This window comes from Psychromonas arctica DSM 14288 (assembly GCF_000482725.1).
Classification (GTDB): Bacteria; Pseudomonadota; Gammaproteobacteria; order Enterobacterales; family Psychromonadaceae; genus Psychromonas; species Psychromonas arctica.
The window spans coordinates 76,930-134,600 of record NZ_KI519481.1 but is presented as its reverse complement, the minus strand read 5'-3'; the positions used below and the strand labels follow the sequence as shown (position 1 = coordinate 134,600).

The following is a 57,671-nucleotide window of genomic DNA, read 5'->3' as shown; positions in this document are numbered from 1 at the left end:
TCAAACGGTCAGTGTCGGACTTTCTTCAATCAATTTTAATAAAAGTTATGATGATTTTAATAATTGTATCTCACGTTTATTGCCCTACAATTTTGATGATATTTCTTACAGTATTTTACGCTATAAAAAAGATGGGTCACTATTAACGCAATTTTCTAAAAAACGCCTAAAAATGATTGGTGATTACATAAAACATGATAAAACGATCAATGTCATTTTGGTGGCGGGTTACTCTGATAGTTATGGTGAAATTAATGCCAATACAGTGTTATCTGAAAAAAGAGCTAACTCTGTAAAAAAATATTTATCGGAAATAGGGTTTAATAACGATAAAATTAAAGTCTCTGGTTTTGGTGAAAAACACCATATCGCCGATAATAGAAGCGTACTAGGCAGAGAACAAAATAGACGTGTGGTTATTTCAATTGAGAAAGAAGAGATATAACGCCTATTTAATTACGATACTTCGCTATTAGGTATATAAATTACTTTAGCAAGCAGACTGTCAATATCAAATAATATAGATTGAGTGAGTTCTGTTGTGTCCTTGATCAACATCGATAAATTAGGAATTTTTTGTAAGCTGCATATAAGCACAATATTGCTGTAATCAGTAAACTCAACCAAAGCTATATGAGGAAATTGCTTTTTTATTGCCGACAAAGCATTGAATAACTGCAGGTTTGTATCTGCTTGAAGATTGATCATGAGCACAGCCTGATCACAAGTTATATTCACAATTTGCTGATAGAAGTGATCAGAAAATAAAAAATATGGGCTTTTCTCTCCGATAAACAAATCACAAATAACCACATCATAGACCTCAGTAGTGTGATCTACATATTGCTCCGCTTTTTGACAAAAAACTTTTACTTCCTTCGGTAAATTAAAGTAACTTGTCGCCATGTCGATAATCGATTGTGAAGCCTCAACGGCAGTCAATGTTAAGTTGGGTATGGTAACCAATGCACGCTCTAAACCTGCTCCCCCCAATCCTAAATTTAAAATTGAAAGTGGCGCTTGTTTAAAGAGTAAAAATAGTAGTAATGACCGAGAAACTGGCGTTAAAATTTGTGTCGGTTTATGTTTGTTCATCACTGATTGTGTAGAGAAACCAGCATATTCGAACCACTTTAATTGCTCTGTTTCTTTAACTACCAATAACCCCCCATCAATCATTTTCTGTTCAACAATAAAAGAGTCTTCCATTAATAATGCTTCACTATCCATGGCAGCTTAATTCCTAGGTGAAAGTAGATAAAGGTCGAATTAACATTATCATTAAATAAAAGAAATGCAGTCCAAGTGTGGGTTATTAATGGTTACTTCAAGTGTGGCAATAGTTTCTAACACTATATGACGTTCGACATTATCAATGCTCATCTTAATGCACTCTTCCCTTTCATTATTACGCCCAGTATCCATTGCAACTCCTTCAAGCGTTTTTCCTGTTTTTAACAAAATTTTGATTGGATAATGGTACATGCACACTATTTCAATGGTGTCGTAATGCTCGCAATTTATCATGGCATTTATCCTTTTATACGGAAAGCTGTTTGTACATACTATAATTAGTCAGCGCTACACCCGCTCGAATGACTTTGTTTTCACTCTCAATTTCAAAAGCAAATTTTTCAAAAAAAGGTTTAGCGACAATCGATGCATGGACGGTTAAACGCCTTAGACCCGCTTGAACAGCAATAGTACAAACATACTGTAATAATGAAGATGCTATGCCTTGTCGTTGCAAAGCAGGTGCAACGAAGAGGCAACCAATGTATCCCTTAGAATCTAACTCAATAAATCCAGCTATTTTATTATCGATAAGCAACAGGTATGGTTTGCTGATCAGTAAGCGCTTTTGCCATTTATGATTATCAACGATACCCGCAGTCCAAGCCTTTTTTTGCGCTTGTGAGTATAGATCATCTTGTATCGCATGTACTGCGTCATGTAAGACCTCAGCGACTTCAGCAGAACGTTGCGGAGTATATTCGACTATTTTCATATATCCTCATATATCGTCATTGTTGTAACACGACATGATCGCTATATTGAACATCTCAAGTTTTGAAAGTCATTTATAAGTTTTTGTCTGTATTACCATAGGGATACTTTATATGGCCGTATCTAATGACTAATATCGCTAACACAATGATAAGAATGGATGCAGATAACCCTAGCATTCTTATTGTGTCCAAATTTTTCATATCTAAAATCATATATCGCGCTAATGTAACGACGGTGATATAGAGTGGCATACGTACAGGCAAACGTCCTGATTTTAAATATAAACTCACCATCGCAAAGACTTCTAAATAAATAAACAGAAGGAGTAAATCCGACAATGTCACCTCACCGTTAGAAATCACTATCCAGACTTCATTCGCCATGGCAACCACGGTTAATAATGCAATAACGAATAACCCAATATGCTCGACTAAGGATAACGCTCTATATCCTGCTTTCTTAACCTTTAACACTGGAATACTCCTTGAAACGAATTGTAATAATGAAGTGGTCTATTCTATTCTTGAATTCAGCTTAGATACAACTGAATTCAATTGATAAATGCATGCCCTTATTTGTCAGATTAAGCATTACTGATTTTTGAACCTAGTAATACACTATTACTTATTTTATTGCTGATTGCTTTTATCGGAGGTGGTTGTCTATGGTTAACTTTAGTATGTGTTTCATTTTTTCTGTCGCTAATTGTTCAGTATGTAAAATATAATGAATTTACAAGCTTGCCACTCTATTTCTACCTTGTTGTTTTGCATTATATAATGCCTGATCCGCTCTATTTATGAACGTATCAATTGTATCTTCGGCTTTAAAGCTTGCGACACCAAAACTTCCCGTTATATGATTCACCGTTTTAAACTGATGATTGTCAACAGCCACTCTTAGTTTCTCTGCTAGTTTTAACGCACCATTTAAATCAGTTTCGTTACAGATAATCAAAAACTCTTCTCCTCCCCACCTACCTACAGTATCAATAACACGCGCATTATTTTTTAAAATACTAGCCATTTCAACTAGGCATTGATCACCAACAATATGTCCAAAATTGTCATTAACTTTTTTATAATGGTCGATATCAAACATAATAATACTTAGTGGGTGTGCAAAACGTTTTGATTGCTCTATTTGTAAATTAAGCACTGAATCAAGTTCCAATCTATTGATTAAATTAGTTAGTGCGTCTGTTTTCGCTAGTGTTAGCGCATTCTCTTCTAATTTTTTTTGATAAGTAATATCCGTTGAAATACCTAAAATACCGATAATGAGGTTAGGCGATGTTTCTGAATAGAGAGGTGTTTTCACTTCAAGGTAAACTTTCTTATCAGCACTATCTTCATTGATAGTAATTTCTTCTCTAGTTTCCTGACCAGACAAAACCTTCAAGTCTATTTCTCTTAACTTTTCTACTATTTCAGGGGAAAATAATTGTTGGTCTCGAATTAAATGCAAATCTTCAGCTGCGCATTTAAATAAGTCCAGAGTGTATTTATTAGCGTAAATATATTTTGATTCAGTATCTTTTATATAAACAAATGACTGCAGATTATCTAACGCAGCATGCAGCCCTCTGAGTTTATTAAGGTGATTTGATATCATGAACAATCCTTTGGCTCGTTTTTATGAATGACATATAACTGTATTTTTTGAATATGGATACTGCACTATAAGATATTAGTAAATTGACCCGATAAGGCATTAAAGAGGCAATAAGGTTTCATTCACTTAAGGACAACTGATATTTTGCTATTTAAAATTAGTTTGATATCGGTGTAGCTTTATCTCAAACACCAATATGCGGCTGTAAAACACATGACATGCAACATACGTCAGGAAAACATAACTAGAAAAGCGAGATCTACCAGTAAATATATTATTTACCTTAATTCAGTATTGCACATAACTTCTTGTTAACCGACTAGACTATGTCTAACTCTGCCCCCATGACGGCTTGCTCATTTAACTATCTCAAATAATGAAGGTTATAAAATTTATACTATAAATCGTTAATCTAAAAGGAAAATAGTCTCATATTTGGTTTTTATCTGGTAACTGCTTATTATTTCATCAAGCAGTAAATTGGCAATGATTCCTTAACTATTGATTTAAAATGACATTACACTTTGTTATCTTAATAAAGTGACACAATACTTATAGCAGTAATATAGGTAGGTAACGGTTACTTTCAAATGACTTTCATTATTAATTTAAGGAAAAAATATGCTTTCTGGTGTATGCATTGGTACCAATGACTTAGCAACTTCCGGTGCTTTTTATGATCAAGTATTAGCCACAATTGGAATGACTTGTATCGTATCTGATGAGCAAGAAAGAGGTTATGCGGGTAAAGATGGCAAAGTGACATTCTTCTTAATCTTACCGTTTAATAAACAACAGGCAACATTTGGTAATGGCACACAAGTCATGTTTTCTGCTCCAGATCCTGAGTCAGTAAGGGCTTTCCATGCGGCGGTATTAAAATGTGGTGGTAGCGATGAAGGGTTACCCGGACCACGTGATTATCACCCTGATTACTATGGCGCCTACGCGCGTGACCTTGATGGCAACAAACTGAATATATCAGTGGTTTTTTGATTCAAAAATGACCAGTAAATGTTAATAAAAGTGCGCTACAAGGCACTTAAACGCATTCACTGGCATAAATTAATGTAGGAACTTCTTCAAGGGGTACAGGTTTTGAAAAGTAATAGCCCTGTGCATAGTCACAACCTAGTTCTATCAACAGGTCTAATTGTTGTTGGGTTTCCACTCCCTCTGCGAGTACTGCTACTTTCAATATTTTACCAAGCTTGATGATATGTTTTACAAAGTTTTTATCCAATTTTGTTTGGCAGACTTTATCGATCAAGCTACGATCTAGTTTCAATTTATCAATTGATAAATAAAAATTTCGAATCAAGCTTAATGATGAATAACCTGTTCCAAAGTCATCGATGGAAATGTGCATGCCTAACGCTTTAATTTGCAACATATTAGCAGATAGCATACTCGCATTAGTGATAGAACTCGTTTCGGTTATTTCTAATTCAAGCAAGTTCGTTGGACAACCTGTTTGATCGAGAATAACTTGTATACGTTCAATAAAGGTACTCATTTCCATTGTTTTAAAGGAAACATTAATCGCAATACGTGGCACTACCATGGCGCCTATCTTCCATTTCACTGATTGCCTACAAACTTTCTCAAAAACCCAGAGATCAAATTCGAAATGCAACCCAATGTCTTCCGTAATAGCAACAAAAATATCAGGAGCAATGTACCCTAATGATTCATCATACCAACGAGACAGCGCTTCAAAACCAATCAGTTTATTCGTTTTAATATCATATTGAGGTTGGTAATGTAGCTGTATTTTATCTTGAGCTATTGCCAGCGGTAATGCATCGGTAATTAGCTTTTTATTTAATAATTCATCGGTTGGCTCTGGAGGTGCAATATAATACTTATTAATACTATATCTTCTGGCTTTTTGCTTTTCAGTTTCTGCAGCTATCTGCATGGAATGGTAACTAGTATATTCAAACCCTGGTGAACTAACTCCTATACTAAAAGACTTATTTATTTCAATGTCTGCTGAAATAGCGATGGGTTTAATTAAATCTGAGCAGAGATGTTTACAAATCAATTCTATTTTATTCATTAATCGGTGCGAGGATAAGTTGCAATGATCTTCAATTAAAATAGCAAATTTTGCATTTGAATAACGAATAACAAAGCCAAAATCTTTGGCTGATTGCTGTAATCGCTTACCTAACATCACTAAATACTGGTCACCTACGAAATAATCATAACGATAATTAATCGTCGAAAAATTATCGACTTCGATAATAATCAACACCAGCTCTTTCAAGCCGAGGTACTTGTTATTGGTTAAATAATTAATTCTAGAAGTTAATGCCCAGCCGTTAGGTAACTCAGAGATTGGATCAATTGACTTATTTTTTGCGATACAAAAATGTAATATGAAAGTATTATTACCTTGAGCAACACAGTGTAATTTAACAGCAACAACATAGTGTAAATGATTAAACATGCCTGCAGTAGCAAAGACCCCCTCTTCCGTCGCAATCGATGCCGTACATAATGTCTGCAAATTAGTAAACTCACTATTTTCTGATAGTACTAGTTTATTTTCTACAGGCATATGCTTTAGTTGCTGAGTAGTGAACCCAAATAGATCAGTAAAAGCCTCGTTACAATCCATAATAATGCCATTATGAATGCTTAACGCCGCTAATAATGTTTTCCGATTATTTGTCATACTAGAACTCACCAAATTTTTGATAATGATAGACTTTATGCTAAGCCTTTAGGTAATTTTTTATTAAGTATATCAAACAATGGCTACTAATAATGAGCAATCATCAACCTTCATTTGTCCTTATTACTTGATAATACAAAGACTTTTATGCCTGATAAATGCAGCAAAGTGTAGTCATCAAAATAAAAACTAGCAATGTCCTCGTTAAAATATAAATAGGATCAGGCGCTAGAATTAGCAAAGTCTGTGAACTAGATTCAATAAATATACTTTCCTTTTCATAAACAAACCTAACACTTTTTTAAAGCATTCTTCGATAAAATGCGAAAACTGATTAGAACCTCATCAGTAATTAATAGAACCGTATGCTATAACGTGTATCATATTTAAACAGTTATATAGTGCAGCAAAGATAACTGTTAATATCAAGTACAACCATAAAAAATAACTAAAAAAGGAATAGATATGGATGCATTTGTATCCGAGCAAATCGACAACAACACTTTAAGGTCCCATCCGTGGACTCATATGATAGAAAATAAGCAATTTATTTATATCGATTTTAAAAAAAGGCCTGATTTGATCCGTACTTCATTAGAAGATCTTATTCCTTTTAAGAAGTGGGCATTTACTGAAACGTTTTATTCGTTAATTGAATGGATAAACAGTACAAAATCCTTACTGGAAAGTAATGATTGCACATTTACTGAAGTTGAAAATAACCCCGACCAACAATATCCTTTTGCAAAAAAATGCAGTGGCCGCTTGATGATTTTATTTCGTAACTTGCCAGAAAATTGTCAACAAAAAAGTATTCAATGGTTAGTTAATAATCTATTGATCCAGATTTCAAGTATAAAACCAGGATTTAAAGCAGGCGCAATATGCGTATCAACATCACCGACTTGCTATTTATCATTAGGGGATGGTCTAGATAGTGGAGGCATGGGTTACCAAGTGACATTAAACTTCCTCGCTTATGGAAAAAATGAACGACGCTGTTATGAAAACATGCAGCAAGTATTAGAGACGGCACAAAGTAGTCTACAGCGAATCAACAAAAGCATCTTGAATGGCGACGTAGATGAACTTTATAACTAGCTAAATAAACTACCTTTTGCGTCTCTAACTATAAATGAAAGCATTTAAAAATTGACGTTAATTAGGTACATGAATTGAAGTTAAATATTTCACTTCTTCCATCACCACATAAGTTTTTGAATTTTTTATATCGGGTAATAATAGTAAAGTTTCTGTCAGAACTTTACGATACGCTGACATATCAGCGACACGGGTTTTTAATAAATAATCAAAATCGCCGGACACCAAATGGCATTCCAAAATAGAGTCAAGCTGTGTTGCGGCTTTATTAAAGCGTTCAAAAACATCTGGGCTAGATCGTTTTAATGTCAGCTCAATATAAACAAGCAATGATGAATCTAAATACTGCGGATCTAACAATGCTGTATAAGACTTGATAACACCTTGTTTTTCTAATCTTTTCACTCTTTCTAAACAAGGTGTTGCACTTAGTCCTACTTTTTGAGAAAGCTCCACATTAGAGATCCGGCCATTTTTCTGTAATTCTCGTAATATATTACGATCAACTCTATCTAGTGACATCAACCACACCTTTGTTATTAAATAGTTTTATTATCTTATTAAGAATACTTTAAAAGGATTATATTCATATATACACGTTACCATTCAAGATGCGAAGTTCAGCAAGTTGTGAGGTGAGTCGTTAGCGAGAAAAGCCATTCTACGTTGCAGCATTCGATAAGAACTAGCAATTTAAGGTGTAAAAGCTTGTTTTTACGCCTACCGATAGAGAATTAACTAAGTTAATTGCTCGAAAGGTCATCATGTCGCGCCTTGCCTTGCTGTCCGCTCTAACGACTAAATAAAGCATCTCGATTGGTAACGGGTGTAACTAATGAATAAACAAAAAATTACAGTGAATATAACTTTTTTCAATTGTTTATACTATTTCTATCAAATATTTATTTGTAACCGCCTAATAATCAACTTCATTAACATTGAAAGGAAAAAATTATGCATATCGGTGTACCTAAAGAAATTAAAAATCATGAATATCGCGTTGGTATGGTACCAGCAAGTGTGCGTGAGTTAGTACAAAATGGCCATGCTGTGACTGTTGAAAAAGGTGCAGGAAATGGAATTGGCTTCACTGACCAAGATTATATTGCAGCAGGAGCAAGCATTGAAGAGCAAGCGAGTACTATTTTTGCCAACGCAGAGATGATTGTTAAGGTGAAAAAACCTCAAGCCAGTGAGCGTGCGATGTTACGTGAAGGCCAGATTCTATTCACGTATTTACACCTAGCACCTGACCTGCCACAGACTCAGGAGTTAATTGATTCAAAAGCAGTGTGTATCGCCTATGAAACAGTCACTGATACAAAAGGTGGTTTACCCCTCTTAGCGCCGATGTCAGAAGTAGCAGGACGTATGGCGATTCAAGCTGGCGCACAATCATTAGAAAAATCAAATCAAGGTAGTGGTATGTTGTTAGGTGGAGTACCAGGCGTTGCGCCCGCGAAAGTAGTGATTATTGGTGGTGGCATGGTGGGTAATAATGCAGCTCAGATGGCAGTCGGTTTAGGTGCAGATGTGACTATTTTAGATCGTAATATTAATACATTACGTAACCTAGATATTCAATTTGGCAGCAGAGTTAAAGTGCTTTATTCAACAACAGATATACTGGAAGCTGAAGTATTAGCGGCGGACCTTGTGATTGGAGCGGTATTAATTCCAGGGGCTGCTGCACCTAAATTAGTAACACGGGAGCACATTGCTAACATGAAACCTGGCTCTGCGATTGTAGATGTTGCGATTGACCAAGGCGGTTGTTTCGAAACATCGCATGCCACCACTCATCAAGATCCTACTTTCATTGTTGACGAAGTGGTTCACTACTGTGTTGCAAACATGCCGGGTGCAGTTGCCCGTACTTCGACCTTTGCACTCAACAATGCAACATTACCTTATATCATCAAACTCGCCAACCTAGGTTATAAAGCCGCATTACAAAAAGATAAAGGCTTGCTAGAAGGATTAAATGTGATTGATGGAAAAATAACCTGTGAAAGTGTCGCAGTCGCACACAACCTTGCTTATGTTACTGCAGCATCAGCCCTTGCAAGTTGAACTATTGAACTATTGAACTATTGAACTATTGAACTATGTTATGTAGCTGAGCTGTTGATGTAAGGAAAGTATTTAACATTTATCACTTAAGAACCTCTTTGCTATATATAAGCATCGAGGTTTTTAAGTATTGGGGTTGATAACCGTGGGATAGATAAAAACCCCTTGTAAATAATGCTCAGTTTATAGCCGCCATTATCACAATAACCTTGCAGTCTTCCAGTTACAAATGTAAGGGAAATCACCGTTATCTCCATAAATAACCTTTTACTTATTGTAAGCTAAGGTTATTTATAACCGCAGTCTCGTAAACGTTTATAAACGGTATTTCGACTGACCCCTAATTCTAATGCTGTTTTAGATATGTTACAGCTTAAAGACTGATATAAGTTAACAATATTCACATCATCCGCATCAAGTTTAATAGTGTTTTCAGACTCTTCTATGCTTGGATTTTTTTCTGGCATCAACGCCGTTACATTATCATTGAGTTGATCTTCCATATCGGCAAAAAAATCATCGGGTAAATATTGTAAATCAATCGCTTCATCCTCTGACATAGCTTGTGCAATTTGAATCACACTCACTAGTTGTCTGATGTTACCTGGCCAAGGATGTTGGCAGAATCGTTGCATTGTACGCTCAGTGATCAGTGCTTGTTTTTTGTTTTCAGCATAATAATTTAATAAAAACTGGATCAGTGCACGACGGTCAGTACGATCACGTAATGCCGGTAATTCAATATTTAATCCACTCACTCGATAATACAAATCTTGTCGGAAGGTACCCGCTTTTACGGCTTCTTTTAAGTTACAGTTAGTTGCAGAAACCAATTTAAAATCAACAGGGTAAGATTCAGTACTCCCTAATGGATTGACTCTTCTTTCTTGTAAAACTCTTAATAGACGCGCTTGAACATTGAGCGGCATATCACCGATTTCATCCAAGAATAAAGTGCCTTTATCCGCCTTACGTATCAGCCCAATATAACCTTTACTGTTTGATCCAGTAAACGCGCCCTTTTCATACCCAAATAATTCTGACTCCACTAAGTCCTGTGGAATAGAAGCACAATTTACCGTGATCATATTATGTTTATGGCGTTGGCTAGAATAATGTAACGCTTTCACAAACACTTCTTTACCTACTCCCGTTTCACCACGAATTAAAATAGGGATATCTTTATCAACAATTTTTTTACTTTGTAAAATAGCCTTGGCTAACGTCGGGTCACCTAAATTAAGCTCATCCAACGTAAACTTATGCTGTTCTGAAACATGTAATTTTTGATGGTCTGGCGCTAAACTCCTAAAGTCTAAAATACGTGGTGCTGTTTGCTGAGGTTTATGTAAAACCCCATGCATTCGATAATTATTCTTAGTCATCAATGGTACTTGAAAATCTTCTGGTTGATTTAATAATTGGCTGATATTGACTTCAAAAATATCCGTAATATTCACCAATTTTAAATCACTACAAAGTACCAGTTCAGCACGACGATTTGCCGAAATGATCAGACCTGTTTCATCGAATACGATCAACGCGGACCATTGACTATCAATGTTTTCAGAACTTGTATTTATGCGCAAAATATAATGATTATTTTTAAAGTGCGATATGATCAACTGATTTTCTATCGCTTGTGACATTATTTTCACCATACCTAAGGTATGCCATTCTGGTAAATAAGTATCACTTGAAATATCAATGACCCCAAGCATTTGTCTATCTACACCATAAATAGGTGCTGCTGAGCCTGTCATAAATCGATTCGCAATTAAAAAGTGTTCATCATGATTAATTTGTACAATACTACCTGTCTCTATCGCAGTACCAATTGCATTGGTGCCTAACGACAACTCTTGCCAATTAGCTCCCGGCGTAAATAACGCTTTATGCTGTGGTTTAAAACGTTGCTCGCCCCAGCTTTTTATCACACAGCCTTGACCATCAGCTAGCATCACTTGGCTATTACTATTCGCCAGCAAATTTTCGTAAAACGGCAATACTTCATAGTGCGTGGTTTCAAGTAGTTGATGGTGCTGTTCAAGTGAAGAAGACAATTCACCTCGGTCTAAGTGTTCGATGTCTGGGCTTGAATGATGTGACAGACCTGACTCACGGCAACGTTGCCACGAGTTTGAAATGAGTTCTTCATGTTCAATAAATTCAGGTGCTGTTCGAGTCATGATATTCCCTTTTGAATGAAACTAAATGGTATACCCGTATAGAAGAAAAAATATAGGCGATGAAATTTTCAGGAAGCACAGTATGATTAGAATCTTTTAACAAAGACAGATTATCGATCACAAAAATATAACAAATAAGGGAGTAAAACTAAGTTCTGCGATGGCTGACGTTATTCTATCAATGCGTAATTTTTTTATTTAATGCTCATAAAAACAGATAAAAAATAAATTAATAACAATAAAAACAAACACATAAATTATTTTATTTTATAACGTAATGCTTCTCAGCATCATTGATTACCTTTTATCAATGATGCGACAAGTTTGACCATTAAACACAATATTGAGATTAAACGACTCAGATCACTCATTTCCGTTAACAACTTGTTCACATAGTTAACAACTCGCTCATTTTATTAAAAATTGAACACTTTCACCGCACCCCCACAAAACAAAATAAAATAATTAATATCAACAACTTATCGACAATTTTTTTTTGGCATGGATTTCGCTATACACACTGATATGTTAATCAAATAGTGAAATTTAACGGTACCTTGTTTTATTTCGTTGTAACTAAATGGAGATTATCGCGCTATGTCCCTGACATTGGAAAATGTGACACAGATTGTAGATGGCCAGTATTACATTAATAAAGCCAACCTGACCTTTGAGCCAGGTTCCTTTAATGTATTACTAGGACGCACTTTATCTGGTAAAACAAGCTTAATGCGTTTGATGGCGGGGTTAGAAAAACCGACATCTGGTCGCGTTCTCATGCACGGTATTGATATGACGGGTGTATCAGTGCAAAAACGAAATATCTCGATGGTTTATCAACAATTCATTAATTACCCGAATATGAGTGTATACGACAATATTGCATCCCCATTACGCTTAGCCAAAGCATCAGAAAAAACTATCAAAGAGAAAGTAATGGAAATAGCTGAAATGCTACGTATCACCCCCTTCTTATCACGTTTGCCATTAGAGCTTTCAGGTGGACAACAGCAAAGAACGGCGATGGCGCGTGCTTTAATCAAAGATGCAGATCTTATTTTATTTGATGAGCCCTTAGTAAATTTAGATTATAAATTGCGTGAAGAATTACGTATTGAAATGCGTGAATTATTTGCTCAACGAAACACTATTGCGGTGTATGCAACCACGGAACCTAATGAAGCATTAGCGTTAGGCGGCACCACTACGATTTTGCACGAAGGTCAGATTATTCAAACAGGGCCAACAGCAGAAACTTATCATTCACCTTGTAACGTGATTGCGGCGACTTTATTCAACGAACCCCCTATCAATATGATCAAAGGACATATTACTGAAAATGAAGTGACCTTTGATAATACTATTCATTTCCCATTAACCTCTGAGTTGAATACTTTATCAGCAGGTGAATATCAATTTGGTATACGTCCAAGTCATTTAAGCTTACTGCCAAAAAATGATGATGACTTAGAAATTTCAGTACAGGTGGAAGTGGCAGAGATCAGTGGTTCAGAAACCTTTTTACATGTTCGAAATGCACACTTCCAAATGGTATTGCATTTATCCGGCGTTCATAGCTATCACGTAGATGAAAAAATAAAAATCTACGTCCCTACCCACAAACTGAATGTGTTTGAAAAGGATGGAAAATTAATCCAAGCATCTAGTCGCAGAATAGAGGATCACTTCCATGGCTGAAATTCATTTGAAATCATTAGCGCATAGCTATGATACCACCGCCAATCCCCCTGAATATGCTATTCGACAGATGGATCATATTTGGCATGACGGCGGTGCCTTTGCGTTATTAGGTCCATCAGGTTGTGGTAAATCGACATTATTAAATATCATTTCAGGTTTGTTAAAACCCTCCGAAGGCGATGTTTTATTTGATGGGGTGCGTGTCAATGATATCCCACCACAGGATCGTAATATCGCGCAGGTTTTCCAGTTCCCCGTCGTCTATGACACCATGAGTGTATTTGATAATTTAGCGTTTCCACTAAGAAACATGGGTGCAGGAGTGGCCAAAATAAACTCTAAAGTCACAGAGATAGCAGCGATTCTTGAACTGACAGACGTGCTAAATAAAAAAGCAGCGAACCTTACCGCAGATGAGAAACAAAAGGTATCCATGGGACGAGGTTTAGTGCGAGACGATGTTTCAGCTATCTTATTTGATGAACCGTTAACGGTTATCGATCCACAATTAAAGTGGAAATTGAGACGTAAATTAAAACAAATCCATGAAAGGTTCAAAACGACCATGGTTTACGTTACCCATGACCAATTAGAAGCATCAACCTTTGCCGATAAAATTGCACTCATGTACGGCGGTCAAGTAGTTCAATTCGGTACCCCACGTGAATTATTTGAACAACCTAATCATACCTTTGTAGGTTACTTCATCGGCAGTCCCGGCATGAACTTTCTTGAAGTAAAACGTTGTAAAGAAGGCGTTTGTTTTGGTGATATCGCCTTCCCACTCAGTGCTGCTGAGAAAAAAGCACTACAGCACTCTACCTCAAATAACCTCAAGCTAGGTATTAGGCCCGAGTTTGTACATGTTTGGGACAAACCCAATTCACAAGCACAACAAGCAAACGTTGAGTTTGTTGAGGATTTGGGAACTTATAAAATTGTTAGTTTAACACTTGGTGGTGTTTCCATTAAAGCGCGCTTACAAGAGGATCAAAAAATACCTCATCAAAGTGCTTATATTAGTTTTCCAGAACAATGGTTAATGCTGTATATCGACGAATTTCTTGTTGAAAAGGAGAATGACGATGAATAAACCCCATTCCAATAAAGCCTGGTTCCTCGTATTACCAGTATTTATATTGGTAGCTTTCAGCGCCATTGTGCCTTTAATGACGGTAGTGAATTATTCGTTACAGGATATTTTCGATGTCAGCACTCGCTATTTTGTTGGCACTGAGTGGTATCGAGAAATACTTAATGACTCACGTCTACAAGACTCATTAGTAAGACAGTTTATATTCTCAGGTTCTGTGTTACTGATTGAGATTCCGTTAGGTATTGGTGTCGCGTTGATGATGCCTAAGTCAGGCAAGTGGTCAGTGATCAGTTTATTGGTACTTGCCCTTCCCTTGTTAGTTCCATTGAATGTAGTGGGTACTATTTGGCAAATATTCGGACGTGCAGATATTGGGTTGTTTGGCTGGGCTTTAAATGCGATTGGCATTGATTACAACTATGCAGCAAACCCTATTGATGCTTGGTTAACCGTCTTATTAATGGATGTTTGGCATTGGACATCACTGGTCGCACTGTTGTCTTTTTCTGGATTACGTGCAATTCCCGATGCTTATTATCAAGCAGCGAGTATTGATAGAGCATCCGCATGGGCTGTGTTTAGGTATATCCAGCTACCCAAACTCAAAAGTGTATTGCTGATAGGCGTGTTATTACGCTTTATGGATAGCTTTATGATTTACACCGAACCTTTTGTATTAACCGGTGGCGGTCCAGGTAATTCAACAACCTTCTTAAGCCAAGCGCTCACCAAAATGGCAGTAGGACAATTTGATATTGGCCCAGCGGGTGCATTCTCTATCATTTACTTCTTGATCATATTGTTAGTGAGTTGGTTGTTCTACACCGCCATGACTCATAGCGACAACAAATAATCAGCATAAGGATGGATTTATGAATAAGAAAAAAACAATTGGCCTTAGCGTGTATATTTTGTTTCTGTTATTGCCGCTTTATTGGCTGTTAATGATGTCATTTAAAAGCAACCAAGAGATATTAGGCACCCTAACTTTTTGGCCAAATGATTTCACGTTTGCTAACTATATGACCATTTTTACTGATGCTAGCTGGTATATGGGGTATATCAACTCCATTTATTACGTATCGTTGAATATGGTGATCACGCTATTGGTCGCGTTACCTGCAGCTTATGCTTTCTCACGTTTTCGCTTTATTGGTGATAAACACCTGTTCTTTTGGTTATTAACGAATCGAATGTCACCACCAGCAGTATTTTTATTACCATTCTTCCAGCTTTATTCATCGGTGGGTTTATTTGATACCCATATCGGGGTTGCTCTAGCGCATTGTTTATTTAACGTGCCACTCGCGGTATGGATCTTAGAGGGTTTCATGTCTGGCGTACCACGTGAAATTGACGAAACCGCGTATATCGATGGTTACAGTTTTCCAAAGTTTTTTACCAAAATATTTATCCCGTTAATTAGTTCAGGTATCGGTGTAACAGCTTTCTTCTGCTTCATGTTTAGTTGGGTGGAATTATTGCTAGCCAGAACACTTACGTCAGTCAGCGCGAAACCAATTGCGGCGGTAATGACCAGAACGGTTAGTGCATCGGGTATTGATTGGGGAGTACTCGCCGCAGCTGGGGTGCTCACTATTTTACCGGGTGTATTAGTTATTTGGTTTGTTAGAAATCACGTGGCGAAGGGCTTTGCTCTTGGCCGTGTATAGGAGAACGATATGAGTTGGATGGCTTGGACAACACCGTCAGCATTATTCTTTATTGGGATTGCATGCATCCTGATTGGGATGACTTATTGGGAAATCGTTAGCCCTTGTGTCGCAAGGAAAGGATTTTTCCCAATGGAAACAACACGTGGCGACAGACTGTTTATCAGTTTATTAAGCGCTGCATTTATTCATTTAGGGTTTATCGGGTTCACAGAATTCACTATCTGGTTGCCCTTTACAGTAGCCATTATTTGGTTGCTCATTGTGATGAAATGGGGGTGACATGGCAAGGAGAGTACCTTAGGCCTTACGAAAAGGATGTTTTATGGCACTGTTAGGTGCCTCATTAAATAGACGATAAGCACTTTAATTAATAAAAGGACTCAGAGAATGTTTGATAACAAGAAATCAGTATTTAAACTTGGCCGCTTAAGCGTTGCTATCATGATAGCAGGATGCAGTAGCTTGGCATTAGCAGATCAATACAGCGATTCTGCAAGCAATTGGATCAGCTCAGAATTTACGCCATCAACATTAACTAACAAGCAACAAATAGATGAGATGAGCTGGTTTACTGAAGCAGCAAAACCTTTCCGTGGTATGGAAATTAATGTTGCTTCAGAAACCCTAACCACACATGAGTATGAATCTAAAAAGCTAGCACAAGCGTTTTATGAAATTACTGGTATCAAAGTAAACCATGATTTAATTCAAGAAGGCGATGTCGTAGAAAAGCTACAGACCCAGATGCAATCAGGGCGTAATATCTACGATGCTTATGTTAATGATTCAGACCTAATTGGTACGCATTTCCGCTATGGTAAAGTTGTTCCTATTAGTGACTTTATGAAAGGTGAAGGCAAAGCAGTTACATCACCAACGTTGGATATAGATGATTTTATTGGCTTAAGCTTTACCTCCGGTCCCGATGGAAAAATCTACCAATTACCGACTCAACAGTTTGCTAACCTATATTGGTTCCGTGCCGATTGGTTTGAACGTCCAGATCTTAAGAAAAGATTTAAAAGTGAATACGGTTACGAGTTAGGTGTACCATTAAACTGGTCAGCTTATGAAGATATTGCTGAATTCTTCTCTGAAAAAGTGAAAGAAATTGACGGCAAACGGATCTATGGACACATGGACTACGGTAAAAAAGATCCTTCTTTAGGCTGGCGTTTCACCGATTCATGGTTATCAATGGCTGGCGCCGGCGATAAAGGATTACCAAATGGTATTCCTGTTGATGAATGGGGTATTCGTGTAGAGGGATGTAATCCTGTTGGGTCAAGCGTTTCACGTGGTGGTGCAACCAATGGCCCAGCGGCCGTTTACGCAACCACAAAATACGTAGAATGGTTGAAAAAATATGCGCCACCAGAAGCTGCAGGTATGACGTTCGGCGAGTCAGGCCCTGTTCCTGCACAAGGTAGTATTGCACAACAGATATTCTGGTACACCGCCTTTACTGCTGACATGGTTAAACCAGGTTTACCTGTAGTGAATGAAGATGGTACACCTAAATGGCGTATGGCCCCTTCTCCGCGTGGTCCTTACTGGGAAGAAGGTATGAAGCTAGGTTATCAAGATGCGGGTGCTTGGACATTCTTAAATTCAACACCGGTTGATAGACGTAAAGCTGCATGGTTATATGCACAATTTGTAACGTCTAAAACCGTCTCGCTGAAGAAAACATTAGTGGGCTTAACGCCAATCCGTGAGTCAGATATTAACTCACAAGCAATGACAGATGCAGCGCCAAAACTAGGTGGTTTAGTTGAGTTCTATCGTAGCCAAGCACGTTTACAGTGGACACCAACAGGGACTAACGTGCCAGACTACCCTAAACTTGCACAGCTATGGTGGCAATATGTTGCTGAAGCAGCAAGCGGTGAAAAAACGGCACAAGAAGCTATGGACGGTTTAGCTAAAGCGCAAGATAAAGTGATGGCACGTTTAGAGCGAAGTAAAGCACAAGGTGAATGTGGCCCGGTTTTAAATCCTGAAAAAGATGCGTCTTACTGGTTGGATCAACCTGGCTCACCTAAAGCTAAATTACCGAATGAGAAACCACCAGGTAAAACCATTGCTTATAAAGATTTGATCGCAGGTTAAATCAAAAGGCAGCAAATGCTAACGCTAGTATCGGGTAATTTAAGTTAATCTAATTTAAGCTAGATAGCCCAATAAAAGCATCGCATTACAACATAAACCGCTCCTAGAGAGCGGTTTTTTGTGCCTCGCTTTAGCTACTTCGATGCTAGTTTTCAACCTAAAATTAGTCAGCTAGAATTTTTCAATCGCATAGTTAATTTTAACTAGGTATTTTATCTTGTAAACATTGAAAGCAATACACAGATGAAGCTGATAAAACTGATAAAGAGCACAACATTAGTGCAAAAAATCCTCTCCACGCACTCTTATTGCTCATAAATATTGTATACCTCCTAAGTAATTTTGATGCTTTACTCGGTTTAAATAATCTAATGGTGTGGCATTAACAAGCTTTTTAAACTCTCTTAAAAAATGTGATTGGTCGCTAAAACCTAAGTCACAAGCTAAGTCAGAAAAAGTGACTTTTTCTCGGTGATTAAGTCCATAAACAGCAGACTGACAACGAACAATGCGACAGAAAGCTTTGGGAGACATGCCCATATCAGCTCCAAACTGTCGCTGTAAAGTACGCGCACTGTAGCCTGTTTTCTCTTCTAGCTCATTAATGCGAACCGCCCCTTCACTGTCATAAATATTACGTAAGACTTGTGCCGTTAACATTGACGGTTTTCGTTCATTTTGTCTTTCAATAAATTGTCCAAAAAACGCTACTTGTTGAGAGAAATCGGTACTGTTAACAATTTCATTAAATAATTGATTTGCTTGAGGAACAACATCTAACAGATCGTAATGACGCCCTATTAATTCAGCGGCAGATAAATCTAAAAAATCTGGCATCACACCAGATACAAATCGCGCGCCAAAGTATCGATGATCTTTATTTAATTCAATGGTTATTGCTTCCAACGGAGTCCCAAATACAGCTGCATTTGGGGTACTGCCATTACAATCAAAGAGTATATCGACACAACCATCTGGGATCGCAAAAGTCTGCTCTACGGATGCTTTCGGTTGAAAACTATAGAAATGAGAAATCGATTTGTGATTAGACCCAGATACCGAAAATTTCTCTGCTGCATTCATCACTAACCAAGGTTGTTTAGAGCGAATTCGAGCGAGATGACTAACAAGTGAATTAGTTGACATGTATAAATTCCATTTATTAAAAATGCCTAAGATATCTCTCCTATCTGCAAACCTAATGCCAATTAAATTCACTCCTAGTAACAACAGAACGATTATTAACCCCATAAAAAACCCGTGTCGTAAAAGTTCAATACGCACAAATTTTAGAGGTCTAGGATAAAAATCACCTGCTGCTCATCAAGCGTTAATCCACTGATAAAGATATGTCATTGGATGTAATCAACGTAATGAGACAGACGTAAAAATAAATTTTGTAAGTAATCCTACTCCAAGAAATTAAGGTGATGTTATGTCAGAAAATACTCAAATCGATTTTATATATCTTTCAGAACCAGACATGATCAAAGCAGGTGTTAAGAATATGCCTGGCTGTGTTGATGCAATGGAAGAGATGTTCGGACTACTCCATAAAGGCGATTATCGTATGGCTGGCGCAAATAATGACTCTCATGGCGCCATGGTTACTTTCCCTGAAAATCCAGAAATAGCTACGATGCCTCGTCACACTCCAGACCGTCGTTTAATGGCAATGCCAGCTTACCTTGGTGGTGATTATCAAACATGTGGCGTGAAATGGTATGGCTCTAACATTGCTAACCGTGAAAAAGGACTGCCGCGTTCAATCTTAATGTTCACACTTAACGATACTGATACTGGTGCTCCGTTAGCACACATGTCTGCAAACCTACTTTCTGCCTATCGCACTGGCGCTGTTCCTGGGGTGGGTGCTCGTCATTTAGCACGTAAAGATTCAAAGGTGGTTGGTCTTCTAGGACCTGGTGTTATGGGTAAAACATCAATTGCTGCTTTCATGGCTGTATGCCCACAAATCGACACGCTTAAAATTAAAGGCCGAGGTCAAAAAAGTTTAGATAGTTTTCTTAGCTGGGTGAAAGAGAGTTTCCCTCAAATCACTAATGTACAAGTCGTTGATACTTTAGAAGATGTTGTACGAGATGCTGATATCGTTACTTACTGTAATTCAGGAGAAACTGGTGATATTTCTTCATATCCAGTCATAAAACGTGAATGGGTGAAACCTGGCGCTTTCATTTCAATGCCTGCTTACTGTCGATTAGATCAAGGCTTAGAAGAAAGTGATGTCAGAAAAGTCATGGACAACATCGGGCTTTATGAAGCTTGGCATGATGAAGTACCAAAACCTGCACACATGTACATTCCAATTATTGGCTGTCGTTTCATGGACATGATTGACGAAGGGTTAATGACCAAAGATCAACTTGAAGATCTTGGTTCGATTGTCACAGCGACAAGTCCTGGGCGACAAAACGATCAAGAAATTATTGTGTTATCGGTAGGCGGTTTACCTACTGAAGATGTCGCTTGGGCAACCAAAATTTACCACAACGCAATGAAACATAATATCGGTGTAAAACTCAATCTCTGGGAAACGCCAGAGCTGAGCTAGTCGTTATAACCATCATTATAAAAAAGCGTGAACACCAATAAAGGTCAATTCACGCAAGCTTTACTTTAACGCGGACAACTAACATGACACAAACTCAAATAGAAAAAACTCATATAGCAAAGATAGTAAAAGTAAAAACAGGTTCAAAATTTGAAGAGATAGGCAGTTATTCTCGTTTGGTTTCTGTTGATAATTGGATTTACGTTTCAAATACAGCAGGGCGAAACCCTGAAACCAAAGTGATACCTGAAGATGCTTTAGAGCAAACTGAGCAAGTCTTTAGCAATATTGAAGCCGCGTTAGAAGCCGTTGGCTCAAGTTTAGCTGACGTCGTTTTTTCTCGTGTATTTATTCAAGATCCTGAAGACGTTCATGCTGTTATGCAATTAATCGGCGAAAAATTCAAAGGTATTAACCCTGCGACAACAGTTACTTGTCCGCCATTAGGCTCAACCGTTTATAAAATGGAATTAGAAGTAACCGCTTATCGCGGTGCGGCAACTGCAGATATCCAAGAGATCACTATTTAAAATAGAAATGCTTATAACGAGTAGGAAACAAGCTCATGACAAAAACACTTGATGCAATAAATACAACGGACGTTCTTCCAGAGTCCACAACGGTTGTCATTATTGGTGGAGGCATTATAGGCGTGACAGCCGCACTGACATTGGCTGAACGTAATATCAAAGTGGTGCTGCTAGAAAAAGGCCATATTGCTGGAGAGCAGTCTTCACGTAATTTAGGTTGGATCCGCAAAACAAGTCGACATGCTGAGGATGTTCCACTCGCAATGGCTGCAGATCGCTTATGGGCTGAAATGCCACAGCGCATTGGTCAAAGTGTTGGTTACAAACAGGCGGGCATTATCTTTTTAGCAAAAACAGAGCAACAACTTGCCATGCATGAAAATTGGTTAAAGTCTGTTAGCGCATTGTCTTTAGATTCAAAAATGATGACGGCTCAAGAAATTGATCAAACGGCACCCGGCGGTAAAGGTGATTGGAAAGGCGGCATTTATACGCCTTCCGATGGTCGAGCTGAACCGGCTATCGCAGCAACGAATATTGCTAAAGCGGCGATAGAAAAAGGCGCCATCATGTTACAAAACTGCGCAGTACGTACGCTTTCAACATCAGGTGGAAAAGTATGTGGCGTGGTGACAGAACAAGGAGAAATACGTTGTGATAAAGTCTTACTGGCTGGTGGTGCTTGGTCGAGACGCTTTTTAAGTAACGTAGGGGTTTCATTACCGACACTGCCACTTAAATGTTCTGTGCTTCGTACTAAACCGATGGAAGGACCAACTGATATTGCGGTAGGCGGCCCTGATTTCTCTTTCAGAAAGCATCAAGATGGCGGTTTCATTATCACGCAGCGCTCAGCATTAGATGCGCCACTTACCTTAGATCATTTATTAATTGGGTGGCGTTACTTTGAACAACTACGTACACAACATCGTTTTTTACGTCCTGCTTTAGGACTAGAATTCTTAAAAGATCTTTCATTGGGCCGTCGCTGGAAAAGCGATAGACGCTCTCCTTTTGAAGAAGTTCGCACCAACGATCCTGAACATTCGTCAGCTATCAATCAAGAAGCACTCGCTAACTTAAGTGCAGCTTGGCCAGTTTTTAATAAAGCAGAAATTGAAGAAGAGTGGGCTGGCATTATCGATGTTACGCCCGATTCAAATCCAGTCATTGACCGTATCAAAGCTATTCCTGGTTTAACCATTGCAACAGGGTTTTCAGGCCATGGTTTTGGTACTGGGCCCGCGGCTGGCCAGTTAGCGGCAGATATTGTTTGTAATACCCCTCCACTCGTTGATCCAAGCCCTTATCGCTTCGACCGACTTTAACATCATAAAAACGTTTTACTCAAAAGAGGAACAGAAACATGATAGCTATAACAGATTCAGATAACGTCAATATGGCTGCGAAACCGGCTGCTAATAAAATGACAAAATTAGGATTACCAACAATGATGGCCATATGTATCGGCTTAGTCATTGTTCAAGGTGCTATGATCTCCGCACTTCAAGGCTTAGGCATTGGTGGGATGGGGTTTATTGCCGCGATGGTTGTTGCACTTATTTTAGCGCAATTTAATGCGATGAGTTTCTCTGAATTATCGCTGATGTTTCCTCAGGCTGGGACTTTAGCGACTTATACACAAAAAGCTATTGGTCACTTTCCTGCTATCGTGGCTGTGTTTGCTGGCTATGTTGTTGTAGCTGTCTTAGCCTTACCCGTTGAGATGTTTTTAGTTGATGCTATGTTAGGCGAATTACTGCCGGGGGTATTACCTGAAAAAGTCGTTCCAATGATTATTTTAGTTATTTTCACTGTCACTAATCTGATTGGGACAGATGTGTTTGCTAAAGCGCAAAATTTCTTGGCATTTGTATTAGTGAGTGCATTAGTACTGACTGGGTTTGTGGCGATTACTGGTGCGAGTCAACCTCATCCTGAGTTAGTTGGTACCGCTGTCGACTGGGGGTTTGCAGGTATAATGGATGGTAGTTTTATTGGGTTAGTTGGCTTGGCATTATGGACAATGGTTGGCGTGGAATATATCTGCCCAATGATTAATGAAGTTAAGAATCCTCATAAAAACATTCCACGAGCAATGCATCTGTCATTATTTATGATCTTTTGTATTTTCTTAGCGTTTATCTATGGTGCAAGTTTATTTTTAAATGTTGAAAGTTTAGTGAGTTCACCACTTCCATTTTTAGATTATGCAAATGCGGTATTCGGCAAAAGTGGTTTAGTTATTGCGACTATTATGGCCTTAGCTGCAACTTGCAGTACTATGAATACGATATTAGCGGCAGTACCAAGAATGTTACAAGGCATGGCAGAGCAGAAACAAGCTTTCCCTCAACTTAAAGCAACCAATAAACACAACGCACCTTGGGTAGGTATCCTGATGATCGCTGTACTAACGACAATCCCTTTCCTATCATTAGGTATTGATTCTTTAATTGTGTTAATTATTGCTGCAACAACCAGTTTTTTATTAGCTTATAGCGTAGCGCATATCAATGTCATGGTATTACGTAAACGCATGCCAAATCACCCTCGACCATACCGCACACCTTTCTTTCCTGTGCCACAAATATTAGGTTTAATTGCAATGTTATTTGTTGCTTTAAACAACTCACCAAGCCCTGAAATGACACAACTTGTGTACAGCATCACAGGTGGAATACTAGTGATCTTAAGTATTATTGGTGCGTTATGGGTGAAGTTTTATATGAAACGTAACTTATTTGAACCAGATATGGATTAATGCAACAAGTTAACATAATAAGAATAAAGCCCTTTATGTTTCAAATGCCAACATTCAGAAATGATGTTGGCATTTTATGTTGATGGGGTGTATTTCAGTTAAAAGCTCAGCACAACACATATAATTTGACAGCATGAAACACAAACCGTCAAACGTTATTAAAACTCCAATAAGTTATTTTATATTAAACTAGAGCTCTGCTTCGAACTGCGCTAGCCATGTGGCTAAGCCACCGTTAAGTAACTGTTTATCTTCAGTAGTTAATGATGTCGTTAGTTCATCTAACACGGTTACATGTACTTCAATCGCTTGATCAATTAACGCTCGACCTTGTACAGTTAATGCGACGGTGACACTGCGTCTATCTTCTTCACTATGGCAACGGTCGATCAATCCTTTGTCTGCGAGTTTATCTAGGCGATTGGTCATCGCGCCAGAAGTTAATAATAAAGCACTGGTTAATTCTGATGGTGTTAAACAAGCGTTATTCGCCGAACGTCTTAAGGCAGCTAACACATCAAACTCGCCCAAAGTTAAAGCAAAACTTTTATGGCATTGTGTGATGCGCGTTTCAAGATGTTTACTAATCCGTAACAAGCGTCCAACTAATGCCATTGCAGTGGTATCTAATTGTGGTTTTTCTTTTTGCCATTGCTCAACCACAAGATCTAATTTATCCAAGAAAGCCTCTTTTATTGCGAATGCAGCTGCATTTATATTGATGACTGGTTTTAACACCACTTTAAAGGTTAGTTTGCCATTGGAATATACCTTAATGCAAAGATACTTTACAAGAAGTAAAAACAAGTGCAAAATCCGCTTCCCTTTACGTAAAGATACTTTACGAAAAAATAATGATTGAGCCGATGAATTTCATTAGCTTGAAGAAAAGAGATACAAACATGAATATAATATTAGCCATGGTCGCTGCCTTTTTTTGGGGTACAACCTACGCAGTCACTCAATATAGCCTTGATGGTTGGCCCCCTTTATTATTAGGGGCCATTCGCGCTTTACCAGCAGGGTTACTTTTATTACTTATTAAACCTAGTTTACCTAAAGGCAAAGATTGGGTGGTATTGTTGCGTTTAGGTGCGATTAATATTGCATTATTTTTTGGCCTGCTATTTATCATGGCACAAACCTTACCGTCGGCTATCTCCGCAATGGGAATGGTTTATGTACCCGTTTTTGCAATGTGCTTCCACTGGCTTGTTAACAAGAAAAAGCCCGCTAAATTACAGCTCATATCAGGTGCATTATTAATCGTATTAGCTTGGCAATTGTTTGATCCACAAAAAGTACAACTCAACGGTGTCGGCTTAGTCGCAATGCTCTCCGCCATCGGGTGTATCGTGATAGGAAGTAACTTGACACAATCACTTAGCAACCGCATTCATTGGTGGACAGTATTAACTTGGCAACTTATTTTAGGTGGTAGTTTACTGGCTATATTAGCAGCGCTACAAGCAACCGTTTATCCCGCACAATATAGTAATGCAATTGGAAACGTCAGCGTCTTAAATACGATCGGCTTATTATGGTTAGTGATACTTAATACCGCATTAGCTTATTCTTTATATGTTTGGTTATTAAGCCGTATGACAGTGGTTGAATTTACTTTTGCAGGTGTTACTAATCCGATTGCGGGTATATTAATGGGATTATTGTTAATGGGAGAATCTTTTAGCCTGCACCAATATTCTCTGATGGCAGCGATCATTTTAACGTCTCTACTGTCCCCTTTATTTGCCAAATATAAACATAGAAAAACACTTAAAAGAGTCGAAGAGCCCTCTTTATCAACGGCAAAATAAACACAGTAAACGATCTAGTTTACTCGCTAAATCTTATGCACTAACTTATGGTGATAGCTATTATGATAACTATTGTAATAGCTATGTTGACAGTGATGCATAAGATTTAATCAAACGCGCTTATTTTTTGGCTTCTAAAACAGATAAAATCTGCTGTAAAGATTGACGGTATTCTTGGTCATTTGAATTACGAAACAATAATAAGTCATCTATAACATCAGGATTATCAATACATTCTGGAATCGAAAAATCAACACCTTTTATGTATTCATCCCAGTTTTCTAGCTTCCAAGTATCTCTTGGTGAATTTCTTTCAATCATACGGTTTTTCACCACATCAATATCTGTGATCACCCATACCACGGTCAATCTTGCATCTTTTTTAGCAAGCTGCGTTTTTAAATTATCAACAAAAGCAGTGTCTCTGATTTCACGAGTAAAAGGAGCATTAATTAAGACAATATCATCATATTCCAATGCTTCCATCGCCAGAGCTAAAACTGCGTCATACTCATAGTTACGAATATGTTCTTCAAAAAATTCTGAACTTCGATTCACTTCCGCGTTAGCGACTTTAAAAATCTGATGTGAAAGCACAATAAGCGTATCTTTATCTAAATACACAACATGCTTTAGCTCTTTAGCTAGCTGCTTAGATATATATGTTTTTCCACTGGCTGGTGGCGATGTAACAAGGATCAATCTTTTCATTGTGCTTCCTCAGTTGAATATTAAGATAACCTAATATATACCCAACTCGTTGTAAATAGTGATTCTTTTTTTGTAAAAAATACGGATAATCAAACGATTTACGTTCAATAATCAACTACCACAAACCCTTTTAAAATACGCTAAAAGTCAGTTTTGTGGAAAGCACTTGTTAAAAAATTAAAAAATAAATTTGCTAAAGTAGGTCGATATTAAAGTGATGAACGGAGTTAAAATGGTTAATCGCCTTTAAACAGCTAAGACGATCATCATTGTTGTTAATGGCAACATCAATTTGAGTAAATGATTCAATTTGTCGGCAAAATAACTAAATGATGGGTAAGTTCAGGGAACTGGTTCAAATCTCAAGAAAGTACAAAACAGTTTAACGACTATTTTGGGGGCTATGAAGATACTTTTGTAAATTTCTATATACTTTAAATTATCTTGTCAGTACATATTCTCTGTAATTTTTTTGCATTGAAGTACGCAAAACCACCTTCACCGAAAAACATAAAAATTAAATTAATGATATAAAGTGATTTTTGCAGCTATTCTTCGCAGCTGAGGCTACATAAGGAGAGATAATTATAAAGTAGCCAAACATTCGCTATCAAAAAAACTTAACGCTGCTTTCTAACAAGCAAGAAAATTAGTTGTTTTTTGATAAGGTACATCGTTCACAACAATACCACTAACTCGCGCTGTTTTAGGACCGGTTTTAAGCCATTCCACCATTTTATCTATTTTTTCGGGCGCCCCATACATCAGCACTTCAACATCACCATTGGGTAAATTTTTTGCATGTCCCATCAAATTATAAAGACGGGCTTCCATGCTGGTAAAATAACGAAAACCTACTCCCTGTACAATCCCAGAAACAATCACTTTACATCCAACTTTATCCATTTTAATTCTCCCTTTAACGCTTATTGTTCTTATATAAGCATAAACATCTTCGATAATATAAACTTAGCCAGAACACACATTTGTTTTAATAACTTCCAATCCGCGTTTGTGTATCATCACATTGCAAGTCAATAACGCTTAAAATACACAATATTATCTACCGTTATCAATTGCCAGAAGTCACCATTAACCCGAATATACCCAATACAAAACCTAACACTGCGCCAATCGGTGGAGCCCAATGTTTTTCTAATTTAACTTGTGGTGCAAGATCTTGAAATATAGAGTACAAAATACCACCGGAAGCAAATAACATAATGGCAGAAACCGCCTTTGGATACTCAGATAACCAGAGGAACCCTGACACCCCTGCAACGGGTCCGAGCATCGCCATTAAACAAAACATCAGAATGATTTTTTTAGGTTTATAAGTGGCGCTTGAATTTAACTCTCGATAGGCGCTAAAACCTTCTGGTAAGTTCTGTAAAGCAATCAATGCGGCTAATAAATAGGCATTACTGTTGCCTATTGCAAAGGCAGCACCAAGCGCAATCGACTCGGGAATAAAATCCGATAGCATGGCCGCAAGCTGACTGGCTGGCGTATTAATTTTCTTAAGGTAGATATCCAACCCCATAAAGCTCAGCCCCCCCATAACAAACCAGATACAGGCCGATATAGGGCTAAAATTAGCGATGCCTTCCGGAACTAACACTAACGCTACAGCAGATAATAGTGCCCCGCCCCCAAAGGCCATCACGCTATGTCTAAACTCTTCTTCAATCCATTGGTTTTTTATGTTTTCAACACAAGCAATAACAGCACCAAGCGCCATCGCCAAGCCAGCGAGTAATGTGGAAATGATAACAACCAGCAACAAATCCATCGTTTATCCTCGATAAAGGTTAAGTAGTAGCAAGCATATTAAATAAGAGAGCTAAGTTTTGCTTTGCATAGACAGAATGGCTTAGTTTACACCGTAAGTTGAGTAGATAGTTGCTCCCTTTTACAAAACTTACGACGAAGCAATAGGTCATTTTAACAATTAAAACACTTAGCTTAATTGGCGTAATTGATATAACCACCTTAATTTACCTTAAGCTGGTTTTCAATCCACTTATCATTGCGACAGATATAACAATAGGTTAATTATGTCTTTATTCGTTGATTCTACACTTTACATTAACATTCAACGCCTAATGCAGAATTATAGGCGACAAATAATATTCAATTAAGTTCAAATGCTGGAGCATTTCTATCATTACACTGCAGAGCTGATACAATTGAGATTGTTATCATTCTCGCATAATATGGATCTTTAAATGAAAAAAGCATTACTCTCAGTAACACTTCTGGCTACAACAATCTCTGTAACTGCACAAGAAACAAGCAACAGTTTTATGGACGGCATCAATAATGCTGGTCTTGGCAATTTCTCTGGCCAAATTCAATCTTTAACAATGTCCCGTGATAAAAACAAATATGCTACTGGTGATGAAAGAGGCGACACTTCAACCCTTGCTTTCACATTAAATTATTTATCGCCTGAATACACTGGTTTTACAGTCGGTGCGCAATGGGTTAGTTCTTTTACATTATGGGAACATAACCCAAATGTACCAATCAATGATGATTTCAATACACTCAACAAAGCCTATATTAATTGGAATATGAGTGCATATGATTTAAATAAGTCAAATCTGAAATTGGGTCGTTTTGCTATTGATACTTTATTAATGCCAGATATTGCACCACGTCAAAAATCACAGTCAATGGAAGGGATTGTATTTGAAAGCGAAGATATCAAAGATACAAAACTAGTAGCCGGTTGGATTTATAAATACAGCTCATGGTCAACGTTTACTTTTGAAGACTCAGCTGCATTTAACTACGAGTTTACTGATGTCAGTGATGTTGCAGGCAAAGACTATTCCACAGCGGGGACTTTCTTTGTAGATTATACCTACTCTGGTATTAACAAACTAAATATCAACGTGTCAGATTACCTCTCTGAAGATATTTTTAATACTGTATTAGCAGATGTTAAATGGGAAGTGGTTGATGGCATCAAATGGCGTAACGTTTGGGCGCATCAAGACTCTGTGGGTCAAGGTAACGGTTCATACGGTAATAATGGAGACCTTTCAGCAGATTTCATTGAAACTTCTGTTATTTTTGAAGGTAAAGATGGCGCCTATGTTCGTCCTGGTATCTGGTTAATTCCGGGCTCCGCAGGTGGTGATAATGAACATACTTTCCAAGATCTTTTCCAATCTAACTTAACCCCAACCTTCCCACTAATGGCAAATCCATATGGTTTCCTTGCGGGCACAACGGGTTATTTTGTTGAAGGATTCAGTACACTTACTAAAAAAGATTGGTTATGGGCAATGGCTGCTTATACCGATGTTGATAACAGTGCTAATACAGATGATTACGATGCCTTAGAATTAAATGTGATTTACGGTCGTCAACTCGCCAAAAACTTCAGTACATCTGTGAAACTTGGTTATGCTTGGTTAGATGATAAAATAGGTTCAGATGACACTCAAGCTTGGGATGCTCGTCTTTTCTTAACTTACCAATTCTAATTATTTGGTGGCTTTAAACACGCGTGAATTCAATTCAGCAGTGAAATCCTTTAAAGTCACCTATTTCATCAGTAAAATATAATTAGCTTTTAAAATGTAAAACATACATTGAATAGCATCGTTAATAGCATCACAACACTCCACAGAAAAAAGACAAAAAAATACCCACCAGCAATTAACTGGTGGGTATTAAAAAATGCTATTTAAATCGTAAAACTCTTAACTAATTAATGTACTAAGCCGTCAATAAACGTAAAGTATCTCTAGCAATAACCCACTCTTCATTAGTTTGAACAACCATCGCGACCGTACTACCTGGTTCACTGAAAATGCCTTTATTAGATGATTTACCAAAACGATTTGCTAGGTTTTCTTGTTCATTCACTTTAAAGCCTAATAAACCTAAACGAGCTAAGGTTAATTGACGAATTGGTGCTGAATTTTCACCGATCCCGCCTGTAAATACAACAGCATCTAAACGTCCATCTAAAGCAGCGGTGTAACTTGCAATGTATTTAGCTAAGCGGTAACAGTAAAGGTCCATAGCACGCGTTGCCGCTTTATCTTGTTGGTAGTTATCTTCAACAAATCGACAATCAGATGTATTTTCTGTTAATCCTAATAAGCCAGACTCTTTCGTTAGCATGGTGTGGATCTCTTCCATGCTATAACCTAGTTCATCATGTAAATGGAAAATAATGGCAGGGTCTAAATCACCACAACGCGTTCCCATCACTAACCCTTCTAACGGTGTCATGCCCATTGACGTATCAACAGAAATACCATTTTTAATCGCACAAACAGAACCACCGTTTCCTAAGTGACAGTTGATGATATTTAACTCACTAACGGGTTTATTTAATACTTCAGCAACTTGTAGTGTAATGTAGTAATGACTAGTACCGTGCATACCGTAACGACGAACGCCATTATCACGGTAAAGTTTGTACGGAAGTGCGTATAAATAAGCTTCTTCAGGCATTGTTTGATGGAAAGCAGTATCAAATACAGCAACATTTTGTAACAAAGCTAGTGCACTTTGAGCGGCACGAATACCGATCAGATGAGCTGGATTATGTAAAGGCGCTAATGACACACAATCTTCAATGCCTTGCATAACAGAATCAGTGATCACTGCAGATTCAGTAAACTGCTCACCACCGTGTACGATACGATGACCAATAGCATATAAATTTTCTTTTAATACAGGATTTAGCGAAAGGATTTCATTAACGATATAAGTTAATGCTTCATCATGGGCTGCACCAGCACCTAATTCAGCTTTACCTTTTACGCCTTCTAGATTCCATTTAATACTTGCATTATCCAAGTGCAAACACTCAGAAAGACCAGAAAGTTTTTCATCACCAGTAACGGCATCAATAATGGCAAATTTCAAAGAAGAACTACCACAGTTAAGTACAAGGATTAGCTTGCTGTCCATTTTTATATCCTATTTATCGCAAAAATAAAGGGTTAGAGCGAAAAGTTATTTCAACTCTTTAAAAGTTGTTTTTTTGGCATTATAAAATAATAACAACAGACAGAGCCCTTGTTTTTACTATCACCAAATTAGAGGTGCGAAGCATACACGTGAAGGACATAGATCACAAAAAATAGTTTCAAAAGCATATTTCTTCTTTTAAAGAATGCTTTATAGACATCATCCAATAAAAATGAGGCGTAAGAAGGGTTTACATAAGACTAGCTTAAATTAATATAAAAAAATAAGAAGTGGTACAGCGATGAACTGCACCAAACTTGTAAAAATAGTACTAAATAATTGATATAAAACAACTCCACGAATAAAGCTAACGTTGAAGATCAAATATTAATCTTCTCTGCATAGCGCACAATATGTGTTGGTATTTGCAGTTGTTCTTCTATCGCTTGTTTAAAAATGCTTTGTTTATCTGGTTCACCATGTATTAAAAATACATGATCGATTTTTTCAAACTCACTGATCCATGCTAAAAGGTCATGTTGGTCCGCATGTGCAGAGAATCCATTCACTTTATGTATTTGTGCATTTACTTTAATATTTTCATGGTAAAGCTGAACCGAATCAGCACCATCGATCAACTTTCTTCCCAATGTACCCTGCACTTGATACCCAACAAATATGACACTATTTGTCTCATCCCATAAACGATGTTTTAAATGATGTAATATTCGCCCTCCCGTGCACATGCCACTGCCAGCGATAATGATACAACCACTTTCTATTTTATTAATGAGTATCGATTCATTGCTTTTTAACGCATATTGTAAATAGGGGAAATCAAATATACTGCCATCACGTTCAAGTAACTGTTTGGCTGACTCATTCAAATCATGATGATGAGCAGTATAAATTTGCGTGGCGCGCATGGCCATTGGAGAATCCAAAAATACTTGGCATTGTGGTAACTCTTTGTCGTAATACATTTGTTTTAATAATAATAAAATTTCTTGCGAGCGTTCGATAGCAAATGATGGGATCAAAATATTGCCTTTATTTTTTAAGGTATTGATCACAATCTCCTTAAACTCATCTACCGTCTCTTTTAAACCACAATGATTACGGTCACCATAAGTTGACTCAATAAATAACGCATTGGTTTGTTTAATAACCGTAGGTGCTGGCATGATTAGATCTTTACGGCCGCCTAAGTCGCCAGAAAAAACCACCGACTTCGTTTTCCCTGCCTCTTCGAAATCAATTTGCACTGTGCTTGAACCGAGAATGTGCCCAGCTTGGCGAAACGTCACTTTCACATTCGCAGTCAGTTGAATGCTTTTATCATGTTGTGCATATTGAATGGTTAAATCAAATACTGCTCTAGCATCATCAATAGTATAGATAGGGGAGCGAATTTTTTTTTCATTACCCGACCGTTTTGCTTTTTTATAAGCGACTTTGTAATCTTCTTCGGCAATTTTAGCGCTATCCATTAACACCACTTCTGCTAAATCCATGGTCGCACGAGAAGCTACAATCTTGCCATCAAAGCCTTCTTTAACTAATTTAGGGATGCGGCCTACATGATCTAAATGAGCATGAGTAACTAAAACAATATTGACGCTTTTAGGATCAAAATCGAAAGGCTCATAGGTCTTCTCTTCACCTTCTCCTTGAAAATAACCGCAATCAATTAATATATTTGGGCCATTTTCAAGCTGCAACAGATGACATGAACCAGTGACTGTTTCTGCTGCACCGAATGATTGAATAAAAGCCATAAAACACCTCCTTTACGCACTTAATTACAGATTTTTTTGAAACTGAATAGCTTAACGTCTAGCCAGTTAACTACCTTTAATAACTGCAGTTTTATCTAATATCTAGTAATGACCATAGCGCATAAGAAGGTATAAATTTGATAGCCTGTTAGCAATTTTGCTATTCAGTCACTTAATTAAAAAAGATGAGAGGAAGGTTAAATACGGAGGGAAAAGACTAAAGACAGCAATGCAATAAGTCGGTTAGATCCTTTAATGGGGTAATAATACCGTTAATTCCGTTAATTTACGGATCAAATATTACGCTGGAAACAGAAGTTAGTTTAAGGCAAAAGTTGCCGTAAGTGATTGTTCTCTTTTATAAAAATTTTAACATGAAAATAGTTACTTTTAACCACTAAGATTGATCAGTTAGTTAGCAGAGTTGGTATCACAATATTAAGGTATAAAAAAACCGCTCACTGAGCGGTTTAAAGTATTTATAAGATGTATAACGTTTATGATTTAGTTTGTTTTAGCATTTGCCAGTATTTCTCATAGATGGCATTCGCTTCGCCTAAGTCACTATGGTACGAACCATTTTTAATTACATCAGCAGGCGGTACAACCATTGGGTTATTACGCATTTCATCACTTAACAAAGAGATAGTACCTAAGTTAGGCGTTGAATTACCTACACCTTCAAGAATTATTTTGCCAATTTCAGGGCGTAATATATAGTCGATCAGCTTATGTGCATTATCTACGTTTTCTGCGCCTTTAGAGATAACAAGACTATCTACCCACAAAGTAACACCTTCTTTTGGATAAATGTAATCAACCGTACCTAATTCAAGTTGAGCCATGTAAGCTTCACCATTCCACATCACTCCCATCGGTACATTACCTTGAATAAGCGGTCCCTTTGGCGAATCAGACAAGAATAATTTTACGTTCGGTAATAACTCAACCAACGCTTCATAAGCTTGACGAATTTCATCTTCATTAGTGGTATTGTTCTCAAAGCCTTTCACTTTTAATGCCATTAAAAATATATCACGAACATCATCTAATAACAGAATTTGGTCTTTAAACTCTGGTTTCCAAAGGTCCTTCCACGATGTAATTGATGATGAATCCATCTCATCGGTATTGACCGCAATAGCGGTACTGCCCCATAGATACGGAATACTGTACTTATTACCTGGGTCGTAAGCTTGATCCAATAAATTTGGGTCTAAGTTAGCCAGATTTTTTAATTTAGATTTATCAATCGGCTGTATAAGATCAGCGCGCTTTAAACGTTCGATAAAAAAGGTCGTGGGTACTGCAAGATCATAACCTTTACCATTCACTAATTGTAATTTTGCGAACATAGTTTCATTGCTATCAAAAGTAGCAACTTCCACTTTAATGCCTGTTTCTTTAGTAAATGATTTAAGTACTTTATCTGGAATGTAATCAGCCCAGTTATACAATACGACTTTTTCTTCTGCAATTGCTGAAAAACTAAGCATCATTGCGGCGGTCACTGTTAACCATTTTTTCATTATAAATTTCCTTTTTTACGTAGCAATAGCTGCGATATTACAATTAAGACTACTGACCCAACAAAGAGTAAAGTAGAGATAGCATTAACCTCTGGCGACACACCAACACGGACCATGGAATATATTTTAAGTGGTAATATTTCATAGCCTGGCCCCGTTACAAAGGAACTCACAATCACATCATCTATGGATAACGTGAAACTTAATAACCAACCCGATGCTACCGCAGGTAATATCATTGGTAGGATAATTTTACTAAATACTTGCCATTCGTTAGCACCCAAATCTCGTGCAGCTTCGGTGACCGACATATCCATGCCTTTCAAACGTGAAAAAACACTAATTATTACAAAAGGCAAACAGAAAGTAATGTGTGCAATTAAAAGCGAAATATAGCCGAGCTCAATACCCAAAGTAACAAATAAAATAAGTAAAGCAATCGCCATTACAATGTCCGGTGTTAACATACTTACAAACACCAACGAAGAGACTGCTCCTTTACCATAAAAACGGTAACGTTGTAATGCGACGGCTGCTAAAGTGCCAATCACTGTTGCAGCTGTTGCACTTGTTAAGCCCACTTGTAAGGTGTGCCAACCCGCTTCCATTAACGAATCATTTTCAAATAACTTCTCGTACCATTTGTAGGTAAAACCACTCCATTTATTACCGTAGCGAGACTCGTTGAAAGAGTTAACCACTAAAATAAAAATAGGAGTGTAAACATAGCAAAGTACTAATCCAATAAACCCTAGTCTAAAAATTCGAATCATTGATGCCCCCTTCGCGATTCGACATTTTTGTCGCTCGGTAGTAAAGCCAAAGCATAAAGGATAATAATAAAATCATTAAAATACTCAACGCAGCGCCAAATGGCCAATCACGAGTTTGGATAAACTGGTTTTTGATGACATTGCCCAATAACGCATGCTTTGAACCGCCCAATAAATCCGCCACAAAAAACATGCCCATCGCCGGTAATACCACCATTAAACACCCAGCAATAATACCTGGCAGTGTTAATGGTAAAGTAATACGCATTAAACGTTGGCTTGCACTAGCGCCGAGGTCTTTAGCAGCATCTAATAATTTAAAGTCCAATCGTTCCATAGAGGAATAGATAGGCAAAATCATAAAAGGTAACAATATATAACTGAGTCCAAAAATAACCGCAAATTGGCTATATAACATGTCCAAAGGTTTATCAATTAAACCAACAAACTGCAGTGTTTCATTGATTAAGCCCTTTTTACCTAACAAAAATTGGATGGCATAAATACGCACCAATGAATTAGTCCAAAATGGTACAATTAACAAAAACAATACAATGCCACGCCAGCGTTGCGGTAATCCCATTAAACACATCACAAACGGGTAAGCAATCGCCAGACAGATCACCGCCGTGATCATTGACATCGAAAGTGAATCCCACAACAGCGATATAAAGGTTGGATCGAAAATACTCTTCCAGCCTTCTAAACTAAATTTATACTGTATTAAAAAATCAGCATCACGGGTTAAAAAGCTAGTCACCAATACCATCAAACTTGGTACTAAAACGAACAGTGCTAGCCAGCTTGTTGCTAAGCCAATAGCCCAAAAACGAAACTGATTAAATTGTTTGTTCATATGGCAATACCACTTCCCAACCAGTTATCCATTGTAATGCGACTTTTTGCCCTAAACGGTAGTCAAAATCAGGGTCGTCTTCATCAAAAAACTCACTCGCAATCACTTTAGTTCCAGTAGATAAACGAATGTAAGAATCTAACGTTTTACCTTTATAATTACACTCGTGTATATGCCCTTCTATATGAACGGTATTAGCGGCTAATTCAGGTTTAGTTAAACGCACATCTTCAGGCCGCAGTAATACATGTACTTTGTCGTTTGCTGCAAAAGGATAATCTGTTTTAACAACCCAATCAGCGCCTTCAGCAACCACTTCAACATGTTTATCATCAATGCGACGCACAACATGCCCGTCAAATTGGTTAATTTCACCAATAAATCGAGCAACAAAAAGGTTCACTGGCGTTTCGTAAATTTCACGCGGTGTGCCGATTTGCTGAACCTTACCTTTGTTCAATACAACGATGCGATCTGACATCGACAATGCTTCTTCTTGGTCGTGCGTGACATAAACAAAAGTGATATTAAGTTGACGTTGTAAGCGCTTTAACTCAATTTGCATTTCTTGACGTAATTTGTAATCAAGTGCACTCAACGACTCATCTAATAATAATAAACGTGGACGATTAACCACAGCGCGCGCAATCGCGACACGTTGTTGTTGTCCACCGGATAATTGATGTGGTTTACGCTGAGCGAAACTTTCTAAACGCACCATACGTAATGCTTCAAGTACACGCTCATTAATGTCAGCTTTAGGTACTTTATGCATGATCAAACCAAACGCGATATTGTCATACACTGTCATATGAGGAAATAAAGCATAACTTTGGAACACGGTATTCACAGGGCGATGTTCAGCCTTAAGAATAGAGATATCTTTTTCATCAAGCATCACTTGCCCTTGGTCTTCTTTTTCAAAACCAGCAATAATGCGTAACACTGTCGTTTTACCACAGCCTGATGGACCTAATAAGGTAAGAAACTCACCGTCGTAAATTGTAAGGTCTAACGCATCTAAAACCGTATTATCGGCATACGTTTTACTGACCCCAGAGAGTTGTAAAAGAGGTTGGCACCCAGTCACATTCAATATTCCAAATATTTAGCCATAATGGCAGTTAACATCATCTTAAATTTTTAGCTTAAGCGTTTAAGAACTATTATTAAAAAACAAGTCTTTATTTTGTTTATATTGCAATCTTTAACGTAGATCACAATCGGCGCGATTGTACCTACATATCATTCAAACTCAATAAAAAATCAAAGCAAATAACAAATTATTTTCACTCTACTATTTACAATAAAATGTTCAAAAATCAAACAAATTTATAGATAAAATCGGCAAATAAAATCACTTTATCACTTAAAGCCTGACATTAATCGTGTTCAACCATTTGCTAAGTGAATAAGGCGACAACTAATAGACGCATAACAGCAGTTCATAAATTATCATTTAATGTTTGCCCTTGAAGGGTTAAATGGCTGTGGAGTTGAATGAATGATTATCAAGTGGAAATCTCTTAATTGGAATAGCTATCGTTTAAAATAGATATAGCGAAAAGAGGTATAGTGTGGAGTATGCGTACTATGGAATAGATGACAAAAAATGAAACCGTATTGCTGTGGATGGCTTAGCAATACGGTTATCGAAAGCAAGTTAAAAAATTGTTCTAATCATTTTTTTGCTTTGGTTCTTCAGGTAAGACTAAGTTTAAGAAAATAGCTGTAATACCACCTGCAGCCATACCAGAAGATAAAACACTTTTCACCCAGTCCGGCATGAACTGAAGAATTTCAGGGTTTTGGCCAATCCCTAATCCCATTGAGAATGATAGTGCCATGATCAAAATAGCACGTCGATCCAGCTCACAACGAGAAATAATACGAATCCCCGAAGCTGCAATGGTACCAAACATCACCACCGTCGCGCCGCCTAATACTGGTTCAGGAATTAATTGTACTAAGTTTGCAACACCAGGAAATAACCCCAGTAATACCAACATACCCGCCACAAAATAACCGATGTAGCGACTAGCAACTCCCGTTAACTGAATAATTCCGTTATTTTGGCTAAAGGTAGAATTAGGGAAACTATTTAATAAGGAAGCAATAGCTGAGTTTACACCATCTGCTAACACACCACCTTTAAGACGTTTTAAATAAAGTGGCCCAGCAACCGGTTGTTCAGATGTTTCAGAAGTAGCTGTAATATCGCCGATCGCTTCTAATGACGTCACCGCAAATACAATCACCAATGGAATTAATAACCCCCAATCAAAATCTAAGCCATATTGCATAACCGACGGAACGGCAATTAAAGCTGTATCAGGTGTGTCCGCTGCATTTAACATTCCCATAAACCAAGCTAATACCGTACCAGCTATCATTGCAATAACGATCGATGAAACTCGTAAATAAGGATGTTTTACGCGATTCAACAACACAATAAAACCTAATACGGTCCCCGCCAGCATTAAATTATCAAGGCTACCGAAACTACCATCTTCAATCGCTGCATAACCACCTCCCATTGAGGTTAAACCAATTTGGATCAATGTCAGACCAATTAACGTAACAACAATACCTGACACAAGCGGTGTAATAATACGTTGTGTATGTTGTAGCACACGAGAGATAAATACTTCGGTTAATGAGGCAAATAGAATGGTACCGAAGATAGCGGCCATCATAGTACTAATATCCGCACCGCCTGCTTTAAGGGCTAAACCAGCACCAATGATCGGACCTAAAAAATTAAAACTAGTACCTTGAATTGACAATAAACCAGAGCCTATCGGACCAAAGGTACGTATTTGAATAAAAGAAGCAATGCCGGAAGCAAACAATGACATGCTAACAATAGTATTAGTATCACTGGCAGGTAAACCTAATGCTTGGCATATAATTAAAGAGGGTGTGATCACTGCAACAAACATAGCTAACAAGTGTTGAGTCGCTGCAAAAAGCGTTTCAGGCAGTGGCGGTCGATCATCTAAACGATATATAAGATCAGAATTTCGTTGTGTTTTAGTCTTACTATGCTGTTCAAGCATGGTGTCTATATCCTTGGTATATTTACCTTTTAACTATTTTTGTATAGTCAATCACCTCATCTATTGCACTTAAAATAGCAATAGTAATAGCAAAAAAAAACACCAATATCGATTGATATAATTTTTGAATGCATCATTTGAGGTTAATTTATCTAACAAATAAAATATTTAAACGGTAGTGAGTATTTCTTGATCCCGACAAGATGCGCTGAATGGGCATCTATTTGTGAAGGCTGGATAATTCTGTGATTGCTGTTACTCAGAACCAGACCAACACTAGGAGAAATGAAAGTGGTTTAAATCCGGCGCTATTTTAATTCGCTTTTAATAAATAGCAAACAATAGTGAAAATACTCTGGAAATAATCAATAGATATCAATGTAATACAATAAAAAATGTTATTAAGTTGTTAAACCGTTAACAACTAATAGCTGTATCATAAAGGTTAAAATAGTAGCAGGTTGTTAGCTGAGAAACAGTGGTAGATGAGTTCGAGATCAGGCTTATACTTTTAATTAAACATGTTTTACATTAATAACCAACGTAAAAACAACTAGCTGCATGATCACGGCATATTTAATAGGGTTAGCGAAACAACCTTAAACGACCATTGGCATTGATGGTAAAATAGGAGGAATCCAGTTCAACTTCACAATAGTTTAAATTCAGGGCGTTCTGCTTCACACAATAATAAAAACAGACTTTTAACCTAAATTTAACATCTATATTGGTTGAATATAATTTTTAATCCTTAAAAATTAATGAAAATAGTCAATAACACTGGCTTAAATCATTTACACTATTTATGCTGAATACGCTTTGACTTTAAACAACTAATATCACTGCAATTTTATATAAGGAAATAAACATGTATAAGGAAATAAACATGATAAAAACAAGAAAATTTATGCCCCTCTTTCTATTAGCCTTTAGCACTACCGCTTTGGCTGAAGAAATGAGTGAGTTTGGACAAGCAGTTGATTCTCTAAGTAAGTCTGTTGATGGCTTTTTTAGTGATTACACAGGTTGGTTTGTAAGTTTAATCTTTAAAAGTGTTCCTATTGGTGAAGCAAGCTTTCCGTTAATCGTTGGTTGGTTATTAGTCGCAGCCTTAATCTTCACTATTTATTTTGGCTTTGTACAATTTAAACGCGTTGGACTAGCGATAAATATTATAAAAGGCAAATATACAGATCCTAATTCTAAAGAAGAAGGTGAAGTTTCTCACTTCCAAGCATTAACGACAGCACTTTCAGGTACTGTTGGTCTTGGTAATATTGCCGGCGTAGGTGTGGCACTTGCAATTGGTGGCCCAGGCGCAACTTTCTGGATGATCTTATGTGGTCTTCTGGGCATGGCGTCTAAATTTTGTGAATGTACTTTAGGTGTGAAATACAGAACTATTTTACCATCGGGCGTGGTATCTGGTGGCCCAATGTATTACTTAAGCCAAGGGCTAAGTGAAAAAGGCCTCGGTGGTTTAGGTAAAATATTAGCGATTGGTTTTGCATTAATGTGTATTTTGGCAACGTTAGGAGCAGGTAACATGTTCCAAGCGAATCAAGCACATGCAATGTTAACGTATGCCTTTGATGTACCAAGTGAATATGGTGTCATTACTGGTATTGTACTGGCTTCATTAGTATTTTCAGTTATTGTAGGTGGTATGCCTTCAATTGCATCGGTAACAGAGCGAATTGTTCCATGGATGGCGGCTTTATATGTAGGCATGGCACTGATTGTTATTGTTTCAAATATTGATCAAGTAGGTCCTGCTTTTGCCTCTATCGTTGAAGGTGCTTTCACTGGCGCAGGTGTTGTTGGTGGTTTCATTGGAGCATTGATTCAAGGTCTAAAACGTGCGACCTTCTCTAATGAAGCAGGGGTCGGTTCGGCAGCGATTGCTCACTCCGCAGTTAAAACTAAAGAGCCAGTCACTGAAGGTCTTGTTTCTTTATTAGAACCATTCATTGATACCGTTGTTATTTGTACAATGACGGCATTAGTTATCATCATTGCAGGATTAAACGTTGCACCTTTTGACGGCAACGGTTTAACAGGCGTAACATTAACAGCAGCATCATTTACAGAGACGGCAGGTGTTTTCAAATACCTATTAGCGTTAGCTGTTATTATGTTCGCTTTCTCAACAATGATTTCTTGGTCATATTACGGCTTAAAAGCATGGACTTACCTATTTGGAGAAGGTAAATCAACAGAGTTTATTTTCAAGGTTCTTTTCTGTTTATTTGTAGTTCTTGGTGCGACCATTCAGTTTGGTGCTGTTATTGACTTCTCTGATGCGGCTTTATTTGCAATGTCTATCTTCAATATCATTGGTTTATACTTCTTAATGCCAATCGTGAAAAAAGAATTACATTCATTTATTGCTCGTATTAAATCTGGCGAGATAAAAACTTACGATACAAAATAACTGCACTGACTTATCTTTGTAGAATCGTTAGCATAAAACAGTTAATTAGCCGTTTTTGTTAAGCATATTGAATAAAAAACTCACTTCGGTGAGTTTTTTTGTATAGGATACTTATTACTTGTCTTGTATGTATTTTGTACATAACAAATATTACCAAGTGCACTTTATTTCTTTCAATGATGACGATGGCACATGATATACAAGGAAGGTATATGAACGAAAATGATAACGAAACAGAAACTGTAACCATTGATTTAACCCGCACATTACTTCGTGATGGCCCTAAGTTTTTATCACATAAAGCAGTCGTAATGGGTGATATTGCATTTTTACGCCCGACTATCACTGCTATGTTATTTTGTGTCATTTATATTGTTGTGGGGATATTTTTAATGAGCCTTGCAACTTACCAGTTATTGGTTTTAAGTAAATATGACTTTGCCATATTTCTGGGGGGATTTGGTATTGCAATATGCACTTTCGGCATCTCATTAATTCAACCATTTCTAAGCCGAGTTAGTTTTGATCGAAAAACAGGAGTGTTTAATAACCATAAAGACCGGGACGTTAAACTCAAAAATATTATCTCTTTGCAAATAAACAATAAAGTTATTCAACGTAAACATGCATTAAACTACGCCTGTTATGAGCTGAATTTATTAACTGAACATGGACGAAGAATTAATATTTTGAATCACAATGATCAACAACAATTGCTACAAGATGCTGAGTTATTAGGATCTTTTTTAGGTGTGGAAGTAAATGACTGTCGTAGAGAAATTGTTTTATAAATATACCAGGCCTGTACTAATGAAACACTAATGTAATATTATGAGGCATTATTTTATTAGACTATGATACAACAAATCGAGTGTAATGTTATTTGATCACTTTTTCAGATGAAGAAAGTCACTACCCGCCGATAACGCATAACCACAGCTAAGAATATAGAAGTGGCTCTAACAAGCAGAGAAGGCATATAACACCAAGAAGGAACTTCTAAGGCCTATTTCGATATAGCGACCAACGACTTGCCCTCACAGCTTACAACCTTACACGTAAGCAACATCCTGCTTTATTTACTTAACAGTACTTTTCCTTCCTGTTAAAAAGTAATTACCTAAAGCCAATACCACACTTGCTAGCATTAACAATAATGACACAACATTAATAACCGGTGTCGCCCCCTCTCGTAAGCGGTCATAAAGCGTAATGGTTAAAGGACTGTCCGAGCCAACTAACATCAAAGTAGTATTGAAGTTTTCGAAAGACATTAAAAAACTGATCACGGCAGCACCAATAATTGCAGGTAATAAATACGGAATAGTAATAGTACGTATCGCTTGTAACTTACTTGCTCCCAAGTTCAAAGCAGCTTCCTCTAAGCTTAAATCAAAGCTACGCAATCTTGCAGCAACAATTAAAGTACAAATCGTCGTAATAAAAGCAAATTGGCCAATCACGACCAATGCCAAACCTGGCCTTAATAACTCAATATCGATAGCCCAGACATCGTCAAAATAATTAGCAATACTTGAACTCATAATTAAAATTGAGACGCCTAAAATAACCCCTGGTATTACCAAAGGTAATAACATCAACATATATAAAACACTTTTTCCGCGAAATGTTGCCCGCTCAAACAAAAAAGCATTATTGATAGCTAACGCCACAGCCAAAACCGTGGTGCAAGTTGCAACGAGGAAGCTCGTTGCGATTGATTGATATAACTGAGGATCATGAAATAAGCCCAACATAGGCTCTTGATCGGAGAAAAACCAATCCCAGGTAAAACCATGCCAAGGCAAAGAGGGAAACATACTGTCATTGAATGCAAATACAGCAACAACCACTAAAGGAGCCATCAAAAAAGCAAAGAATATAAAAGCATAGAGCCTAAAACTAGATTTAAAGAGTGCTGACTGAGGAATCGATGGGATCATATTGCGTCTCCTAAGACATTACTTTACTGAATGATTGACGACTAAGCTTTAACCCCAGCCACACAATTAAAGAAGAAATACTTAATAGTAAAACACCAAATGCCGAGCCTTGTTGCCAGTTAAAACGAGTGATAAATTGTGTAAATATCTGCTCCGTAAACCATAGGCTGGATTTACCACCCAGTAAGATAGGCGTTAAATAGTTACCTAAGGTCAACATAAATACCACAATACAGCCGGATACAATCGCAGGTTTGGCATGCGGCACAATGATTTGCCAAAACACAGACAAACCATTGCCCCCTAAGTCATATCCCGCTTCAATATAACTATCATCGAGACTTTCTAATGTAGATGTTAACGGCACAACCATAAATAACATGCTGCTATAAACTAACCCCAACATAATAGTGGCATCGGTATAAAGGAACTCAATAGGTCCTTCTGTCATACCTATATATTGTAAGAAGGAGCTGACTACGCCACTTTCACGTAACAAAATCATCCAACCATAAGTTCGCACTAACTCACTGACCCAAAATGGGATCAAACAAAGCACCAACAATAATCCTTTAGCTCGGCCTCGTAACATTTTTGCGATGTAATATGAGATTGGAAAAGCAATGATTAACGTTAATACAGTGGCGATAATCGACATCACAGCGGTGCGTAAGAAGGTATTCCAATAGAGAGGCTCAGTAAAAAATTCTATATAATTACTAAAACCATATTCGTAAATGCGTGGCGCGATACGTTCTTGTAACGAAATATTTAACATGGTCAGCTGCGGTAAAATAACTAACAATACTAACCATAATAAAAGCGGGCAAAGTAATAGTAATAAGCCTAATTTAAGTGGTGTTTTTGATTTTCCTTTCGTCATCATCTTGATTATTTATCCTGTAATTTAGGAAAAACGTTAACTTGCTGCTTAGGAAATGAGATCTGTAAATTGTCACCTTTCTTTAAATGTATGAACTCTGCAGTTTGAGGCAATTTAACCTTTATCTCTTCTCGAGAGGTTTGCTCCTCAACTAATAATTGGCTATTTGCACCATCGAATAAAATATTATTCACTGTAGCCGTTAATTGGTTTTGATCTGCTTTAGCTGTCGACACCTGTGAGATATGGATAGCCTCCGGACGTATAAACACTTCCACTTCAGAACCAATAATAAAGGCTTTCTCATTCGATTTTTGTGCGTATAGGATCAATCCCGTTGTTGTTTTTACTTGTAATGAATCCGATAAAATATCAATCACAGTCGCCGACCATTTATTACTATCACCAACAAAGCCTGCTACAAAGGCATTATCTGGTTGAAAATATAATTGTTGAGGGTCACCGACTTGTTGGAATTGACCATGATTCATCACCGCAACCTGATCACTCATTACCAATGCTTCAGATTGGTCGTGAGTAATATAAACAAAGGTGGTCTCGAATTCTTGTTGCAGCTTTTTCAGTTCCACTTTCATGTGTTCGCGCAACTTCAAATCTAATGCGCCTAACGGTTCATCCAACAATAAAACATCTGGATTCAACACCAAACATCGAGCAATCGCAATACGTTGTTTCTGCCCACCAGATAATTGTGATATTTTCTTTTGTCCGCTACCGCTCAAGTTAACTCGTGCTAAAACTTGCTCTACTTTGTGCTTTATTTCAACTTTATTAATGCCTTGACGGTGTAAACCATAGGCAATATTTTCTGACACATTCATATTCGGGAAAAGCGCTAAATGCTGGAAGACCATATTAACTGGCCGCTTATTGGGCGGTACGCCAATCATCGATTTACCTTTGATAAAAATATCACCCGATGTTGGATCATCAAATCCTGCTAACATACGTAGCAGAGTGGTTTTACCGCAGCCTGAAGGGCCTAAAATAGAAAAGAAACTGCCCTTTTTAATGGCAAATGAGACTTGGTCAACGGCAGTGAAATCATCAAACTGTCTAACGAGATCAGTGCATTGCAAATCAAAATCCGTATGATTAAGCAAATGAATTCCTAATTAATGATTGAATGGGTTTTACAATAAATAAAAAATTTAGGTGCAACCAAAGTTACACCTAAATAAGGCTAATTAAAACACTGAATGCTATTTTGCCGCTTTAACGCGATCTAATACTTTGCCTTCAATTATTTCTAAACCAGCAGGCACAGGTGGATACCATTTAATGTTGTCAACAGACGCAGTATCAAAGCTTGATTGATACTTAGCTCTTAGTGGTGCATTAACGAATTCATCAGCACCTTTTGAAGCAGTGAAATTACCAGCAGAATCAGTGATCAACGCCGCTATTTTGGGTTGCATAACAAAGTTTATCCATTTATAAGCGGCCGCTTCATTTTTGCTTTTACGCGGTATTACAAATGCATCGATCCAACCTAATGCACCCGATGTTGGAGCAACAAAGTTAATCGCTTTATTATCATCATGTAATTGCCAACCGCCCGCATCCCAAGCCATAGCAGCAACAGTTTCATCACTACGCATTAAGTTTTTCATGGCATCACCACCAGACCAATAGGCTTTAACGTTACCTTTACAGCTGATTAACTTATCTTGCACTTGTAACATGATCTTTTCATACTCTACAGGATCGTTATAAGCTGCAAATGGGTCTAGCCCCATAGAAAATGCAAATGCGATTAAAGTAGGACGTTTTAAACGGTAAGTCACTTTGCCCTTATAAGCATCGTTACATAGGTCTGCATAATCTTTCACATCAGCGGCTTTTTCAGAGTTTACAATTAAACCAGAAGTGCCCCAGATGTGCGGTACACCATAAGGTTTACCGTCATACATTGATGACTTTAATGTTGAGTCAAGCATACTCGTGACAAACAACTTATTATCTATCTTAGATAAATCAATCGGTTTATAGATATTAAACTCAGCTTGCGCACTCGCGATTCTATCTTGGCTAGGTTGAACCAGATCAAAGCCACCACCACGCGTTGCTGAAAGCTTAGCAATCATGTCTTCATTATTAGATTTAGTCACCTCAACATCTATTCCAGTTTCGGCTTTAAACATATCAACAACGGCTTTAGGTGCATAACCGCCCCACGTCAATAAGCGCAGTGTTTCAGCATTTACTGATTGTGCTGTTATACATAAGGTAAAACCGACTGCAATTAGTGACTTACAATTTGAAATTTGCATTATTCTCTCCATAGATGTCTGTTTTGACTAAAAGTAATACCAATTAGGAGAATCAATATAAGCAAAAAATTGTGACATAAACATGACAAGGGTAATATTTATGTCAAAGATAAGACCTACATCAACTAAGGGCTGAAATTAGGCAAGAAACGAATTGGTTAAATATCCACCAACCACTAACAACGATAGACTAATGTAGAAACTGAGCAGGACATACAAGGTAACAACTTTCACCACACAATAAAACCCGGTGAACACATCAGGAAATAAAATAATAGTAAGGCGTATCAGACAGGAAGATTGGTGATTAGCGAGATTGAGTAATAACAAACCAACTCCAAGTGCAACAATATGCATCTTTAAAAGATAGTTTGTAAATAATCATCAACCAAAGTTTATGGATTGCCAGCAATTCAAATCCAGAACTTCCCAGAACTTGACTACTCACTGTCGGCTATCCAAGATTCAGGCTACCGACAATTAAACTCAGCGTGGCAGCCTGATTGCACCTTCCTTAGATCTATAGAGTGAAATAGCTAAAAGGTGGCGTTGTTATGACAAATAGTGAACGTTGATAGGCTTGCAATAAGTTATCAATATATTGTTTATAAAAAACTTAACTGCTTATCACCATGACAACAAATAATGCAATGCTAAGCAAAGCAGAAATGAGTGTTAGCTGACGTAACTTTGGCATTTGTAATGCCATCAAAAAGCCAGAGATAATGAGTAACAGTAAAGCAATGGCAAACGCAGTCGCATAGACTTTAAAAAGAATACCACCTTTTGCTTTGTGGAGCTGTACAAGCTGTCGATACCAACTAGCATTTTCTATGGTTAATGTAACAACTAAAGGCTGAAATGTAGGCGCTAAAACAACATTAACGGTTGAACCACTCCATTCAAGCTGAAATGAAGAGCCGATTTTTTTAATTTTGGCATTACCTGATGGCAATCCCGTACCTTGTTTTTGTAATTCATTTTTTGCCAATGCTACAAGCTCTGTCAGTTCCCCTTGAATAGGCGCTTTAATATGTAGTTCCTGAGTCGTTTTCTCAGTTCCACCTTTTATACCCCAAGTATAAAGTGCACCTGTTACAAAAAACATTATTGCCACGGGTAAGATAAAAGCGGCAAGTAACGTATGTGCTTTGATTAATAACGAACGATTTATTTTTTCCATTAGTCTTTTCTCTGTTTCTTCTTGTTGCTTTAAGTGGCTGTAGAACAACTCATTTTCAGCCCACGGATTTAAACAATACTAATTACGTTAAGTACGAGATCTAGATTTCGCGTAGGAAAAACAACGTAATTCAAGGCATGAATTGACGTAAAAACTTGTTCCCATTACTAAATTTATAACGAAGAAATACATTGTTTTAGCCAGTAAAATAGATCAGCTATTTATCGTCATTGGTATAAGCGGGCACAGTAATTGACATTCAATACAGATTCAATAAAATAATTTATTTTCAGTAAGTAATTGATTAAATTAGAGGGAAAGTAGCTTTCTAGAGATAATTTCTAGCGGTTTACAGGCTGGGTGCTGCTCTTATCGTGATGTAATCGACGACTCAAGTTCACACAGAGATGGACACAGCATTGATGGACTATAACGACTATATGTTGATGCCTTTAGCACAATAAAACTAAAAAGTTATGATAACAGTATTTTGTCAACCCTACTTTTTAACACTGTTAATACCTCAGCTTCAAACCATGGGTTTTTCTTTAACCAGATATTATTACGCGGGCTTGGGTGCGGAAGCGGCATAACTTGATCTCCATAAACCGCCCAGTTTCTGACTGTCTCAGTAAGATTTTTTTCTCTATTTTTTAAATGCCATGCCAAAGCATATTGCCCGATGACAAGTGTGAGCTGAATGTCTGGCATCGCTTCAAGTAGCTTATGTCGCCAAGTCTCTGCACATATTGGTGGGGGCGGTAAATCACCAGATTTACCTTTCCCTGGGTAGCAAAAAGCCATGGGTAATATTGCAATTTTTCGTGAGTTATAAAAGGTGTCTTTATCAATCCCCATCCATGCTCTTAAACGATCTCCACTCGGATCATCAAACGGAATGCCTGTAGCATGGACTTTTGAACCTGGTGCTTGCCCAGCAATAAGAATCTTTGCGTGCTTATTAACTTGCAAAACAGGACGAACCCCGTCTTTCAATAAGGGTTCACAAATGGTGCAAGAACGAACTTCTGTTAATAATTGATTGAAATTATTTGTTTTCATGGCTTGAATTCAGATCATAAGTACATAGTTTGAATGGATGGATGGAAAAAACAGTCAGGAGCATAGTTGCGAATCACTTCTTATCCACAAAAAGATGCAAAATGAAAACATACAAATAACCAACTTAGGAACAACAATGCCAGATTTATATACTAAATAAAACAGGTATCCATAAACTTTTGCAGCCAAATAATCATAAAAAAATCGGGGCATGTAATAAACAATTGCTATTAATAATATTTTAATTACATTTGTTTAATTTTTGCATTGCAAAGCAATTATTTTTTAAATATGTTAATTTTATATCTTGAAATACCTTTCCAGTTTTATAAGAAATTGCCTATTTTCATTATTAGTACTTATCATTTTTAATCACAATTGAAAATTTAACACTATTTTTCATATGCTTAATTAAGGAGAATTATTATGGAAAAATATATAATTATATTTATAACTTTATTAATTACTGGCTGTTCCACAACAAAACGACACTACTCTGAAGAAAATCCCAAAAATGTCTTACACTCCCATTGGAACGATTCAGTCGCAGAGGAATTTATTTCCGGCAATTATGCTAATACATATAATCAATTAAACTGCATACAGACCCCCGAACAAGCAACCATTGAACGAAATAAGCAATTAGATCGTTTTTTAATTGGAATAGATACATATTATTATAAAAATAAAAATGCTTTGATAACTGGTAAGGCATTTAGTAATACAACTTCAGATATTATTCAACTTGGGCTTACTGGCGCAGCAACTTTCGCAAGTGGAGGAAGTGCAAATGTACTTGCCGGAGTTGCGACTGCTCTTAATGGAGTAACACTATCAATTGATAAAAACTTTTTCGCAGAACAATCAGCAATGTTAATTGCATCTAAAATGGATCAAATTAGGCTTGAAAAACTTAATCAGATTGACAAAAAAAGAGTATTAGATTGTGAATATTCTTTAAACTCAGCAATGAAAGATGCTTTGGATTACTATTACTTGGGAACAATGAATGGTGCATTGTTAGCTATTTTTAATGATACAGGTAATAAAATGGCTGACGCCCAAAGTGTTGAATTAAATATTATTGAGGACAAATATAAAGCAAAAACAAAAATAGATTGACACGGTACGCTATCTTCAGAAAAGAAATATTAATATTAATATTAATATTAATATTAATATTAATATTAATATTAATATTTTACATTCAAAACAAAAAAGCCACTCAATTGAGTGGCTTCTTGTTAGCTATTTACACTAGATTATTACTTATTAAATAAATAATTAACCATTAATGCGTTTGTGTAGCTCTTGTACTGAACTTACTGTGGCTTCTGGTGCTGTTGGGTCAGCAGTATGAGCGCGGCAAGTTGCAAATGCACCGTTTAGCGTTGTAGTGTAGTTTACTTTGTAACGCAATGCTGCACGACGTAGCTGACGCGAATCTTCAATTGAAATACGCCCTTCTGTTGTATTCACAATGTATTTATATTCACTGTTTTTAACACGGTCAAGAATGTGCGGACGACCTTCGCTTACTTTATTCACAAGGCGAGCATTGATACCTGCATCTTGTAACACGATCATAGTGCCGTGCGTTGCATCTAGCTCGAAACCTAAGTCCAACATTGTTTGCGCAAGTTTAGCAACACGCTTTTTATCGCTGTTTCGTACAGAGATTAATGCGCGGCCAATTTCAGGCACTTCTTTAGTTGAACCAAGTTCAGCTTTTGCATACGCTTCAGCAAAGGTTGCACCTGCCCCCATCACTTCACCTGTTGAACGCATTTCTGGGCCTAGGATTGGATCTGAGCCTGGGAATTTGTTAAACGGTAATACTACTTCTTTAACAGAGTAATACGGTGGAATAACTTCCTCAGTAATACCAAGTTCTTTCAGTGTTTTACCCGCCATCACACTTGCACCTATTTTAGCAATTGGCACACCAGTCGCTTTAGATACAAATGGAACGGTACGTGCAGCACGAGGGTTTACTTCAATCATGTAAACTTCGTTATCTTTAACAGCAAGCTGCGTGTTCATTAAACCAACAACACCTAACTCTAATGCTAAGGCTTTAATGTAACCACGCATTTCATCTTGAATTTCAGCACTTAATGTATAAGCCGGTAATGAACATGCAGAGTCACCAGAGTGGACACCCGCTTGCTCAATATGCTCCATGATGCCACCGATAACAACATCAGTACCGTCACAGATTGCATCGATATCAACTTCGATTGCGTCATCTAGGAAACGGTCAAGAAGAACAGGTGATTCGTTAGAAACACTCACTGCTTCTTTAAAGTAACGACGCAAGTCAGTTTCGTCATAGACGATTTCCATCGCACGACCACCTAGTACATAGGAAGGACGTACTACTAATGGATAGCCAATGCGTGTTGCTGAAGTAACCGCTTGTTCAAGCGTTGTTACTGTATCGTTTTCTGGTTGTTTAAGGCCTAGACGCTCAACGACTTGTTGGAAACGTTCACGGTCTTCAGCGCGGTCAATCGCTTCTGGAGAAGTACCAATAATTGGTACGCCAGCGGCTTCAAGTGCACGTGCTAATTTAAGGGGTGTTTGACCACCGTATTGCACGATAACGCCTTTAGGTTGTTCAACACGTACGATTTCAAGCACATCTTCAAGCGTGATTGATTCAAAGTATAAACGGTCAGAGGTATCATAGTCCGTTGAAACCGTTTCAGGGTTACAGTTAACCATGATGGTTTCGTAACCATCTGCACGCATTGCCATCGCAGCATGTACACAACAGTAATCGAATTCAATACCTTGACCGATACGGTTAGGGCCACCACCGATAATCATGATTTTTTCGTTATCTGTTGGGTTTGCCTCACATTCTTCGTCGTAGGTTGAGTACATGTAAGCAGTATCAGATGAGAACTCAGCAGCACAGGTATCAACACGTTTGTAAACTGGGTGTAATGAAAACTTCTCACGTAATTTACGTACTTCAGTTTCAGTAATACCCACCACTGATGCGATACGGCTATCAGCAAAACCTTTACGCTTAAGTCCACGTAAACGCGCTTCATCTAATGAACGTAAACCGCCTTCCGCTAGCTTTTTCTCTTCAAGAATTAGATCTTCGATTTGCACTAGGAACCAATTATCGATCATCGTGATGTTATGAATTTCTTCCATCGTCATGCCGATACGGAATGCATCACCGATATACCAAATACGCTCTGCGCCTGCTTCACGTAGTTCATATAATATTTTGTCTTTTGCGCCTGCGTCGTTTAGGTCAACCATTGGGCTGAAACCATCAGCGCCAACTTCTAAACCACGTAGTGCTTTTTGTAATGATTCTTGTTGGTTACGGCCAATCGCCATCACTTCACCAACTGATTTCATTTGTGTTGTTAAACGGCTATTTGAATTAGCAAATTTCTCGAAGTTAAAACGCGGAATCTTAGTAACAACGTAATCGATTGTTGGTTCAAATGATGCTGGTGTTTTACCGCCAGTGATATCGTTTTGTAATTCGTCAAGCGTGTAACCGATGGCTAATTTTGCTGCGATTTTAGCAATTGGGAAACCCGTTGCTTTAGATGCAAGTGCAGATGAACGTGATACACGTGGGTTCATCTCAATCAATACCATACGACCGTCTGCAGGGTTAATACCAAACTGTACGTTTGAACCGCCCGTTTCAACACCAATTTCACGTAGTACTGCTAAAGATGCATTACGCATTAATTGGTATTCTTTGTCTGTTAGTGTTTGAGCTGGTGCAACGGTAATTGAGTCACCCGTATGAATCCCCATTGGGTCAAAGTTTTCAATCGCACACACAATGATACAGTTATCATTTTTGTCGCGAACCACTTCCATTTCATACTCTTTCCAACCGATTAATGATTCATCAATCAATAACTCACTGGTTGGAGAAAGGTCTAAACCGTTTGAACAAATATCATCAAACTCTTCTTGGTTGTACGCGATACCGCCACCCGTTCCACCCATCGTAAATGATGGACGAATAATACAAGGGAAACCAACCATGTCTAATACACCGTAAGCTTCTTCCATTGTATGTGCAATACCTGCACGTGGACAGTCAAGCCCAATTTTCTTCATTGCGGTATCAAAACGACTACGGTCTTCAGCTTTATCAATTGCATCCGCTGTTGCGCCAATCATTTCAACATTGTATTTAGCTAAAATACCTTTTTCTTCAAGCTCTAGCGCACAGTTAAGTGCCGTTTGGCCACCCATTGTAGGTAATACTGCGCATGGACGCTCTTTAGCGATAATTTTCTCAACCACTTGCCAATGAATAGGTTCGATGTAAGTCGCATCGGCCATTTCTGGGTCGGTCATGATAGTAGCAGGGTTAGAGTTAACAAGTACAACACGGTACCCTTCTTCTCTTAACGCTTTACAAGCTTGTGCACCTGAGTAATCGAATTCACAAGCTTGACCGATAACAATCGGGCCGGCACCAATGATGAGGATAGTTTTTAAGTCATTACGTTTTGGCATCTGAAATTACCTTTTAATATCTGTTCTATGCTGCGATTAACTAGGCGTTTTTGTACTGTTCAATCAATTCAATGAAGTGATCGAATAAAGGTGCTGCATCATGCGGGCCAGGGCTCGCTTCCGGATGACCTTGGAAACTAAATGCCGCTTTATCAGTACGATGAATACCTTGTAATGAACCATCAAACAATGACACATGCGTCGCACGTAAATTTGCCGGTAAGGTTGCTGCATCAGCCGCAAAACCATGATTTTGCGCTGTGATCATGACAACATCGCGTTCTAAATCTTTCACTGGGTGGTTAGCACCATGATGGCCAAATTTCATTTTCACTGTTTTTGCACCGCTTGCTAGTGCAAGTAATTGATGCCCTAAACAGATACCAAATACTGGAATATCAGTTTTTAGAATTTCTTGAATTGATTCAATCGCGTAAGTACATGGTTCTGGGTCACCAGGGCCATTAGATAAGAAAATACCATCTGGATTCATTGCTAACACTTCAGATGCCGGTGTTTGTGCAGGTACCACAGTTAATTTACAATCACGGTCAGCTAACATACGTAAAATATTACGCTTAACGCCATAGTCATAAGCAACAACATGATATTTACAATCTGTTTTCGGCTCTGGTAAGCCGCCGGTTAATGTCCAGCTACCTTGTGACCATTCAAATGATTGTGCCGTTGTCACTTCTTTCGCTAAGTCCATCCCTTTTAAGCCAGGGAAAGCTTTCGCTTGTGCCAGTGCAGCAGCTTCATCGATATTATCACCAGCAATTATACAACCTGCTTGAGCGCCCTTTTCACGTAAAATACGTGTTAGTTTACGTGTATCGATATCCGCAATACCCACTACATTACGTGTGGTTAAGTATTCGCTTAAAGATGCTTGACTACGGAAGTTGCTTGCAAGAAGAGGTAAATCACGAATAACAAGACCGCATGCATGAATTGATGGGGATTCTTCGTCTTCGTCGTTGGTGCCGGTGTTGCCGATGTGGGGGTAAGTGAGTGTAACGATTTGTCGAGCATAGGATGGATCAGTCAGAATTTCTTGGTAGCCTGTCATTGATGTGTTGAAAACAACCTCACCAACAGAACTCCCATGAGCGCCAATTGATACGCCTCTAAAAACAGTCCCATCTTCCAATACCAGTATGGCAGAATGACTCAAGTTAACCTCCATGAATAGCAAATAAATAAAAATTTATATAATCTGAGTGAGGCCATGCAGAGCATTTTTTCACCAGAAAATAGTAAAATTTGGCAAATTCCGCGTATTTTATAGATCTTCTGTGACCTTGGCCATTTAATTTTTAATTTTTTACAAAAAAATTACATAAATCTCAATTTATTTATCGCTATAAATATGTTAGCAAATGCTAGAAAAGTTACGGAGATCAAGTTTCGTTTATTTTAGTGCTCGAACAGCTAGAAATTAATGACAGTGCGGATAAAGAAGAGTAGCGTTGAAGGGAAATAACGGTTACTGAACACAGTTTAACTAATCAATAACCGTTTGATTTTTAAGACAGTACTTTGATTAACGTTAAAGTAGCTGGCAAGGTTGGGATCAAAAATACAACCAATAAACCAAGAAAATGACGTAGGCTATATGGGTCTTTAAAATTTTCTTCTGACACGGTAACTTCCTTAACTTAAAATAGATAAATTGATTTAGATCAATGTTATTGTAACGTAAATTGATTGAAAATCAAACTAAGTAAAACCGAGGTTATTCTTCTTTAAAGTGGTAAAAGGTCTATTTATGCAACAATTACAATCACATCACGCTGCACCAGTCTGGTCATTCTTTGAAAAAATATGCGAAATTCCTCATCCTTCTAAGCATGAAAAGCAATTAACTGATTGGATTACTAATTGGGCACACTCAAAAAATATTAGCTGTGTTCAGGATAAAATAGGCAATTTAATACTTAAAAAATCAGCTTCTAAGGGTTTTGAAGACAAAATACCTGTAATCCTACAATGTCATCTTGATATGGTGCCGCAAAAAAATAACGATAAAGCCCATAATTTTTTAACCGATCCAATCATTCCGATCATTGATGGGGAATGGTTACGCGCCGACAACACCACCTTGGGCGCCGATAATGGCGTGGGTATGGCCTCTTGTTTAGCTGTTTTAGATGATGACAGCATTGAGCATGGCCCAATTGAAGTATTAATCACCACCGATGAAGAAACCGGCATGACCGGCGCATTTGGTTTAGAAGCAGGAACACTTGACGGACAGATCTTAATCAACACCGATTCAGAGCAAGAAGGTGAGCTATATGTTGGCTGCGCAGGTGGCGTGAACGTTAACGTACTATTACCCTTTGAAAAGATGGAACCGGATATTGCAGACAGCGCCTATGAAATTTCTATTTCAGGATTTAAAGGCGGTCACTCTGGTGTGGATATTAATTTAGGCCGTGCTAATGCAATTAAAGAATTAGCCGCCGTACTGTCTAACTTAGATGCAGCGCCCTTTTTAATCTCTTCTTTTACCGGAGGCAGTTTACGCAATGCAATCCCCCGTGAAGCAAAAGCGGTCATAGTATGCGATCAACACTATCAAAACAGCATCGATACCGTGATCAACACATTAAAAATTAAGCTTAATGATAAATTCAAAGAGAGTGAATCTAATTTCACTTTGAGTATTAAATCTTGTCCGTTACCAAGTTCAGTATTAACACATGGTAGCCATGACAATTTATTAAAAGCGTTACTGACCTGCAAAAATGGTGTATTTGCAATGGATGATAACTTCCCTAATGTTGTTGAAACCTCATGCAATTTAGGGGTGATCACACAACAAAGTGGCGCGATTAATCAGTTTGCAATTCAAGTCTTAGTACGTTCTCAAGTCGAAGCAGATAAACAGAAGCAAGCTTCTTTGATTGCAGAGCATTTCCAACAATTTAATGCGCGTGTAGTAAAAGAAGGTAATTACCCTGGCTGGACACCCAATAAGCAATCAACGATATACCAAATCATGGAAGCAGAGTATCAACGTTTATTCGATAAAAAGCCTAAACCAATGGTAATACATGCCGGACTCGAGTGTGGTTTATTCAGTGATAAATATCCGCATTGGGATATGATTTCATTTGGCCCGACGATTAAATTTCCACACAGTCCCGATGAAAAAGTACACATTGCTTCCGTAGATAATTACTGGTCATTATTAAAAGCCACCCTAAAAGCCATTGATTAAATAAGTAAGCGGTTGCTTGGTTTAGATGCAAAAGCTCAAGCAACCACAAAGCCACTGCGCACAGAAAGCACAAAGAAAAGCTAAACAATAAAGCTAAGATAAAACCCTAAGGCAATATAAATAAATTGAGTTTGTTGATTACTTATAAAGGTTTTCACCTAACCTTCTTCACCCTTCGGCCTTCGTGGTTAAATGCTCTTAATTTGGACCTTAAAACACAAGCAACCACGAAGCCGCTGCGCTGCACAGAGAACACGAAGAAAAGCTAAAAAGGTAAGATAAAATCCCAAGAGATTAAATATCAAAAGATCTAATTTTTTAATTATTAATAAAGGTTTTGATCTTACCTTCTTCACCCTTCGTGTCTTCGTGGTTAATTGCTTTACGCTTTTTATTTTTGATTTTAAAGAAAAAGCCATTATCTACAAAACACCCTAGCCCAAACACAACAACAAAATCCCACCGCTAAATTCTCCTAAGCCAACAGCTTATTTTAGTAAAGACAAACAGGACGTTTGTCTTAAGCTCGTTCGGTACAGG

Annotated in this window: 48 protein-coding genes (1 of these 48 running past the window's edge); 20 read left to right on the top strand and 28 right to left on the bottom strand. The window is 37.7% G+C overall.

What is annotated here, in order from left to right; all coding sequences use genetic code 11:
• Positions 1–445 carry the 3' portion of a flagellar protein MotY gene (locus H592_RS0117490; protein ID WP_028869909.1) on the top strand. The gene continues 440 nt to the left of window position 1, outside the view, so the window shows 445 of its 885 coding nt (coding positions 441–885); its start codon lies off the left edge, out of view; the stop codon is at positions 443–445.
• A gap of 11 nt (positions 446–456) precedes the next feature.
• On the opposite strand, the gene H592_RS0117485 is transcribed toward H592_RS0117490, so the two are convergent.
• The 5 genes from H592_RS0117485 to H592_RS0117465 all read right to left on the bottom strand — a co-directional run bounded on the left by H592_RS0117485 (position 457) and on the right by H592_RS0117465 (position 3,624).
• Positions 457–1,230: a spermidine synthase gene (locus H592_RS0117485; RefSeq protein ID WP_028869908.1), complete on the bottom strand. Its 774-nt coding sequence runs from the start codon at positions 1,228–1,230 to the stop codon at positions 457–459.
• 51 nt (positions 1,231–1,281) lie between these two features.
• Entirely contained in the window at positions 1,282–1,527 is a 246-nt protein-coding gene (locus H592_RS0117480; RefSeq protein ID WP_028869907.1) for a Rho-binding antiterminator, read from the bottom strand.
• Positions 1,528–1,540: 13 nt separating this feature from the next.
• Complete coding sequence (locus H592_RS0117475; protein WP_028869906.1) at positions 1,541–2,008, bottom strand: GNAT family N-acetyltransferase; 468 nt, start codon at positions 2,006–2,008, stop codon at positions 1,541–1,543.
• A 73-nt stretch (positions 2,009–2,081) separates the two neighbouring features.
• Entirely contained in the window at positions 2,082–2,483 is a 402-nt protein-coding gene (locus H592_RS0117470) for a phosphate-starvation-inducible protein PsiE (RefSeq protein WP_028869905.1), read from the bottom strand.
• A 259-nt stretch (positions 2,484–2,742) separates the two neighbouring features.
• A complete protein-coding gene (locus H592_RS0117465; protein WP_028869904.1) occupies positions 2,743–3,624 on the bottom strand; it encodes a sensor domain-containing diguanylate cyclase in 882 nt (293 codons plus the stop codon).
• A 621-nt stretch (positions 3,625–4,245) separates the two neighbouring features.
• On the opposite strand from H592_RS0117465, the gene H592_RS0117460 reads away from it, so the two are divergent.
• On the top strand, positions 4,246–4,620 hold the full coding sequence (locus tag H592_RS0117460; RefSeq protein ID WP_028869903.1) for a VOC family protein: 375 nt from the start codon (positions 4,246–4,248) through the stop codon (positions 4,618–4,620).
• Between the two features lie 46 nt (positions 4,621–4,666).
• On the opposite strand, the gene H592_RS22705 is transcribed toward H592_RS0117460, so the two are convergent.
• Positions 4,667–6,307 (bottom strand): putative bifunctional diguanylate cyclase/phosphodiesterase, encoded by a 1,641-nt coding sequence (locus H592_RS22705; protein ID WP_037072083.1) that lies wholly within the window; start codon positions 6,305–6,307, stop codon positions 4,667–4,669.
• 465 nt (positions 6,308–6,772) lie between these two features.
• On the opposite strand from H592_RS22705, the gene H592_RS0117450 reads away from it, so the two are divergent.
• Complete coding sequence (locus H592_RS0117450; RefSeq protein WP_028869902.1) at positions 6,773–7,408, top strand: hypothetical protein; 636 nt, start codon at positions 6,773–6,775, stop codon at positions 7,406–7,408.
• Positions 7,409–7,465: 57 nt separating this feature from the next.
• Here H592_RS0117450 and lrp read toward each other — a convergent pair whose 3' ends face one another.
• Positions 7,466–7,930, bottom strand: coding sequence for a leucine-responsive transcriptional regulator Lrp (gene lrp, locus H592_RS0117445; protein ID WP_028869901.1), 465 nt, complete (start codon positions 7,928–7,930; stop codon positions 7,466–7,468).
• 432 nt (positions 7,931–8,362) lie between these two features.
• Between lrp and ald the strand changes: the two genes are divergently transcribed.
• Positions 8,363–9,481, top strand: a complete 1,119-nt coding sequence (gene ald, locus H592_RS0117440; protein WP_028869900.1) for an alanine dehydrogenase — start codon at positions 8,363–8,365, stop codon at positions 9,479–9,481.
• Between the two features lie 287 nt (positions 9,482–9,768).
• Here ald and H592_RS0117435 read toward each other — a convergent pair whose 3' ends face one another.
• Positions 9,769–11,670 carry a sigma-54-dependent Fis family transcriptional regulator gene (locus H592_RS0117435; RefSeq protein WP_028869899.1) on the bottom strand — a complete coding sequence of 634 codons (1,902 nt, stop codon included), beginning with the start codon at positions 11,668–11,670 and terminating at the stop codon, positions 9,769–9,771.
• Positions 11,671–12,267: 597 nt separating this feature from the next.
• Between H592_RS0117435 and H592_RS0117430 the strand changes: the two genes are divergently transcribed.
• The 6 genes from H592_RS0117430 to H592_RS0117405 all read left to right on the top strand — a co-directional run bounded on the left by H592_RS0117430 (position 12,268) and on the right by H592_RS0117405 (position 18,255).
• Positions 12,268–13,368: an ABC transporter ATP-binding protein gene (locus H592_RS0117430; RefSeq protein WP_028869898.1), complete on the top strand. Its 1,101-nt coding sequence runs from the start codon at positions 12,268–12,270 to the stop codon at positions 13,366–13,368.
• Positions 13,361–14,464: an ABC transporter ATP-binding protein gene (locus tag H592_RS0117425; protein ID WP_028869897.1), complete on the top strand. Its 1,104-nt coding sequence runs from the start codon at positions 13,361–13,363 to the stop codon at positions 14,462–14,464. Before H592_RS0117430 ends, H592_RS0117425 begins: the two co-directional genes overlap by 8 nt.
• A complete protein-coding gene (locus H592_RS0117420) occupies positions 14,457–15,320 on the top strand; it encodes a carbohydrate ABC transporter permease (RefSeq protein WP_028869896.1) in 864 nt (287 codons plus the stop codon). The genes H592_RS0117425 and H592_RS0117420 overlap by 8 nt, the downstream gene beginning before the upstream one ends.
• Before the next feature lie 19 nt (positions 15,321–15,339).
• The gene (locus H592_RS0117415; protein ID WP_028869895.1) at positions 15,340–16,140 is read left to right on the top strand and encodes a carbohydrate ABC transporter permease; all 801 of its coding nucleotides are present in this window, start codon (positions 15,340–15,342) and stop codon (positions 16,138–16,140) included.
• A gap of 9 nt (positions 16,141–16,149) precedes the next feature.
• The gene (locus H592_RS0117410; RefSeq protein ID WP_028869894.1) at positions 16,150–16,422 is read left to right on the top strand and encodes a DUF2160 domain-containing protein; all 273 of its coding nucleotides are present in this window, start codon (positions 16,150–16,152) and stop codon (positions 16,420–16,422) included.
• 108 nt (positions 16,423–16,530) lie between these two features.
• Positions 16,531–18,255 (top strand): ABC transporter substrate-binding protein, encoded by a 1,725-nt coding sequence (locus H592_RS0117405; protein ID WP_028869893.1) that lies wholly within the window; start codon positions 16,531–16,533, stop codon positions 18,253–18,255.
• Positions 18,256–18,567: 312 nt separating this feature from the next.
• Here the strand turns inward: H592_RS0117405 and H592_RS0117400 are convergent, their stop codons facing one another.
• Complete coding sequence (locus H592_RS0117400; RefSeq protein WP_028869892.1) at positions 18,568–19,401, bottom strand: helix-turn-helix domain-containing protein; 834 nt, start codon at positions 19,399–19,401, stop codon at positions 18,568–18,570.
• Between the two features lie 289 nt (positions 19,402–19,690).
• Here H592_RS0117400 and H592_RS0117395 point away from each other — a divergent pair, with 289 nt between their 5' ends.
• The 4 genes from H592_RS0117395 to H592_RS0117380 all read left to right on the top strand — a co-directional run bounded on the left by H592_RS0117395 (position 19,691) and on the right by H592_RS0117380 (position 24,124).
• Positions 19,691–20,830, top strand: coding sequence for an ornithine cyclodeaminase family protein (locus H592_RS0117395; RefSeq protein WP_025565365.1), 1,140 nt, complete (start codon positions 19,691–19,693; stop codon positions 20,828–20,830).
• 83 nt (positions 20,831–20,913) lie between these two features.
• Positions 20,914–21,360, top strand: coding sequence for a RidA family protein (locus H592_RS0117390; RefSeq protein WP_211235686.1), 447 nt, complete (start codon positions 20,914–20,916; stop codon positions 21,358–21,360).
• 35 nt (positions 21,361–21,395) lie between these two features.
• Complete coding sequence (locus tag H592_RS0117385; protein WP_028869891.1) at positions 21,396–22,688, top strand: NAD(P)/FAD-dependent oxidoreductase; 1,293 nt, start codon at positions 21,396–21,398, stop codon at positions 22,686–22,688.
• Positions 22,689–22,726: 38 nt separating this feature from the next.
• Complete coding sequence (locus H592_RS0117380) at positions 22,727–24,124, top strand: APC family permease (protein WP_037072080.1); 1,398 nt, start codon at positions 22,727–22,729, stop codon at positions 24,122–24,124.
• Between the two features lie 189 nt (positions 24,125–24,313).
• On the opposite strand, the gene H592_RS0117375 is transcribed toward H592_RS0117380, so the two are convergent.
• Positions 24,314–24,805 (bottom strand): MarR family winged helix-turn-helix transcriptional regulator, encoded by a 492-nt coding sequence (locus H592_RS0117375; protein ID WP_028869889.1) that lies wholly within the window; start codon positions 24,803–24,805, stop codon positions 24,314–24,316.
• Between the two features lie 221 nt (positions 24,806–25,026).
• On the opposite strand from H592_RS0117375, the gene H592_RS0117370 reads away from it, so the two are divergent.
• On the top strand, positions 25,027–25,941 hold the full coding sequence (locus tag H592_RS0117370) for a DMT family transporter (protein ID WP_028869888.1): 915 nt from the start codon (positions 25,027–25,029) through the stop codon (positions 25,939–25,941).
• A 120-nt stretch (positions 25,942–26,061) separates the two neighbouring features.
• On the opposite strand, the gene H592_RS0117365 is transcribed toward H592_RS0117370, so the two are convergent.
• The 3 genes from H592_RS0117365 to H592_RS0117355 all read right to left on the bottom strand — a co-directional run bounded on the left by H592_RS0117365 (position 26,062) and on the right by H592_RS0117355 (position 28,444).
• Positions 26,062–26,652 carry a P-loop nucleotide/nucleoside kinase family protein gene (locus H592_RS0117365; RefSeq protein WP_028869887.1) on the bottom strand — a complete coding sequence of 197 codons (591 nt, stop codon included), beginning with the start codon at positions 26,650–26,652 and terminating at the stop codon, positions 26,062–26,064.
• A gap of 633 nt (positions 26,653–27,285) precedes the next feature.
• Positions 27,286–27,558, bottom strand: coding sequence for an acylphosphatase (yccX, locus tag H592_RS0117360; RefSeq protein ID WP_028869886.1), 273 nt, complete (start codon positions 27,556–27,558; stop codon positions 27,286–27,288).
• Positions 27,559–27,724: 166 nt separating this feature from the next.
• A complete protein-coding gene (locus H592_RS0117355) occupies positions 27,725–28,444 on the bottom strand; it encodes a ZIP family metal transporter (protein WP_028869885.1) in 720 nt (239 codons plus the stop codon).
• Between the two features lie 436 nt (positions 28,445–28,880).
• On the opposite strand from H592_RS0117355, the gene H592_RS0117350 reads away from it, so the two are divergent.
• Positions 28,881–30,149 carry a hypothetical protein gene (locus H592_RS0117350; RefSeq protein WP_028869884.1) on the top strand — a complete coding sequence of 423 codons (1,269 nt, stop codon included), beginning with the start codon at positions 28,881–28,883 and terminating at the stop codon, positions 30,147–30,149.
• A gap of 235 nt (positions 30,150–30,384) precedes the next feature.
• On the opposite strand, the gene H592_RS0117345 is transcribed toward H592_RS0117350, so the two are convergent.
• The 7 genes from H592_RS0117345 to H592_RS0117315 form a co-directional block, all read right to left on the bottom strand.
• A complete protein-coding gene (locus tag H592_RS0117345) occupies positions 30,385–31,593 on the bottom strand; it encodes an acetate kinase (protein ID WP_028869883.1) in 1,209 nt (402 codons plus the stop codon).
• A gap of 380 nt (positions 31,594–31,973) precedes the next feature.
• Complete coding sequence (locus H592_RS0117340; RefSeq protein WP_028869882.1) at positions 31,974–33,371, bottom strand: MBL fold metallo-hydrolase RNA specificity domain-containing protein; 1,398 nt, start codon at positions 33,369–33,371, stop codon at positions 31,974–31,976.
• Between the two features lie 497 nt (positions 33,372–33,868).
• Positions 33,869–34,900: an ABC transporter substrate-binding protein gene (locus tag H592_RS0117335; RefSeq protein ID WP_028869881.1), complete on the bottom strand. Its 1,032-nt coding sequence runs from the start codon at positions 34,898–34,900 to the stop codon at positions 33,869–33,871.
• Positions 34,900–35,673 (bottom strand): spermidine/putrescine ABC transporter permease PotC, encoded by a 774-nt coding sequence (gene potC, locus H592_RS0117330; protein ID WP_028869880.1) that lies wholly within the window; start codon positions 35,671–35,673, stop codon positions 34,900–34,902. Before potC ends, H592_RS0117335 begins: the two co-directional genes overlap by 1 nt.
• Positions 35,657–36,529, bottom strand: a complete 873-nt coding sequence (potB, locus tag H592_RS0117325; RefSeq protein WP_028869879.1) for a spermidine/putrescine ABC transporter permease PotB — start codon at positions 36,527–36,529, stop codon at positions 35,657–35,659. The genes potC and potB overlap by 17 nt, the downstream gene beginning before the upstream one ends.
• Positions 36,513–37,619: a spermidine/putrescine ABC transporter ATP-binding protein PotA gene (potA, locus tag H592_RS0117320; RefSeq protein WP_156916152.1), complete on the bottom strand. Its 1,107-nt coding sequence runs from the start codon at positions 37,617–37,619 to the stop codon at positions 36,513–36,515. The genes potB and potA overlap by 17 nt, the downstream gene beginning before the upstream one ends.
• Before the next feature lie 586 nt (positions 37,620–38,205).
• Positions 38,206–39,588 (bottom strand): uracil-xanthine permease family protein, encoded by a 1,383-nt coding sequence (locus H592_RS0117315; protein ID WP_028869877.1) that lies wholly within the window; start codon positions 39,586–39,588, stop codon positions 38,206–38,208.
• An 886-nt stretch (positions 39,589–40,474) separates the two neighbouring features.
• Here H592_RS0117315 and H592_RS0117310 point away from each other — a divergent pair.
• Both H592_RS0117310 and H592_RS0117305 read left to right on the top strand, forming a co-directional pair.
• Positions 40,475–42,022, top strand: coding sequence for an alanine/glycine:cation symporter family protein (locus H592_RS0117310; protein WP_028869876.1), 1,548 nt, complete (start codon positions 40,475–40,477; stop codon positions 42,020–42,022).
• Between the two features lie 212 nt (positions 42,023–42,234).
• The gene (locus tag H592_RS0117305) at positions 42,235–42,813 is read left to right on the top strand and encodes a hypothetical protein (RefSeq protein ID WP_037072078.1); all 579 of its coding nucleotides are present in this window, start codon (positions 42,235–42,237) and stop codon (positions 42,811–42,813) included.
• Between the two features lie 288 nt (positions 42,814–43,101).
• Here the strand turns inward: H592_RS0117305 and H592_RS0117300 are convergent, their stop codons facing one another.
• The 6 genes from H592_RS0117300 to H592_RS0117275 form a co-directional block, all read right to left on the bottom strand.
• The gene (locus H592_RS0117300; protein WP_028869874.1) at positions 43,102–43,965 is read right to left on the bottom strand and encodes an ABC transporter permease; all 864 of its coding nucleotides are present in this window, start codon (positions 43,963–43,965) and stop codon (positions 43,102–43,104) included.
• Between the two features lie 10 nt (positions 43,966–43,975).
• Positions 43,976–44,851, bottom strand: coding sequence for an ABC transporter permease (locus H592_RS0117295; protein ID WP_245600448.1), 876 nt, complete (start codon positions 44,849–44,851; stop codon positions 43,976–43,978).
• Between the two features lie 5 nt (positions 44,852–44,856).
• Positions 44,857–45,972 (bottom strand): ABC transporter ATP-binding protein, encoded by a 1,116-nt coding sequence (locus H592_RS22700; protein WP_037072075.1) that lies wholly within the window; start codon positions 45,970–45,972, stop codon positions 44,857–44,859.
• Between the two features lie 99 nt (positions 45,973–46,071).
• Positions 46,072–47,142, bottom strand: a complete 1,071-nt coding sequence (locus H592_RS0117285; protein WP_156916150.1) for an extracellular solute-binding protein — start codon at positions 47,140–47,142, stop codon at positions 46,072–46,074.
• 616 nt (positions 47,143–47,758) lie between these two features.
• Complete coding sequence (locus H592_RS23405) at positions 47,759–48,325, bottom strand: PepSY domain-containing protein (protein WP_028869871.1); 567 nt, start codon at positions 48,323–48,325, stop codon at positions 47,759–47,761.
• Between the two features lie 474 nt (positions 48,326–48,799).
• On the bottom strand, positions 48,800–49,387 hold the full coding sequence (locus tag H592_RS0117275; protein WP_028869870.1) for a uracil-DNA glycosylase family protein: 588 nt from the start codon (positions 49,385–49,387) through the stop codon (positions 48,800–48,802).
• A 426-nt stretch (positions 49,388–49,813) separates the two neighbouring features.
• Between H592_RS0117275 and H592_RS0117270 the strand changes: the two genes are divergently transcribed.
• A complete protein-coding gene (locus H592_RS0117270) occupies positions 49,814–50,509 on the top strand; it encodes a hypothetical protein (protein ID WP_028869869.1) in 696 nt (231 codons plus the stop codon).
• A 162-nt stretch (positions 50,510–50,671) separates the two neighbouring features.
• Here the strand turns inward: H592_RS0117270 and carB are convergent, their stop codons facing one another.
• Together carB and carA are read right to left on the bottom strand one after the other, a co-directional pair.
• Positions 50,672–53,902: a carbamoyl-phosphate synthase large subunit gene (carB, locus tag H592_RS0117265; RefSeq protein ID WP_028869868.1), complete on the bottom strand. Its 3,231-nt coding sequence runs from the start codon at positions 53,900–53,902 to the stop codon at positions 50,672–50,674.
• Between the two features lie 40 nt (positions 53,903–53,942).
• Positions 53,943–55,091 carry a glutamine-hydrolyzing carbamoyl-phosphate synthase small subunit gene (gene carA, locus H592_RS0117260; protein WP_211235685.1) on the bottom strand — a complete coding sequence of 383 codons (1,149 nt, stop codon included), beginning with the start codon at positions 55,089–55,091 and terminating at the stop codon, positions 53,943–53,945.
• 582 nt (positions 55,092–55,673) lie between these two features.
• On the opposite strand from carA, the gene H592_RS0117250 reads away from it, so the two are divergent.
• Positions 55,674–57,131, top strand: a complete 1,458-nt coding sequence (locus tag H592_RS0117250) for an aminoacyl-histidine dipeptidase (RefSeq protein WP_028869865.1) — start codon at positions 55,674–55,676, stop codon at positions 57,129–57,131.
• The last annotated feature ends 540 nt before the right edge of the window (positions 57,132–57,671 follow it).

Excerpts from the sequence above, each read along its gene's own strand:
- H592_RS0117485 (WP_028869908.1), bottom strand. The coding sequence starts at position 1,230 with ATGGATAGTGAAGCATTATTAATGGAAGACTCTTTTATTGTTGAACAG.
- H592_RS0117480 (WP_028869907.1), bottom strand. The coding sequence starts at position 1,527 with ATGATAAATTGCGAGCATTACGACACCATTGAAATAGTGTGCATGTAC.
- H592_RS0117475 (WP_028869906.1), bottom strand. The coding sequence starts at position 2,008 with ATGAAAATAGTCGAATATACTCCGCAACGTTCTGCTGAAGTCGCTGAG.
- H592_RS0117465 (WP_028869904.1), bottom strand. The coding sequence starts at position 3,624 with ATGATATCAAATCACCTTAATAAACTCAGAGGGCTGCATGCTGCGTTA.
- H592_RS0117460 (WP_028869903.1), top strand. The coding sequence starts at position 4,246 with ATGCTTTCTGGTGTATGCATTGGTACCAATGACTTAGCAACTTCCGGT.
- H592_RS22705 (WP_037072083.1), bottom strand. The coding sequence starts at position 6,307 with ATGACAAATAATCGGAAAACATTATTAGCGGCGTTAAGCATTCATAAT.
- H592_RS0117450 (WP_028869902.1), top strand. The coding sequence starts at position 6,773 with ATGGATGCATTTGTATCCGAGCAAATCGACAACAACACTTTAAGGTCC.
- lrp (WP_028869901.1), bottom strand. The coding sequence starts at position 7,930 with ATGTCACTAGATAGAGTTGATCGTAATATATTACGAGAATTACAGAAA.
- ald (WP_028869900.1), top strand. The coding sequence starts at position 8,363 with ATGCATATCGGTGTACCTAAAGAAATTAAAAATCATGAATATCGCGTT.
- H592_RS0117435 (WP_028869899.1), bottom strand. The coding sequence starts at position 11,670 with ATGACTCGAACAGCACCTGAATTTATTGAACATGAAGAACTCATTTCA.
- H592_RS0117430 (WP_028869898.1), top strand. The coding sequence starts at position 12,268 with ATGTCCCTGACATTGGAAAATGTGACACAGATTGTAGATGGCCAGTAT.
- H592_RS0117425 (WP_028869897.1), top strand. The coding sequence starts at position 13,361 with ATGGCTGAAATTCATTTGAAATCATTAGCGCATAGCTATGATACCACC.
- H592_RS0117420 (WP_028869896.1), top strand. The coding sequence starts at position 14,457 with ATGAATAAACCCCATTCCAATAAAGCCTGGTTCCTCGTATTACCAGTA.
- H592_RS0117415 (WP_028869895.1), top strand. The coding sequence starts at position 15,340 with ATGAATAAGAAAAAAACAATTGGCCTTAGCGTGTATATTTTGTTTCTG.
- H592_RS0117410 (WP_028869894.1), top strand. The coding sequence starts at position 16,150 with ATGAGTTGGATGGCTTGGACAACACCGTCAGCATTATTCTTTATTGGG.
- H592_RS0117405 (WP_028869893.1), top strand. The coding sequence starts at position 16,531 with ATGTTTGATAACAAGAAATCAGTATTTAAACTTGGCCGCTTAAGCGTT.
- H592_RS0117400 (WP_028869892.1), bottom strand. The coding sequence starts at position 19,401 with ATGTCAACTAATTCACTTGTTAGTCATCTCGCTCGAATTCGCTCTAAA.
- H592_RS0117395 (WP_025565365.1), top strand. The coding sequence starts at position 19,691 with ATGTCAGAAAATACTCAAATCGATTTTATATATCTTTCAGAACCAGAC.
- H592_RS0117390 (WP_211235686.1), top strand. The coding sequence starts at position 20,914 with ATGACACAAACTCAAATAGAAAAAACTCATATAGCAAAGATAGTAAAA.
- H592_RS0117385 (WP_028869891.1), top strand. The coding sequence starts at position 21,396 with ATGACAAAAACACTTGATGCAATAAATACAACGGACGTTCTTCCAGAG.
- H592_RS0117380 (WP_037072080.1), top strand. The coding sequence starts at position 22,727 with ATGATAGCTATAACAGATTCAGATAACGTCAATATGGCTGCGAAACCG.
- H592_RS0117370 (WP_028869888.1), top strand. The coding sequence starts at position 25,027 with ATGAATATAATATTAGCCATGGTCGCTGCCTTTTTTTGGGGTACAACC.
- H592_RS0117365 (WP_028869887.1), bottom strand. The coding sequence starts at position 26,652 with ATGAAAAGATTGATCCTTGTTACATCGCCACCAGCCAGTGGAAAAACA.
- yccX (WP_028869886.1), bottom strand. The coding sequence starts at position 27,558 with ATGGATAAAGTTGGATGTAAAGTGATTGTTTCTGGGATTGTACAGGGA.
- H592_RS0117355 (WP_028869885.1), bottom strand. The coding sequence starts at position 28,444 with ATGGATTTGTTGCTGGTTGTTATCATTTCCACATTACTCGCTGGCTTG.
- H592_RS0117350 (WP_028869884.1), top strand. The coding sequence starts at position 28,881 with ATGAAAAAAGCATTACTCTCAGTAACACTTCTGGCTACAACAATCTCT.
- H592_RS0117345 (WP_028869883.1), bottom strand. The coding sequence starts at position 31,593 with ATGGACAGCAAGCTAATCCTTGTACTTAACTGTGGTAGTTCTTCTTTG.
- H592_RS0117340 (WP_028869882.1), bottom strand. The coding sequence starts at position 33,371 with ATGGCTTTTATTCAATCATTCGGTGCAGCAGAAACAGTCACTGGTTCA.
- H592_RS0117335 (WP_028869881.1), bottom strand. The coding sequence starts at position 34,900 with ATGAAAAAATGGTTAACAGTGACCGCCGCAATGATGCTTAGTTTTTCA.
- potC (WP_028869880.1), bottom strand. The coding sequence starts at position 35,673 with ATGATTCGAATTTTTAGACTAGGGTTTATTGGATTAGTACTTTGCTAT.
- potB (WP_028869879.1), bottom strand. The coding sequence starts at position 36,529 with ATGAACAAACAATTTAATCAGTTTCGTTTTTGGGCTATTGGCTTAGCA.
- H592_RS0117315 (WP_028869877.1), bottom strand. The coding sequence starts at position 39,588 with ATGCTTGAACAGCATAGTAAGACTAAAACACAACGAAATTCTGATCTT.
- H592_RS0117310 (WP_028869876.1), top strand. The coding sequence starts at position 40,475 with ATGATAAAAACAAGAAAATTTATGCCCCTCTTTCTATTAGCCTTTAGC.
- H592_RS0117305 (WP_037072078.1), top strand. The coding sequence starts at position 42,235 with ATGAACGAAAATGATAACGAAACAGAAACTGTAACCATTGATTTAACC.
- H592_RS0117300 (WP_028869874.1), bottom strand. The coding sequence starts at position 43,965 with ATGATCCCATCGATTCCTCAGTCAGCACTCTTTAAATCTAGTTTTAGG.
- H592_RS0117295 (WP_245600448.1), bottom strand. The coding sequence starts at position 44,851 with ATGATGACGAAAGGAAAATCAAAAACACCACTTAAATTAGGCTTATTA.
- H592_RS0117285 (WP_156916150.1), bottom strand. The coding sequence starts at position 47,142 with ATGCAAATTTCAAATTGTAAGTCACTAATTGCAGTCGGTTTTACCTTA.
- H592_RS23405 (WP_028869871.1), bottom strand. The coding sequence starts at position 48,325 with ATGGAAAAAATAAATCGTTCGTTATTAATCAAAGCACATACGTTACTT.
- H592_RS0117275 (WP_028869870.1), bottom strand. The coding sequence starts at position 49,387 with ATGAAAACAAATAATTTCAATCAATTATTAACAGAAGTTCGTTCTTGC.
- H592_RS0117270 (WP_028869869.1), top strand. The coding sequence starts at position 49,814 with ATGGAAAAATATATAATTATATTTATAACTTTATTAATTACTGGCTGT.
- carB (WP_028869868.1), bottom strand. The coding sequence starts at position 53,902 with ATGCCAAAACGTAATGACTTAAAAACTATCCTCATCATTGGTGCCGGC.
- carA (WP_211235685.1), bottom strand. The coding sequence starts at position 55,091 with ATGGAGGTTAACTTGAGTCATTCTGCCATACTGGTATTGGAAGATGGG.
- H592_RS0117250 (WP_028869865.1), top strand. The coding sequence starts at position 55,674 with ATGCAACAATTACAATCACATCACGCTGCACCAGTCTGGTCATTCTTT.